Below are 53,621 nucleotides of genomic sequence, written 5' to 3' on the forward strand. Positions count from 1 at the left end.
CCGGTTGCGCCGACCATGATCACCAGGCCGCGCTTGGCCATGATCACGTCCTTCAGCACGCTCGGCAGTTCGAGGTCCTCGAACTTCGGGATGGTGGTCGTGATCACGCGCAGCACCATGCCCACGCAGCCCATCTGCATGAAGGCCGAGACGCGGAAGCGTCCCAGGTCGCCGGGGCTGATCGCGAAGTTCGCCTCTTTCGACAGTTCGAAGCCGGCGGCCTGCTTGTCGTTCATGATGGCGCGCGCCAGGTCGGCCGTGTGGTTGCCGTTGAGGGCCTGGTTCGAGACCGGCGTCATCCTGCCGTCGATCTTGATCGCGGGCGGGAAGCCGGCCGTGATGAACAGGTCGGAGCCGCCCTTGCTGACCATCAGGCGCAGCAGGTCGAACATGAATTTGGAGGCCTGGTCGCGTTCCATCTCTTATCCTCAGCCCGGGAAGTTTTCGGGGATCTTCGCGGCCGAGCGGGCAGCTGCGCTGGAGATCACGTTGCGGCGCACCAGGTCGGTCAGGTTCTGGTCCAGGGTCTGCATGCCGACGCTGGAGCCGGTCTGGATCGCCGAGTACATCTGCGCGATCTTGGCTTCGCGGATCAGGTTGCGGATTGCCGGCGTGCCGATCATGATCTCGTGCGCGGCCACGCGGCCGCCGCCGTCCTTGGTCTTCAGCAGGGTCTGCGAGATCACGGCCTGCAGCGATTCCGACAGCATCGCGCGTACCATCTCCTTTTCTTCGGCCGGGAAGACGTCGACGATACGGTCGATGGTCTTGGCCGCCGACGAGGTGTGCAGGGTGCCGAACACCAGGTGGCCGGTCTCGGCCGCCGACAGCGCCAGGCGGATCGTTTCCAGGTCGCGCAGCTCGCCGACCAGGATCGCGTCCGGGTCTTCACGCAGGGCCGAGCGCAGCGCATTGTTGAAGGACAGGGTGTGCGGGCCGACTTCGCGCTGGTTGATCAGGCATTTCTTGGAGTCGTGGACGAACTCGATCGGGTCTTCGATCGTCAGGATGTGCCCGTACTCATTCTCGTTCAGGTGGTTGACCATCGCGGCCAGCGTGGTCGATTTGCCCGAGCCGGTCGGGCCGGTCACCAGCACCAGGCCGCGCGGCCTCAGGGCCAGCTCGCCGAAGATCTTCGGCGCGTTCAGTTCTTCCAGGCTGAGGATCTTGGACGGGATGGTCCGCATCACCGCGGACGCGCCGCGTTCCTGGTTGTAGGCGTTGACGCGGAAACGCGCCAGGCCGGGAATCGCGAACGAGAAGTCGCACTCCAGCATCTCTTCGTACTGCTTGCGCTGGCCGTCGTTCATGATGTCATAGATCATGCCGTGCACGTCCTTGTGCTCCAGCGGCGGCAGGTTGATGCGGCGGACGTCGCCGTGCACGCGGATCATCGGCGGCAGGCCGGCCGAGAGGTGCAGGTCGGAGGCTTTATTCTTGACCGAGAAGGCGAGGAGTTCTGAGATGTCCATTTATAATCCTGTGGTGGGGGCCACGCAAACCTGCTGCGCGTCGGATTTCGCTACGGTTTGCGTGGCCCCGTTATGCCGCGTGCTGCTCGAAAATATTTCCTACAGAAAACCATTATGTCCACAATCGCCGGGAACTTGCAAGCTGTCGAAGCGACAATCCAGGCAGCCTGCGAGGCCGCGTCCAGACCCCGCTCGACGGTCCAGCTGCTGGCCGTATCCAAGACTTTCCCTGCCGAGGCGGTGCTCGAAGCCGCTGCCTGCGGCCAGCGCGCCTTCGGCGAGAACTATCTGCAGGAAGGCGTCGACAAGATCGCCGCTGTCGCAAAAGCGCTACCGGATACGCGGCTGGAATGGCATTTCATCGGCCCGATCCAGTCGAACAAGACGCGTCCGATCGCGGCGAATTTCGACTGGGTGCACACGGTCGAGCGCCTGAAGATCGCCCAGCGCCTGTCCGAGCAGCGCCCGCCCGAGCTGGGGCCGCTGAATATCTGCCTGCAGGTGAACATCAGCGGGGAGGCCAGCAAGAGCGGCATCCCGCCGGCGGAGCTGCCCGCGCTGGCGCTGGCGGTGGCGGCGCTGCCGAACCTGCGCCTGCGCGGCCTGATGGCCATCCCCGAGCCGCAGGAAGACCCGGCGCTGCAGCGCCTGCCCTTCGCGCGCCTGCGCGAACTGGCCCAGGACATCGTCAAGTCCGGCATCCACCTCGACACGCTGTCGATGGGCATGTCCGGCGACATGCGCGCGGCGGTGCTCGAGGGCGCGACGATCGTGCGCGTCGGCAGCGCCATCTTCGGCGCCCGCCACTATGAATAAACCAGGGAACACTATGAAAATCAGCTTCATCGGCGGCGGCAACATGGCCACCGCCCTCATCGCCGGCCTGGCCGGGAAGCTTGTGCAGGCAGCAAGCATCCACGTGGTCGATCCGAATGCGGCGGCGCTCGACAGGCTGCGCGAGCGTTATGGCGTGACGACCGCGCCCGAGATCGGCGCCGCCATCGCCGCCAGCGACGTGATCGTGCTGGCCGTGAAGCCGCAGCAGATGCGCGACGTCGCGCTGCGCCTGCAGTCGCAGCTGGACGCGCGCCCGCTGGTGCTGTCGATCGCCGCCGGCATCCGCGGCAAGGATTTGTCGCGCTGGCTGGGCGGCTACGGCGCCATCGTGCGCACCATGCCGAATACGCCGGCCCTGATCGGCCAGGGCATCACCGGCATGGTGGCGATGGCGGGCGTGAGCGCGGCGCAGAAGGACGCCGCCGACAGCATCCTGCGCGCGGTCGGCAAGACCGTCTGGCTCGATAGCGAAGATGCGATCGATCCGGTGACGGCGGTGTCCGGCAGCGGCCCGGCCTATGTGTTCTTTTTCCTCGAGGCGATGCAGCAGGCGGCGCTCGAGATGGGATTGACGGCGGAGCAGGGCAGGGAGCTGGCGATCGCCACCTTCACCGGCGCGGCCCAGCTGGCGGCGCAATCCACCGAACCGGCCGAGGTGCTGCGCCAGCGCGTGACCTCGAAGGGCGGCACCACGCACGCGGCCATCGTCAGCATGGAAGCGGCGGGCGTGAAGCAGGCCATCGTCGACGCGATGAAGGCGGCGGCGGCGCGCGGGCGCGAGCTGGGCGAGGAGATGGGCCGGGACGGCTGAGCGGCCATCGCACAAGGATCCCTGGCGCCGCTTGAAGCGCCGGCAGGCCAGCCTATACTGGATTCAGGTAGCTCTGGTCAGGAGATCATCATGACGCGCAAATACATCGACTGTCGTGAGGTTCCAAGCGAAATGAATTGCAGCATCACGATCGCGGCCGACAGGGAAGATGAACTCATCGAAGCCGCGATCCAGCATGCGGTGGCCGTGCACAAGCATGCCGATACGCCCGAGCTGCGCAAGCAGATCAGGCAGGCCATGCACGAAGGCAGGCCGCCCGAATAGCCGTCCTAGCGCCGCAACTGCGCCAGCATCGCCAGCCCGCTCTGCGCCATGCGCCAGGCCGACATGCCTGAGGCGGCGACGGCCAGCAGGCGCTTGCGCCGCATCAGCGCCAGGCCCAGCGTGGCGCCGAGCGCGCCCAGCACCAGCTTCTTGTGGCCGACCACATAGCCGGCCAGCGGATGGCCGAGCGCGTTCGAGGGCCGCAGCGACTGCAGCTCGACGGCCAGCCCGGTGCGCTGCTCTGCGCAGCGATCGACGAGTTCCGCGCGGCGCGCGGCCAGCGACAGCTTATTCATCGATGACTCCCGCATTGGCGCCGGCGGCATGGCGCACGTACTCGACATCCTTGCGCAGTTCGGCCAGGGTGGCCGCGAACAGGGGCGCCTGGGCATTCAGCCTGGCGCGTACGCTCGAGACGATGAGCAATGCGCCGATGCCCAGCAGGACCGCCATGCCGGCCACGGCCTGCAGCCGGTAGCTGTCCCAGAACAGCAGGATGACGAACAGCGCGACCAGCACGATGCTGGCTGCCGCCAGGAACACCGCCAGCAGCGACCACGCGAGGTAGCCGAGCAGGCGGCGCGCGTCTTCCTGGAATTCGACGGCGGCCAGTTCCAGCCGGGTGCCGACCATGGTGACCAGAGTCGATGCGATACGGCCCACCGCCGCAAGGATCGCCATCACTGAGTGGCCATTATTTACGGGCGATCAGCATGCCGATCACGACACCGACCGCACCGGCGATGCCGACCGATTTCCACGGATTTTCCTGCACGTATTCGTCGGTCGCCTTGGCGGCAACCTTGGTCTTCTCGACCACGGCTTCTTCCAGGCGGATGATGTCGTCCTTGGCCTTGACGATGGTGCGCTCGAACTTGGCCTTGGCGGCCTTCAGCTCGTCGCCGGTCAGCGAACCGCTGTGGCGCAGCCAGGCTTCGGCGTCCTGGATAACGGTCTTCAGGTCGGACAGCAGCTGGTCGCGGGCGCCGGTCTGGGTCGGGATTTTTTCCATCATGGGTGAACCTCGTCGATGTGAGTGTTGGATAAATTGTGTATTGCGGACAATATTAACCGAATGCATAGTCTAGCGCGACACCTGCGAACAGTGCGGCGCCCAGCCAGTTGTTATGACGGAACGCAGCAAAGCACTGCATGCGGTCGCGTCCACGGATCAGGGTGTAGTGGTAGACCGCCATCCCGGCCGCCACCAGCACGCCGGCCACGAACCACCAGCGCAGCCCCAGCATCCAGCCGCAGACCAGGTCGATGCCCAGCGCCGCCGCGTAGCACAGCATGACGGCGACTACATCGTATCTGCCGAACGTGATCGCCGAGGTGCGGATGCCGATCCTGAGGTCGTCGTCGCGGTCGACCATCGCGTACTCGGTATCGTAGGCCACGGCCCAGAACACGTTCGCCACCAGCAGCCACCAGGCCAGCGCCGGCACCTCGCCCTGCACGGCGGCGAAGGACATCGGGATGCCGAAGCCGAAGGCGATTCCGAGATAGGCCTGGGGAATCGCGAAGAAGCGCTTGAAGTAGGGATAGCTGCCGGCCACGATCACGGCCACCACCGACAGCTGCTTGGTCAGCGCGTTCAGCGGCAGGATCAGCAGGAAGGAGACGATCGCCAGCACCGCCGCGACCATCAGCGCTTCCCAGCCCTTGATGCGGCCGCTGGTCAGCGGGCGGTCGACGGTGCGCTTGACGTGGCGGTCGAAGTCGCGGTCGGCGTAGTCGTTGATCGCGCAGCCGCTCGATCGCATCAGGGCGGTGCCGAGCACGAAGATGAGGACCAGCATCGGATCGGGCCGTCCGCCCGACGCCATCCACAAGGCCCACAAGGTTGGCCACAGCAGCAGCAGGATGCCGATCGGCTTGTCGGCACGGACCAGGCGGAGGTAGAGCGCCAGCTTGTTCATTTCGGGTTTTAAATTGAAAATTTGCAAGATCAAGATTTTAGCCTGTTCATGGCGCACCATCGACTATGCACAAAGTATGACGAACGCGACCGGGCTACGATGCCGGCTTTCGATGATGAAAAAACCATGAGGAGACATGCATGCAGTTCGCAAGTATCGTGGTGGCAGCCGGTATCGGAATCGGCTCCTTTGCGCTGGTCGAAGCCGGCGCCAGGGCGGACCAGGCCGACGGGGACCGCATCCGGAGCGAGTGGACCGAAGCGCAATCGCTGCGCGAGCTCCCGGCCGGGATCCAGGCCCTGCTGGGCGTCGGACTGGGCGAGGAAGGCGGCATCGCCGACCGCGGCGACCGCTTCAATTCCTCCGACGTGAGCGGGAGCGGCCTGCCCCAGCGCCGCTTCGCGCTCGGCGCGGTGAACGGCGACACCGCCGTGGTGGCCGTGGAGCAGGGCGGGCGCGGGTATCACGTGCAGATGGTGGAATTCAGGCAGGTGGGGGCGACCTGGGAGCCGGTCCGCTGCGCGATGGGCGGCGAGCCGCCGCGGCGCAGCACCGAGCTGCTGGAAAGCATCGTGGTGCACCCGGCGGCGGCGCCGGGCGCCTGCCGCCTGCCCGGCTTTCATCCGGACGCCGGACCGGCGACGGCGGCCGCGATGGTGCCCGCGCTTGCGCCCCCGCCCGCGCCCCAGCGTTTCAGGCCGCGGCCTGGAGGGTGACCATCTCCACGCCCGGCAGTCCGCATTCGGCGACGGCATTCACCACGGCGTCGATCGCGGCGCGGCGCGTAAAACTCTTGCGCCAGACGATCACCACGCGGCGCGACGGCGCCGGTTCCTGGAAGGGCACGAAGCTCAGCATGCCGTGCGGGTCCTTCATGTCCGGCACCGAGGCGCGCGGCAGCACGGTCAGGCCGATGCCGCTGGCGACCATGTGGCGGATCGTCTCCAGCGAGGAGCCCTCGAAGGTGCGCTGCATGCCGTTGCCGGCGCTCGGCGAGGACGAGAAGCGCGCCATCTCCGGGCACACTTCCAGCACCTGGTCGCGGAAGCAGTGGCCGGCGCCCAGCAGCAGCATGGTCTCGCTCTTGAGGTCTTCGGCGGAGATCTCCTTGCGCGTGGCCCAGGGGTGCGTCTTCGGCATCGCAACCACGAAGGGCTCGTCGTACAGCGGTTGTACTGCCATGCCGTGTTCCGGCAGCGGCAGGGCCATGATGGCGGCGTCCAGCTCGCCCTGGCGCAGCAGGTCGAGCAGCTTGACCGTGAAATTCTCCTGCAGCACCAGCGGCATCTGCGGCACGTACTCGATCAGGTTCTTGACCAGCGGCGGCAGCAGGTAGGGGCCGATGGTGTAGATCACGCCCAGGCGCAACGGGCCCGCCAGAGGGTCCTTGTTCTGCTTGGCCAGTTCCTTGATCGCGGCGGTCTGTTCCAGCACGCGTTCGGCCTGGGCCACGATCTGCGCGCCCAGCGGCGTCACCGAGACTTCCGAGCCGCCGCGTTCGAACAGCGTGACGCCCAGCTCATCCTCGAGCTTCTTGATGGCGACAGACAAGGTCGGCTGTGCAACGAAGCAAGCCTCGGCGGCGTGGCCGAAATGCCTGGCGCGCGCGACGGCAACGATGTATTTGAGTTCGGTCAGGGTCATGGGCTTCAGGATTACAACGGTTGCCGCTTGTTGAGTAGGTGAACACTATTTTAGCTTTAAAGCTGTCGATATAATGGCCCGTCCCGGGTAATGTTGCCCGTTGTTAATAAAAGGCCATCATGTCCTCCACCTTCGGCCCGGCGGAAGCCCAGGCTTACATGCACAAGCTGCTGACCGTCATGCAGCACCAGGGCGGTTCGGATCTCTTCATTTCCGCAGACTTTCCGCCCAGCATGAAGCACCAGGGCGCGATGAAGCCGCTCAGCAACCAGCGCCTGACGGGAGACGTGACGCGCGCCCTGGCCCTGTCGCTGATGAACGACCGCCAGCGCGCCGAGTTCGAGGCCGAGATGGAGTGCAATTTCGCGATCTCGCTGCCGAACGTCTGCCGCTTCCGCGTCAACGTCTTCGTACAGCAGCAGAGCGTCGGCATGGTGGTGCGTACGATCGCCTCCGAGATCCCGAGCTTCGAAAAGCTCGACCTGCCCGAGGTGCTGAAGGAAGTCGTGATGACCAAGCGCGGCCTGGTGCTGGTCGTCGGCGGCACCGGCTCCGGCAAGTCGACCACGCTGGCGGCCATGATCGACTACCGCAACAGCAACTCGGCCGGTCACATCATCACGGTCGAGGACCCGGTCGAATACGTCCACAAGAACAAGAACTGCCTGGTCACGCACCGCGAAGTCGGGGTCGATACCCACTCCTGGCACAACGCCCTGAAAAATACTTTGCGCCAGGCGCCGGACGTGATCCTGATCGGCGAGATCCGCGACACCGAGACGATGGAGCACGCGATCGCCTTCGCCGAGACCGGCCACCTGTGCCTCGGCACGCTGCACGCGAACAACGCCAACCAGACCATGGACCGGATCATCAACTTCTTCCCGGAAGAGCGCAGGCCGCAGCTGCTGATGGACCTGTCCGCGAATCTGCGCGCCATCGTCTCGCAGCGCCTGATCCGCACCGAAGACGGCAAGGGCCGCAAGGCCGCGATCGAGATCCTGCTGAACACGCCGACCATCAGCGAGATGATCCTGAAGGGGAACTTCCACGGCATCAAGGAGATCATGCACAAGTCGCGCGAACTGGGCATGTGCACCTTCGACCAGGCGCTGTACGAGCTCTACAACGCCGGCTACATCGGCTACGACGAAGCGATCCGCAACGCCGACTCGGCCAACGGCCTGCGCCTGCAGATCAAGCTGTCCGGCGAACGCCGCGGACCGGGCGCCGAGGGCGGTGGCTCTAAGGCCGAGCTGTCGATGATGCTGGACGAGGAAGCGGAAGAGGGCGGGCCCGGCGCAGGTTAGAATCGACATCTTTAGCACGTCGTCCCCGCGCAGGCGGGGATCCAAGTTCCCATGCCCACCTTCGAATCCAAACTCACCACCCGCAGCGAGCTGAAACAACGCGTCGCCCAGCTTCCCAAACCCGTCGTCCTCACCAACGGCGTCTTCGACATCCTGCACCGCGGCCACGTCACCTACCTGGCCCAGGCGCGCGAACTGGGCGCTTCGCTGGTGGTCGCCGTCAACACCGACGCCTCCGTGAAGCGCCTCGGCAAGGGCGACGACCGCCCCCTCAACACGATGGACGACCGCATGGCCGTGCTGGCCGCGCTGGAGTCGGTCAGCCTGGTGGTCGAATTCGACGAGGACACCGCGCTGGAGGTGGTGCAGGAAGCCCGCCCCGACATCTACGCCAAGGGCGGCGACTACGTCATGACCGAGATCCCGGAGGGGAAGGAAGTCATCGCCCAAGGCGGCAAGGCGGTCGCGATCGACTTCGCGCACGACCGCTCGACCACCAGGCTGGTCGCCAGGATCCGCCAGTTCGGCGGCTGAGCCTCAGCCACCGGCAGCCTTCGCCACCGGTTCCGCGCCGAGTGCCTTCAGGCGTTCGATCGAGTGGCCGATCGCCGGATCGAGCGACAGCGCGCGGCGATACGCGTCGATCGCCAGCTGGCGCTCGCCCACCGCTTCGTAGGCTTCCGCCAGGCTGTCGGCGATGCCGCCCCATTCCGGCTCGAGGCTGGCGCCGAGGCGGAAGATGGGCACCGATTCCTTCGCGCGGCCGCTGCGCAGCAGCTCGTAGCCGTACAGGTTGCACCAGACGGGCTCGACGCTGAACTCCGGACTGGCGGCATGCATCCTGTCGTAGACTTCCTGGGCATGCTCGTAGCCGCCCGTCTGCAGGGCGCGCACGAAGGCTTCCAGCGTCGGCGGGGTGCCGGCGCCCTTGCGGCGCTCCACCGACAGCATGTGGGCCGGCGCCTTGTTGGCCGCGGGCTTGTTGTCCAGGAAGGCCATCGCCTTCGCATCGTTCTTCAGGTAGGCGTCGAGGAAGCGCTCCACGTAGCGCGCGGTCCAGCTGTAGGCCATCGCCACTTCGTCGCGCGAGTATTCGCCGAAGTGTCCGTCGTTCGCATAGTGGTGGGTGGCCGCGGCGAAGTCCGCGTGCGTCATCGGGCGCATGGTCACGACGGTCATGTCCGCATATGTCATCTGGTTCAGCATGCTGAAGTCGAGCTTCTTCTTGTTCTTCGCGAGAGACTCCAGGGACTCGCGCTCGCGGCCGACGAACAGCATCGGCACCGCCAGCCGCGCCGGGGTCGCGTACTTGGCGGCGTCCTTGCCGCCATCGACGTACTGCGGCCAGTAGCGCACCGAACCGTCCAGGCTCACCAGCGCGCGGATGCGGTCGTCCCGCGCCGCCGCCAGCACGTTCGCCAGTCCGCCCCAGCTGAAGCCGGCCACCGCGATGCGCGACATGTCGGCCTGCGGCATCGCGTGGGCCTGGCCGATCAGGAAGGCGATGTCGCCGGCCTGCGCTTCCAGGCCTTCGAGGTCGGTCGTCATGGCCTTGGTGCGCGGTCCGAGCGAGCGGCTGGCGATCACGATATAGCCGTGGCTGGCCAGGTATTCGCACAAATCGACGTTTTCGGCGGCATTCGCGCTATGGCTGGGCGCATAGATCACGACCGGGAACTTGCCGCTGGCGGCGGGCGCATCGCGGCTGCCCCACATCGGCTGGGCCAGCACCTTGTCTGCGATCGCCGGCGTCAGGCTGGCGCTGATGTCGGCGAAGTCCACGTCGATGGAGCGCCGCACCTCCGCAGGCGACAGCCAGAACGCATCCTCGGTCGGCCGGGTCGCCATGTAGTCGCGCCAGGTGAGCGGCTTGCCCCTGGCTTTGGCCGGATACCAGACGATCGCCTGGATCGGCCGCGCCCGCTCATGGGCCTCGGGCTGGCCAGTCACCATGTTGACGGCAGGAAGGTAGACGCGGGTGCTGTCGTACAGCTGCTTCACCTGCACGCCGACCGGATAGGGGCCCGGTTCGTTGGAGAAGACAAAGGGGCCAGGGCCGCCGGACGCGGCGCCGGCCGTTGCGGAAGCGGCCAGCAGCATCAGGGCAAGAAGTTTTTGCATTGTGATCAGTAGATGGATGGAAACATTCCGATCCTACCAATCGACCCGCGGAGGGTATAGCTGGCAAATCTGACAGTCCGCCGGCCGCGTGCCTACGCGCCGCCCGCGTACCCATTCTGGCGCCAGGCCTCGTACACCACCACCGCCACCGTGTTCGACAGGTTCAGGCTGCGGTTCCCCGGCATCATCGGCAGGCGGATGCGCTGGGCCGGCGGGAAGGATTCACGCAGGGCCGGATCGAGGCCGCGCGACTCGGCGCCGAACACGAACACGTCGCCGGGCCGGAACGCCGCGTCGGCGAAGGGCGAGGAGCCGTGCGTCGTCATCGCGAACATGCGGCTGGTGTCCGGTTGCGCGTCCGCCAGGAAGGCCTCCCAGTTCTTGTGCACCTTCATGCTCGCGTAGTCGTGGTAGTCGAGGCCGGCGCGGCGCATCTTGGCGTCGTCCAGCGGAAAGCCGAGCGGCTCGATCAGGTGCAGCTGCGCCCCCGTGTTGGCGCACAGGCGGATGACGTTGCCGGTGTTCGGCGGAATTTCGGGCTCAACCAGTACTACGTGAAACAAATTCTTCTCCTCGACAGTGGACCACGGCGGCTGCCTGCCGCCCGAAGCGGGAGCATAGCGCAGATCGTCAGCGCCGTTGCAATGTCGCCCTATCAGGATCGAGGGGTGCAGCCGGGCTGGTGTATTTACGATCCCTGCCTATACTGATCTGGGTCGATCACAAGGGAGGGATTATGAACAGATTCGGTATTACCCGCCGTCATCTCTGGATGGCGATCGTCCTGGCCGCGGCCAGCGTCCCGCCGATGCTCGCCAGCGCCGGCTCCGGCAACGGCAACGGCAATGGCAACGGTAACGGCAACGCTGCCAGCGACTCGCTGAACGACAACGACGGCCGCATCGAGCGCGGCCGCGAGATCGTCCCACCCGGCGTCGTGCTGAACCTGAAGGGCAAGTCGCGCGGCATGGTCTGGCTGGGCAGCTACATCGTCAACACGAGCGCCTGCATCGATTGCCACACGCACCCGAGCTATTCGCCCGGCGGCGACCCGTTCCAGGGACAGCCCGAGCGCGTCAATGCCGAGCAGTACATGGCGGGCGGACGCATGTTCGGGCCGACCATTACCGCGCCCAACCTCACGCCCGATAACGCCGGCCGTCCGGCGGGGCTGACGCGCGAGGAGTTCGTGCAGACCCTGCGCACCGGCCACAACCCGCACGATCCAGCCGGCCAGATCCTGCAGGTCATGCCATGGCCGGCGTACGGCAAGATGACCAACCGCGACCTGCACGCCGTCTACGAATACCTGCGCGCGCTTCCCTCGCTGCCCGACAATCCGAAGCCGGGGCCCTGAACGCGCAATGCGTCAGGCGTGCGGCGGCGTGCGCGCGAACACCAGGTTGGTCACGCGCGCGGCGCCGAAGCGCTTGAAGGTGGCCGCCAGCTCTTCCAGCGTGCTGCCGCTGGTCATGACGTCGTCGACGATGCCGACGTGGCGGCCTTCCACCAGGTCGGGATCGCTGACGCCGAAGGCGCCGCGGATGTTCTCCGCGCGCTCGTGCGGCGAGACGCCCGACTGGGCGCGGGTGTCCGTCTGGCGCTGCGCCAGCGCCGGGTGCAGGGTGACGCCCAGCGCGGCGGCCAGCGGCCGGGCGATTTCCAGGGCCTGGTTGAAGCCGCGTTCCACCAGGCGGGCCGGACCCAGCGGTACCGGGCAGATCAGTTCGGGCAGGGGCAGGCCGCTCCTGGCGAGGATGGCGTCGCGCAGCATCTCGGCGAACCACGGCGCCAGCGGCAGGCGGGCGCTGAATTTCAGCTGCAGGACCAGGTGGTCGAGGGGTGGGGCGTAGTCGACGGCGAAGATGGTGGCGTCGTAGGCGGGAGGATAGGACAGGCAGCGGCCGCAGGTTCCGGCCTCCGGTAGCGGGTTGGCGCAGCGCGCGCAGCGATTTGTGACTGGCAGGCAAAAATGATCCCGGCAGGGCGCACAGACCACGCCCGCGCAAGCGCCGCCGCAGAGGGCGCAGCTGGAGGGCAGCAGCAGTTGGAGGAGGGCGCGCGGCCAGCGGCGGGTCCAGGGAGGGTGGGGTTCCGGCATGGCTTCCGATCGGTTCGGGTTTCATCATGTACACTCCCGCCATTGTCCTCATTTGACCGCAGTTGACCATGGCTTCGCCCCAATCCCCCTCCAAAATGAGTGCGCCGATCGACCCGGCGCGCGTCCGCCAGCTGTTCGCCGACCCGGCGCGGGTGGCGGCATCAAGCTTCCTGCGCCGTGAAATCGCCGGCCGCATGTTCGAGCGCCTGGCGCTGGTGAAGAATTCCCCGCAGCAGGTGCTGGACGCCGGCTGCGGCGCCGGCGCCGACCTGTCCCAGTTGCAGAAGGCCTATCCGGCCGCCCAGGTGATCGGCATGGACGCGGTGCCGGCCATGCTGGGCGCCGCCGGCGAGGCCACCCAGGTCCCGCGCTCTTTCCTCAGCCGTTTGCTGCCGGCCAAGAGTGGCATCGATCTCGTTTGCGCCGACTTCGGGCAACTTCCCCTTGGCCCGAACTCGATCGACCTCGTATGGTCGAACCTGGCATTGCACTGGCATCCGCAGCCGGACCGCGTGTTCGCGGAATGGCGGCGCGTGCTGCGCGTGGAGGGCCTGCTGATGTTCTCGAACTTCGGTCCGGACACCTTCCGCGAGCTGCGCAACGCCTTTGCGGCGATGGATGAAACCCCGCACAGCCTGCCCTTCGTCGACATGCACGACTTCGGCGACCAGTTGGTGGAGGCAGGTTTCACGACGCCGGTAATGGACATGGAACAGATCACGGTCACCTACGACAGCGCGCAGGCGCTGCTGCTCGACGTGCGCGCCTTCGGCGGCAATCCGCTGGCCACGCGCCGCCGCGGCCTGGTCGGGCGCGCGGCCTGGCAGCGCATGCTGGACGCCCTGGAAAGCCAGCGCCGTCCGGACGGCAAGCTCGGCCTGACCTTCGAGGTCATCTATGGCCATGCATTCCGGCCGGCGCCCAAAGTGACGGCGGCCGGCGAGGCGATCGTGCGTTTCCAGCCCAAGCCGCCGCCCCGCCCGCAATGAGCGTCGCATTCTTGCCGCAGTGCATCATGCAACATCCATGCCGTTGAGGTAATTTTCCTTGAATAAAAATTAGCGATTTCAGTATAATCAATGACACTTTTTTCGACTGAAGCAGTCATCACGCTAAAAACTTAAGCAGAAACAGCGTGAAGTCGAACTGGTTGCAGCAACACCAAAGGCTTCGGAAACCGTGTTTCGCGGTCCGGGGCCCGAGCAACAGGCGTTCATCTTGGTCTCGTAGTCCCTGATGGTCGATGTTTGCAGGAAGGATTTCGGAGCGGCGGCAGTTCGTTCATGGAGTGCCGGCCTCTTTAAGAAAATTCATTTTTTTTGGGTGGTTGGGGACAACATGACTTATGCAAAGCGATTAAAAGCGGCGATGTCCGGCCTCGCAATGGCCGGCATTCCGGCCCTGGCGTGGGCCGAGCCCGAGGTGATCGGGCGGCCAGTGGCGCACCAGCTCAACATGCAGCCCGCCGTAACAGGCATCGGCGACTATATCTACAGCCTGCACAACTGGATGATGATCGTTTGCCTGATCATCTTCCTGGCCGTGTTCGGCGTCATGTTCTATTCGGTGTTCAAGCACCGCAAATCGCTCGGCCACAAAGCGGCCACCTTCCACGAATCCACCGCCGTCGAGATCGCATGGACGGTGGTCCCGTTCCTGATCGTGATCGGCATGGCGCTGCCCGCCACCCACGCGGTCGTGGCCATGAAGGACACCTCGAACCCGGACCTGACCATCAAGGTCACCGGCATGCAGTGGAAGTGGGGTTACGACTACCTGAAGGGCGAGGGCGAGGGTATCGGCTTCCTGTCGAACCTGTCCACCCCGCGCAGCGCCGTCGGCGAGCCGGGCATTGCGCCGACCACCGCGCGCACCGACACCTACCTGCTCGAAGTCGACAACGAGCTGGTCGTGCCGGTCCACAAGAAGGTCCGCCTGGTGCTGACCGCCAACGACGTCATCCACTCCTGGACCATCCCGGCCTTCGCCGTCAAGCAGGACGCCATTCCCGGCTTCGTGCGCGACACCTGGTTCAAGGCCGAGAAAGTCGGTACCTACCGCGGCAACTGCGTCGAGCTGTGCGGCAAGGAACACGCCTTCATGCCGATCGTCGTGAAGGTCGTCTCGGCCGAGGACTACACCGCCTGGGTCAACACCAAGAAGAAGGAAATGGCGGCCCTGGCCGACGATCCGAACAAGGTCTGGACCATCGACGAACTGAAGACCAAGGGCGAGAAGATCTACGGCGCCAACTGCGTGGCCTGCCACCAGGCCAGCGGCCAGGGCGTGCCGAACGCCTTCGCCTCGCTGGTCGGCTCGCCGGTCGTGCTGGGTCCGAAGGCCGAGCAGATCCACGTGCTGCTGAACGGCAAGCACAGCGGCAAGTACCCGAGCGCGATGCCGGCATGGAAGCAGCTGTCGGACACCGACATCGCGTCCGTGATCACCTATACCCGTAATAATTGGACCAACAAGGCCGACGAGAACATCGTCCAGCCGTCGGAAGTCCTGGCCGCCCGCGGCAAATAAGCGTTTGGATTCGGAGACACTGCCATGAGTTCCAGCATCGATCACGTACACCACGACCACGCGCACGATCACGCGCACGATCACGCCCACGACCACCCGGCCGGCCTGCGCCGCTGGCTGTTCGCCACCAACCACAAGGACATCGGCACCCTGTACCTGTGGTTCTCGTTCACCATGCTGCTCTCGGGCGGCGTGCTGGCGCTGATGATCCGCACCGAGCTGTTCCAGCCCGGCCTGCAGTTCTTCCGTCCCGAGTTCTTCAACCAGCTGACCACCATGCACGGCATCGTGATGGTGTTCGGCGCGATCATGCCGGCCTTCGTCGGCTTCGCCAACTGGATGATCCCGCTGCAGGTGGGCGCCTCCGACATGGCCTTCGCGCGCATGAACAACTTCTCGTTCTGGCTGCTGCCGCCGGCCGCGATCCTGCTGGCCAGTTCCTTCTTCGTGCCGGGCGGCGCGACGGCCGCCGGCTGGACCCTGTACGCACCGCTGTCGACCCAGATGGGCCCGGGCATGGACATGGCGATCTTCGCCCTGCACATCATGGGCGCGTCGTCGATCATGGGCTCGATTAACATCATCGTCACCATCCTGAACATGCGCGCGCCCGGCATGACCCTGATGAAGATGCCGATGTTCTGCTGGACCTGGCTGATCACCGCCTACCTGCTGATTGCCGTGATGCCGGTGCTGGCGGGCGCCATCACCATGACCCTGACCGACCGTCACTTCGGCACCTCCTTCTTCAACGCGGCAGGCGGCGGCGACCCGGTCATGTACCAGCACATCTTCTGGTTCTTCGGCCACCCCGAGGTCTACATCATGATCCTGCCGGCCTTCGGCATCGTCTCGCAGATCATCCCGGCCTTCGCCCGCAAGCCGCTGTTCGGCTACGCCTCGATGGTGTATGCGACCGCGTCGATCGCGATCCTGTCCTTCATCGTCTGGGCCCACCACATGTTCACCACCGGCATGCCGGTGACCAGCCAGCTGTTCTTCATGTACGCCACCATGCTGATCGCGGTGCCGACCGGCGTGAAGGTGTTCAACTGGGTCGCCACCATGTGGAAGGGCTCGATGACTTTCGAGACCCCGATGCTGTTCGCGGTCGGCTTCATCTTCGTGTTCACGATGGGCGGCTTCACCGGCCTGATCCTGGCCGTGACCCCGATCGACATCCAGGTGCAGGACACCTATTACGTGGTGGCCCACTTCCACTACGTGCTGGTGGCCGGCTCGCTGTTCGCCCTGTTCGCCGGCTTCTACTACTGGGCCCCGAAATGGACCGGCCACATGTATCCGGAAGGCCGCGGCAAGTTCCATTTCTGGAACTCGCTGATCTGGTTCAACGTGACTTTCTTCCCGATGCACTTCCTGGGCCTGGCCGGCATGCCGCGCCGCTATGCCGACTATGCCGTGCAGTTCACCGACTTCAACATGATCGTGTCGATCGGCGCCTTCCTGTTCGGCATCACCCAGGTCTACTTCCTGCTGTTCGTCGTGATTCCGACCATCCGCGGCGGCCAGAAAGCCGAAGCCAAGCCCTGGGAAGGCGCGGAAGGCCTGGAGTGGACCGTGCCGAGCCCGGCGCCTTTCCACACCTTCGAAACCCCGCCGCTGGTGAAGTGAGATGATCATGGCCGAGCAAGCCGATGAAGGCGCAAGTCGCGCCCGGGACATGCGCAGGAAGAACCGGCGTACCGGCCTGATGGTGGGCGGGCTGGCGCTGTTCTTCTTCGTACTGCTGTTCGTCAAACGGCTGTGGCTGGGCTGACATGGCCGGGAAAAGCGGGCGCCTGGCGCTGAACCGCACCACCTTCGCCAAGCTGGTGGTGGTGGCCTGCGTGATGTTCGGCTTCGGCTATGCGCTGGTGCCGATCTATCGCCAGGTGTGCGAAGTCCTGGGCATCAACGTGCTGACGCAGAAGGACGGCACGGTGGCGCGTCCCGCCAACACCCAGGTCGACCTGACGCGCACCATCACCGTCGAGCTGGACGGCAATTCGCAGGGGCCGTGGCGCTTCCGTCCGACCCAGCGCAGCATCGAGGTGCATCCCGGCGAGATGGCGACCGTGGTCTACGAGGTGGTCAACACCCAGGGGCGTACCGTGAAGGCCCAGGCCATCCCGAGCTATGCGCCGCAGTCGGCCACGCCGCACTTCAAGAAGGTCGAGTGCTTCTGCTTCAGGGAGCAGGTGCTGGGCCCGCACGAGGCGCGCCAGATGCCGGTGGTGTTCTTCATCGATCCGGCCCTGCCGCGCGAGGTGAAGAACATCACGCTGTCGTACACCTTCTTCGAGATCGGCGGAGCGGTGGCAAAAAATGAATGAACCGCGCAAGGCAAGTTTCGGCGCGACCATGAAGGCCGTCTTCTGGTCCTTCTTCGGGGTGCGCAAGCGCAAGGATTACGAGCACGACGCCGCCAACCTGAACCCGATCCACGTGATCATCGGGGCGCTGATCGGGGTGGCGATCTTCATCGGCATCCTGCTGCTGGTGGTGCGGATCGCGGTAGCGAAATAAAGAGCAGAGCAAGAATTCGACAAATCAAAAGTTCGTTTGAGGAGATGAGAATGAGTTCGCCACAAAATGCGCCGTACTATTTCGTCCCCGGCCCCTCGCGGTGGCCGATGGCTGGGGGCATATCGATGCTCGTCACGATGGTCGGCGCAGCCGGCTGGGTAAACGGCGCGTCCTTCGGGCCGGGCGTGTGCATCGCCGGCATCCTGGCCATGCTCGTGGTCCTGTACTTCTGGTTCGGCGACGCCATCGGCGAGTCGGAGTCGGGCCAGTACAGCGCCCGCATCGACAGCTCCTACCGCTGGTCGATGAGCTGGTTCATCTTCTCGGAAGTGATGTTCTTCGGCGCCTTCTTCGGTGCGCTGTTCTATGCGCGCTCGATCTCGATGCCGTGGCTGTCGGACCTCGACCACAAGGTCATCTGGCCCGACTTCGCCGGCCACTGGGGCAACACCGGCCCGGCCGGCACCGTCGAGTCCTTCAACACGATGGGCCCGTTCCCGATTCCGACCATCAACACCGCGCTGCTGCTGACCTCGGGCGTGACGCTGACCATCGCCCACCACGCCCTGCGCCTGGGACACCGCAGCAAGACCGCCTTCTGGCTGTTCTGCACCATCCTGCTGGGCGCGGTCTTCATGGGCTTCCAGGCCTACGAATACCACCACGCCTACAGCGAGCTGAACCTGAAGCTGAGCTCGGGCATCTACGGTTCGACCTTCTTCATGCTGACCGGCTTCCACGGCTTCCACGTGACGATGGGCGCGATCATGCTGTCGGTGGTGCTGTACCGCGTGCTGAAGGGCCACTTTACGCCGGAACACCACTTCGCCTTCGAAGGCGCGGCCTGGTACTGGCACTTCGTGGACGTGGTGTGGCTGGGGCTGTACGTGGTTGTGTACTGGCTGTAAGCCGCTGTCGACAGGCATCGAAAACGGGGACGGCCCGCCGGTGTGGGCCTGTCCCCGATTTTTTAGCGCAAGCCGGTCGGCTGGATCCACCCCATCTTGTACGAAAACAGCACCAGCAGGAACAGCGTGATCGACAGCCCGACCCGCATCGCCAGCGCCTGCACGGTGCGGTTGCTGCGGCCTTTGTCGCGCATCAGGAAGAAGAGGGCGGAGGCGAGGCTGCCAAGGATGAGCACGAAAGCAACGGCGACGACGATCTTCATGGCTGGCCCCGATATGGAATAAGGCTATTGTATGCGACTTCGCTTCCGTTTCAGGACAGTCCCTTTTCTTGCCACACTCATCCTGGTCCTGCTCGGGATCGCGCTCGGCAACTGGCAGACCCGGCGCGCGGCCGAAAAGACGGTGCTGCAGGCCAGGCTGGCGCAGGGCATGGCGGCGGCGCCGCTGGCGCTCGACGGCAGCCCCGTCGATCCCGCCACGCTAGAGTTCCATCGTGTCATTGTGACGGGCGAATTCGTCCCCAACTGGCCCGTGTTCCTCGACAACCGCCCGCAGCAGGGCCGCACCGGATTCATTCTGCTGATGCCGTTTAAAATAGCGGGTTCGGACAAGCTGGTGCTGGTGGCGCGCGGCTGGCTGCCGCGCAATGCGGCCGAGCACGACCGGCTGCCGCCGTTCAGCACACCCGCCGGCCGCATCACGCTCGAGGGCAGGGCGCTGCGCCAGATGCCGCGCGTGATGCAGCTGGGGACGCCCGCGCCGCTCAAGCCGAACGCGATCGTGCAGAACACCGATCCAGGCGAACTGGCCCGCGCCAGCGGCCTGGATCTGCTGCCCTTCGTGGTCGAGCAGACCGGTCCCGCCGCGCCGGCGGAGGGCCTGCTGCGCGACTGGCCGATGCCCGGCGTGGACATCGACCGCCACAAGGGTTATGCCCTGCAGTGGTATGCGCTGGCCTTGATGGCCTTTCTATTTTTTGTGATAACAGGATTTCGAAGTGGACGACGTTAAACTGAGCAAGCCGGCCGATTCCCAACAACGCAAACGCGGCCGCTGGATGCTCTGGGTGGTGCTGCTGGTCTGCGCCTCGCCGATCATCGCGTCGTATTTCACCTTCTATGTGCTGAAGCCGGAAAAGCGCAACAACTACGGCACCCTGATCGACCAGCGCGCCCACCCGGTCCCGGCGCTGGCGACCGCCACCCTGGACGGCAAGCCGGCGGCACTCCAGCAGTTCAAGGGCAAGTGGGTGATGCTGATGGCGGCGCCCGGCGCCTGCGGCGAGGCCTGCCAGAAGCAGCTGTTCACGATGCGCCAGCTGCGCCTCATGCAGGGCAAGGAGATGGAGCGCATCGAGCGGGTCTGGCTGATCACCGACAGCGAACCGCTCGACACCATCGTGATCCGCGAATTCGACGGCACCCACATGCTGCGCGCCGATGCCCGGGCCGTGGCGAACTGGCTGCCGGCGGAGCCGGGGACCAGCGTGACCGACCATATCTACATGATCGACCCGCTGGGCCATTTGATGATGCGCTTCCCGAAGGATCCGGAACCGCGCAAAGTGTACAAGGACATCTACAAGCTGCTGAAGGCCTCTTCGGTCGGCTGAGTAACAAGAAATGCAAGCTTCGAATCTCATCCTGCTGGCCCTGACCGGCATCCTGGCCGCTTCCGTGCCGCTGTCCATGGTCTGGATGGCGACCGGCGCCCACCGCTACCGCAAGCTGGCCTGGGTGATCGCGTTCTTCACTTTCGACCTGATCGTGTTCGGCGGCTTCACCCGCCTGACCGATTCCGGCCTCGGCTGTCCCGACTGGCCGGGCTGCTACGGCGAGGCCAATCCCTTCCTGGCGCACGCGCACATCGCCGCCGCCGAAGCCCTGATGCCCACCGGCCCGGTGACGAAAATGAAAGCCTGGATCGAAATGATCCACCGCTTCCTGGCGATGGGCATCGGTTTCCTGATCATCGGCCTGATGATGGCGTCCTGGGTGACATGGCGGCGCACAAAGGGGCGCGCAGCTTCGCCATGGCTGCCGACGGTCCTGTTCATCTGGGTCTGCGTGCAGGGCGCGTTCGGCGCCTGGACCGTGACCCTGAAGCTGCAGCCGGTGATCGTCACCCTGCACCTGCTGTTCGGCATGACCCTGCTGGCGATGGCCGCCTGGCTTGGCGGGCGCGAGGATAATCTGCTGAATCCGGCGCCGGCCTTGGCCCCCGCGGACGCCCAGAAAATGGACAATGCGTTGCGCCGCCTGCGTCCGCTGGCCTGGCTGGCCGGCGCCGTGTTGCTGGTCCAGCTGGCCCTCGGCGGGTGGGTCAGTACCAATTATGCGACGCTTGCCTGCACCGACTTTCCACTCTGCCAAGGACAAATTGTCCCAGAGATGGACTTCCAACATGGCTTCACTTTGTGGCGCGAACTCGGCAAGACGGCGGCCGGCCATTACCTGCCGTTTTCGGCCTTGACCGCGATCCATTGGGTGCACCGTAACTTCGCCCTTGTCGTAGTGCTGGTGCTGGGCCTGACGGCCTGGCGCGCATGGCGCCTGCCGGGTCTGCACGGCACCGCCCGCAACATGGCTTTAGTATTATTTGTGCAAGCCCTGACGGGTATCGCCACCGTCTTCCTGAACTTCCCGCTCGCCATCGCCGTCCTGCATAACGCCGGGGCGGCCCTCCTTGTACTGCTGGTGACCATGCTAAACTACAAGGTACAGTATCAACTCGGATCGAAGCCGCAAGCCCGCCCTCATCCGGCAGCGGCTCCTGCGGGCCATTCATGATTACCCAAACCGCTACCCATAAACCGCCCAGCCGCGTCTCGCAGTACTGGGCGCTGACCAAGCCGCGCGTCACCCAGCTGGCCGTCTTCTGCGCCGTGATCGGCATGTTCCTGGCCACCGACGGCTTCCCAGGCTGGCACGTGCTGATCTGGGCCACGCTCGGCATCTGGCTGCTGGCCGGCGCCGCTTTCGCCGTCAACTGCCTGATCGAGGCCGAAGTCGACGCCCGCATGGCCCGCACCGCGCGCCGCGCCACCGCCATGGGCGAACTCTCGACCACGCAGACCCTGTTCTTCTCCGCCATCCTCGGCGGGGCCGGCATGGGCATTCTGTACACGATGGTCAATCCGCTGACCATGTGGCTGACCTTCGTCACCTTCGTCGGCTATGCGCTGATCTACACCGTCCTGCTGAAGCCGAACACGCCGCAGAACATCGTGATCGGCGGCCTGTCCGGCGCGATGCCGCCGGCGCTGGGCTGGGCGGCCGTCGCCAACACCGTGCCGATGGAAGCCTGGCTGCTGGTGCTGATCATCTTCGTCTGGACCCCGCCGCACTTCTGGGCGCTGGCGATGTACCGCCGCGACGACTACGTGCGTTCCGGCCTGCCGATGCTGCCGGTCACCCACGGCATGCAGTACACCGGCCTGCAGGTCTGGCTGTACTCGGTCGCGCTGGCGGCATGCACCTTGCTGCCGTTCGCGGTCGGCATGAGCGGCTGGCTCTATCTGCTGGCCGCGATCGGCCTGAACGCCGTGTTCCTGCGTTACGGCTGGCTGGTCCACAAGCACTACAGCGACCAGATCGCGCGCAAGGCGTTCGCCTGGTCCATCGTCTACCTGTCGCTGCTGTTCGCGGCGCTGCTGGTGGACCACTACGTGAAGCAATACCTGACTTTCTGACATGAAAAAACTGCTGCCCGTCCTCGTCGCCGCTGCATTGGCCCTGTCCCTGTCGGCATGCGACAAGCTCCCGGGCAAGCAGGCCGCCAGCTTCCAGAACACCGACGTCACCGGCCTCGATTACGCCAAGGGCTTCAGCCTGCTGGATCACACCGGCAAGCCGCGCACCCTGGCCGACTACAAGGGCAAGGTCGTGATCGTCTTCTTCGGCTACACCCAGTGCCCGGACGTGTGCCCGACCACGATGGCGGAGATGGCCAGCGTGATGCAAAAGCTCGGCCCGCAGGCCGACCAGGTGCAGGTGCTGTTCATCACCCTCGACCCCGAGCGCGACACCCCGCAACTGCTGGCCAGCTATGTGCCGGCCTTCGACAAGCGCTTCGTCGGCTTGTACGGCACGCCGGAGCAGACCGCGAAGACCGCCAAGGACTTCAAGGTGTTCTACTCGAAGGTGCCGGGATCGGCGCCGGGCAGCTACACCATCGACCACATGGCCGGCAGCTTCGTGTTCGACAAGGAGGGCAGGGTCCGCCTGTTCATCCGCCACGGCGTCGGCGCCGATTCGATCGTCCACGACGTCCGCCAGCTGCTGAGCTAAGGCGCCAGACCATGGACCGGCGGCCAGGCAGGAACACCACCCGCGCCGCCGCCGTCATCCTCCTCACGCTCGGCTGCCTCTACGTCCTGCTGCCCTTCCTGGCCGCGATCCTGTTCGCGGCCGCCGTCGTCATCTCGTCCTGGCCCCTGTACCTGCGGCTGCGCCAGCGCATGCGCGGACGGCGCACGCTGGCGGCGCTGACCATGACGCTCACGCTGACCCTGCTGATCGTGATCCCGCTGGCGCTGGTCGCCTGGAACCTGGCCGACAACGCCGCCGCCGCCCTCGAGGCGCTGCGCAGGCTCAGCGCCGGCGACCTGGAGACGCCGCCCTGGGTGCGCTCGATCCCGCTGCTCGGCGAGCAGATCGACCTCTACCTGCGTGAAATACTGGGCAGCCGCGACCGCATGATGGAAGTCGCGCGCCGCATGGCCGAGCCGGCCCGGCACTACCTGGTGGCCGGCGGCCTCGTGCTCGGCACCGGCGTCGTGCAGATGGCGCTGGCGGCCTTCGTCAGCTTCTTCTTCTATCGCGACGGCGAAACCCTGCATGCCGTGATCGCGGCCGCCGTGAAACGGGTCATGAGCGAGCAGGCCGAGCCGATCACCGACACCGTCGTCCAGACCGTGCGCGGCGTCATGTACGGCCTGCTGGGCACGGCGCTGGCCCAGTCCCTGGTGGCGGCGATCGGCTTTGCCATCGCGGGGATGCCGGCGGTGCTGCTGCTGTCGGCCCTGGTCTTCGTCTCCTCGCTGGTCCTGGTGGGGCCGCCCCTGATCTGGGGCGGCGCGGCGCTCTGGCTGTTCGCCCAGGGCAGCACCGGCTGGGGCATCTTCATGCTGGTGTGGGGATTTTTTGCGATCAGCGGCGTCGACAACGTGGTGCGGCCGATGCTGATCAGCCGCGGCTCCAGCCTGCCGTTCCTGCTGACCTTACTCGGCGTGCTGGGCGGCGTGATCGCCTTCGGCTTCGTCGGCCTGTTCATTGGACCGACCCTGCTGGCGGTGGGCTACTCGCTGATGAGCGGGTGGACGCAGACGAAGAATCCGATCGTGGAGCGGGAGGAGTAGCCGACATCCTTGCCGCTACCGGCTTCCCTCCCGGATCGCGGCGCCGGCTGGCAGAGGCGAGGCGGGCATCCTCTGCTCGTCCGCCGGGAAGCAGCGCGCCCGCAGGCGCATGAACGGCGTCTCCACCAGCCGGTGCAGCAGCCAGCCGCCCAGGATGCCGGCCGCCATCACCGCCACGATGGTCAGCGGCGCGGACGGATCGATGCTCCTCTTTTCCAGCTCGGGCCGCAGCGCCATGAACACCGGCTTGTGCACCAGGTAGACCGCATAGGACCACAGCGCCAGGCTGGGGGCGCCGGGAAGGCGCAGGCGGTTGAGCAGCGAACGCGGGCTGAGCGCCGCGCAGGTGAGCAGGGCGAAGCTGATGGCGGTCAGCGAGAAGCCGAAGCTGGAGCTCATGAACGGGGTCGGCAGGTCGTAACGCACGCCGTACAGCACCGCCGCCGCCATGCCGATGCCGGCCGCCAGCAGGGCATTCCCGTGTTTCAAGATGCGGTCGAACAGGGCAGGATGGAAATTCTTGACCAGGGCGATGGCGACGCCCGGCAGCAGCTCGTCGAAACGGGCCCAGGTCGCGTAGTACACCGGCGCCGCGAAGGCTTCCTGGCCATGCATGAAGGCCAGGCCGCGTGCAGTCATGCCGGCCGCGATGCCCGCGCCGATCGCGCACCACAGCAGGCGCGATGAACGCCGCCTGCCCGCCAGCGCCAGCACCGCCAGCGGCAGCACCAGGTAGAACTGCTCTTCGATGCACAGCGACCACGAATGCGTGAAGGTTTCGCCGTAGCGTAGCCCGACGTTCTGGGTGAACGTGAGATAACGCCAGGCCGGCGCCATGGTCTTGCCCCAGATCGCGCTGTGCGGCAGCAGCAGGTAGACGGCCAGCACCACGTAGTAGTTCGGCAGGGTGCGCAGCAGCCGGCGCGCAAAGAAGGTCTTCAATGACAGGCGTTCGCCGCGCGCCGCCGGCGCCAGCAACTGGTTGCCGATCAGGTAGCCGCTCAGGACGAAGAACAGGTCGACGCCGGCCCAGCCGACCTCGCCGATGAAGCCGAAGAGGGAGCCCTGGGCGACGAAGCCGTTGTAGTGGGACATCAGGACCAGCGCGATGGCGAGCGCGCGCAGGGTGTCCAGCCCGGCAAGGCGGGCGGTGGTGACAGTAGGGTTCATGCGGCCTTGAGCGAGCGACGATCCGTCGATTTCAGTCCAGTTCGTCCTCGTCGGCGCCCCGTTCCAGGCGCGGAATGACCTTCACCAGCAGGATGCGCGGGCCGTTGGTCTTCTTGACCACCACGTCGAAGCGCGGGAATTCGATGCGCTGGCCCTGCTTGGGAATATCGCCCAGCTTGGCCATCAGCAGGCCGCCCACCGATTCCACCTCGTCCAGGCCCATGGCTTCGTTGTCGATGTCGATGCCGAGCACGCGCTCGAGCGAGACGATCGGCAGGCTGGCCTTGCCGATGAAGGTGCCGTCGGCCTGGCGGATCCAGTCGTTCTCGTTGAGGCGGAACTCGTCGCGGATCTCGCCGACGATGGCGCCGAGCAGGTTGTCGAGGGTGATGAAGCCGACCGGGCGCTTGCCCTTTTCGCCGATCAGGGCGAAGTGCGGGGCGCCGGTGCGGAAGCGGCGGAACAGTTCGATCGCCGGGGTGCGCGCCGAGATCGTCTCGACCGGGCGCAGGAATTCGGTCAGGTCGGTCACGTTCTTGCCGGCCTGCTGGGCGAAGAACAGGTCCTTCAGGTGGATCACGCCCAGCACTTCCTCGCCTTCCGCGTCGAAATACGGATAGCGCGAGAAGCGGTTGCGGCGCATCGTGTCGAGGTTCTGCTCGAGCGAGCGGCTGGCGTACAGCGCGCTCACCTCGTTAATCGGGCGCATCAGGTCGGCCACCGAGTGCTCGCCGAATTCCAGCGACTGCGCCAGGATATGGCGTTCGTCGTGGGTGAACCTTTCCTTTTCGCCTTTTTCACCGGTGGTGCTGGTGTTGGTGCGCAGGATCAGCTTCAGTTCTTCGTTCGAGTAATGCGTCTCGTGGCCGCCGGCGCCGGACAGGCCGGCAACGCGCAGCACCAGGTTGGCGCTGGCGTTCAGCAGCCAGATCGCCGGGTACATCGCCCAGTAGAAGCCATACAGCGGCAGCGCGCTCCACAGGCCGACCGCTTCCGGGATACGGATCGCCAGCGACTTCGGCGCCAGTTCGCCAACCACGATGTGCAGGAAGGAGATCACGCCGAAGGCGATCACGAAGGAGACGCCGTGGATCACCTGCGGGCTGGTCACGCCGGCGAAGGCGAAGGCCGGTTCGAGCAGGCGGGCAAAGGCGGGTTCGCCGACCCAGCCCAGGCCCAGCGAGGCCAGGGTGATGCCGAGCTGGCAGGCCGACAGGTAGGCGTCGAGCTGGCTATGGACCTTGTAGAGGATGCGGCCCTGCAGGCCGCCGCTTTTCGCGATCGCGCGCACGCGGGTCTTGCGCAGCGTGACGATGCCGAACTCGGCCGCCACGAAAAAGCCGTTCAGCACCACCAGCAACAGCGCCAGAACGACCAATAGAATGTTTTCCATACAGATGTAAGTTAATCAACAAGCAAGCCGATGCATTGTACAGCCTGCCGCAAGCTCAGGCGGCGGTGGAGATTTCTTTTTGCACAGCCCCAAGGATGGCCTCGACCGCCGGGTGCTTGATCTTGCGTTCGTTCGAGATCACGTAGAACTGCTCGCGCACGCTCGGCACCGCACCGACCTCGAGCGCGCCGAACTGTTCCGCGATCTCGGACGCCAGCGCGGCCGGCGCGAAAAACAGGCCGAGACCGCGCCGTCCGAAGGTGTTGAGCAGGGCGTTGTCTTCGAACTCGCCGACCACGTCGGGCCTGGCGCCGACCTGCACGAACCATTCGTCGATCTTGCCGCGCAGGGCATTATTACGCGTCGGCAGCAGGAAGGGCGCGCCGTTCAGATTCTTCGGGAAATCTTTTCCGTACCTGTCCACCAGGTTCGGCGCGCCCACCACCAGCATCTCGCTTTCGAATAACTGGTGACTGAATACCTTCAGCGCGCTGCCCGGCTGCACTTCGCGGTCGGTCAGCACCACATCCAGCTTGTGCAGGGCGAGGTCGGCCAGCAGGGCCTCGAAATTGTCTTCGTAACAGACCAGGCGCACCTGCTTGTCGATCCCCATCGCCGCTTCCAGCATGCGGTAGGCGGACAGCTTCGGCAGCGAGTCGGAGATGCCGACCGACAGCCGGATCCGTCCACTGTCGGCCTCGCTCACCGCTTCCTGCATCTGCAGGCCCAGCAGGAAGATCTGGTCCGCATAGTTCATCGCGACCCGCCCGGCCTCGGTCAGCACCAGGCGCCGGCCCTGCTGCGAGAACAGGGTCTTGCCGAGCGACTGCTCGAGCTGGGTCAGCTGCGAACTGACGGTCTGTACCGCCAGGCTCAGGCGCTCGGCAGCGCGCGTGATGCCGCCTTCCTTGGCGACCACCCAGAAGTAGTAGAGGTGGCGGAAATTCAGGTCGTTTTTCATCGTCGGGACCGTTAACTCAAGTTTTTTCGAAGTAATTCTCTCATTATCTTCGCTTTTTCCTTTCCCGTCACCCCTCTACACTGCGTGCTGTCATCAACGAAACAAGAACAAAGAGGAATCCAAGATGAAGCATTTCAGGGTGTCATTTCTTGTCACCGCACTTTGCCTGGCGGCGTCGGGCTGGTGGGGCTATACGCACGGCGGGCCTGCCGGCGCGCTGACCGCAATCGGCGTCGCCGCGATCCTGGCCGTGATGGAAGTCTCGCTGTCCTTCGATAACGCGGTGGTCAACGCCTCGGTCCTGAAGACCTGGGACGCGTTCTGGAAAAAGCTGTTCCTGGGCGTCGGCATCATCGTCGCCGTGTTCGGCATGCGCTTGCTGTTCCCGCTGGTAATCGTCGCGGTGGCGGCCGACCTCGGCATGGGCGACGTCTGGAAGATGGCGCTGGAGAACCCGAAAGAGTACTCGATGCACCTGACCAACCACCACGCCGAGGTGGCGGCCTTCGGCGGCATGTTCCTGCTGCTGGTGTTCCTGAACTTCCTGTTCGACGACGAGAAGGAACACCACTGGCTGGGCCACTTCGAAGAGAAGCTGGGTTCGCTGGGCAAGGTGTCCTCGATCTCGGTGATGATCGCGATCGGCGCCCTGATGGCCAGCCTGTCGCTGGTGGCGGAAGGCCAGAAGATGGTGGTGCTGATGTCCGGCCTGTGGGGCATCCTGATTTACGTCGGCGTCGACGTGCTGTCGAACATGCTCGAGAAGTCGGAAGAGGGCGGCGGCGAGGTCGGCGACATGGTCAAGCGCGGCGGTATCGGCGGCTTCCTGTACCTGGAAGTGCTGGATGCGTCGTTCAGCTTCGACGGCGTGATCGGCGCCTTCGCGATCACCAACGACGTCGTGATCATCATGCTGGGCCTGGCGATCGGCGCAATGTTCGTGCGTTCGCTGACGGTCTACCTGGTGGACAAGGGCACGCTCGACGAGTTCGTCTACCTGGAGCACGGCGCTCACTACGCGATCGGCATCCTGGCGCTGATCATGCTGGCAAGCATGAAGTTCCATGTGCCCGAACTGGTGACCGGCCTGGCTGGCGTGGCCTTCATCGGCGCCTCGCTGTGGTCCTCGCTCCGCTACCGCAAGCGTATGGAAGCGATGGGGCTGGACAAGAAAGAACTGGCGCACGTCGAATAAACGGGATGGTGGGCACGGGGTGCCCACCGCAAGGAACCTGCTGCGAACGGCAGAACACCAGTTCGCGGCATGTAGCAAGAAGGTGTTCAACCAAAACAAAGGAGAGTCAACATGGCAATCAGTCTGCAAAAAGGCGGCAACGTCAACCTGTCGAAAGAAGCCCCGGGCCTGGTCAACATGAAGGTCGGCCTGGGCTGGGACGTACGCGCCACCGATGGCGCCGCGTTCGACCTGGACGGCGTCGTGTTCCTGCTGAACCAGTCGGGCAAGGTGCGCTCGGATGCCGACTTCATCTTCTACAACAACCTGAAATCGGCTGATGGCTCGATCGTCCACTCGGGCGACAACCGCACCGGCGAAGGCGAAGGCGACGACGAATCCGTCTCGATCGACCTGTCGAAGGTGCCGGCCGACGTCGACCGCGTGGTGCTCGCCGTGACCATCCACGACGGCGAAGCGCGCCGCCAGAACTTCGGCATGGTCGGCAAGGCCTTCATCCGCTGCGTGAACGCCGCCAACAACAGCGAAATCGCCCGCTACGACCTGTCCGAAGACGGTTCGACCGAATCGGCCATGGTCTTCGGCGAGGTGTATCGTAACGGCACGGACTGGAAGTTCCGCGCGGTGGGCCAGGGCTTCAACGGCGGTCTCGGCCCCCTCGCCAAGAACTACGGCGTGGCCGTCTAAGCACGCAGCATCGCCGCCCCTCCCGAGTCCGCGGGCGGGGCGGTCACCACCCCTGACAAGAGGAAGCCAAGCAAATGCCAAAATTTACCGTGACTGGTGACGTCGATCCTTTCCTGCACGTGGCCATGCGCCAGGGCGAAACCATCTACTGCGAGTCCGACGCGATGGTGATGATGGAATCGACGCTCGACCTGAAGGGCAAGATGAAAGGTGGCCTGGGGGCGGCGCTGATGCGCACCTTCGCCAACGGCGAGTCCTTCTTCCAGCAGCACATCGAGGCCAGCCGCGGCGACGGCGACTGCCTGCTGTCGCCGACCCTGCCGGGCGCGATGCAGGTGATCGACTGCGGCCCGGGCAGCCACTACATCATCAGCGACGGCGCTTTCGTCGCGGCCAGTTCCGGCGTCGACCTGAAGGTGCGCACCCAGAGCCTGGGCAACGCCCTGTTCGCGCAGAGCGGCGGCTTTTTCGTCACGGAAACGACGGGCAGCGGCCAGGTGGTGGTGTCGGGCTTCGGCTCGATGAGCATGCTGGACGTCGAACCGGGCAAGGACGCGATCATCGACAACTCGCACGTCGTGGCCTGGGATTCGACCCTGCGCTACGAAGTCTCGGTCACGACCGGCACCAGCAGCGGCTTCCTGGGCAACCTGATCAACAGCCAGACCAGCGGCGAGGGCATCGTCCTGCGCTTCTCCGGTCGCGGCAAGATTTACGTCTGTTCGCGCAACCGCGCCGCCTTCAAGGCCTGGATGCAGACGCCGGCGCGCTGAGCGAACCAACTTAACAACAAGGAGTTTTCATCATGGCAGTCAACCTGCAAAAAGGTCAGAAGATCTCGCTCGAGAAGGAAGCCGGCGGCGCGCTGTCGCGCGTCACGATGGGCCTGGGCTGGGACGTCGCCAAATCCAAGGGCTTCTTCGGCTTCGGCGGCGGCAAGAGCGAGAGCATCGACCTCGACGCCTCGGTCGTGATGTTCGACGAATCCAACCACCCGGTCGATGTGGTCTGGTTCCGCCAGCTCAAGAGCCGCGACGGCAGCATCGTGCACACCGGCGACAACCGCACCGGCGCCGGCGACGGCGACGATGAGCAGATCGTCGTCGACCTGCGCACCGTGCCGCCCCAGGTAAGGTCGCTGGTGTTCACCGTGAACAGTTTCACCGGCCAGAACTTCTCGACCGTGCAGAACGCCTTCTGCCGCATCTTCGACACCAACAACGGCAAGGAGATCGCGCGCTACGACCTGTCGGTGCAGGGCTCGCACACGGCCCAGATCATGGCCAAGCTGTACCGTCATAACGGCGAATGGAAGATGCACGCGATCGGCGAGAACGGCACCGGCCGCACCTTCGACGACCTGATGCCCCTGATTACGCCTCACCTGTAATCGCACACCGTCTTTAGCAGTTCCCGCGCGGACACCGTCTCCGTCCACGCGTTCCCGGCCCGGGCGGCTTGGCGTCCGGGCTCTTTTGCGGCTCCTTCGGGAGCCGCTTTTTTTCGACCTCACCCTGTCAGAAATAAAAGTTCGCGGAAATCCCCACGTGGCTGCCGTCGATCTCCCTGCCGCGCGCCTTGAAGCTTTCGTGCACGTAGCGCAGCTTGATGCCGGTGTTCGGATCCGCGAAGTATTCCGCTTCCACCACGGCGCTCGTGGTGTTGGCGAAGCTGGCGTTCGCCTCGGGGGCCTTGCCGTTGCTGCTCAGCTTCGGGCTGACCGTGTAGCGTGCGCCGCCGCCCACGCGGAAGACCGGGTTCGGCTGGTAATAAGCGATCAGCTCGATCGGAAAGCGCTCGAAGCGCAGGTCGCCGTTCCAGGCGCTGGCGTCGTCGACGTGGTAGTTGATCGTGCCTTGCAGCGAGAACTCGGGGATGATGTGGTAGTCCATGCCGGCGGTGAGGTAGACGAAGCCGCCGGCATGGATGTCCACCGCGCGGCCGTCTTCATATTGGCCGCTGGCCAGCCTGTCGCCGCCGCCGCTCAGGCCTATCCCGAACAGCAGGCGCACCGGCTGCGGGGCCGGTTCGACGCCCTGGGCCCGGGCGCCCTGCAGCGTGAACTGGGCCAGCAGCGGCGCCATGAGGGCAAGTATGCGCTTGTTCATGCGACCCCCTCGGGTGTCATGGAGATTGCACGAGTATGAAGACGCCATCCTTGGCGCCCAGCGCCGCGATCAAAGTGGCGACGGCCGTGTTGTGTCATCCTTACAGCTTCACTTCATCGGCGCCAGCTTTCCGTCGACCCGGCGCAGCAGCCCCAGCGGATTGTCGCTCTGCAGCGCCGGCGGCAGCAGTTCGTCCGGCATGTCCTGGTAGCAGACCGGCCGCAGGAAACGGAAGATGGCGAGGCAAGAATTATTTATAGCCGATGGTTATCGGTATTCCGGGCCGGTTATCTCAGCCGTGGCGTGGAAGGGGCAGGGGCGAAGGGCGTAGGGCGCCCTGAAAGCTGTTCGGAGGGTGTTTAGCGATAACGATGTGTTATCGGGGCGGGCTCGGGATCGCGATCAGCCCGATGTGCTTTCGAGGCCGATGCTCGATCGGCATGCAGTTTGCCTGGCGGTTTGCGCGCTCCGCCGGCCGGACGAGAACAAAGCGCTGCCCGCGGATCGAGGCGCCGGCGTGGATCAGGACGGAGCGGACAGCTTCAGGCGCACGTCAAACGTGCTGCCCAGGCCGGCGCCGGCGCTGCGGCCTTCCACGCTGCCGCCATGCGCCTCGACGAGGCTTTTGACGAGCGCGAGCCCGAGGCCCAGGCCGCTATTGCGCGCATCCGACGAACGCTCCGCCTGGGTGTACAGGTCGAACAGGTGTGCCATCGCACCGGGCGCGATGCCGATGCCGTTGTCGGCCACCCGCACCAGCAGCCAGTCCGCGTCCGTGCGCACGGTGAGGTCGATGCGGCCGCCGTCCGGCGTGTAGCGGATCGCATTGCCCAGCAGGTTCGCGACGATCTGGATGAGCCGGGTACGGTCGCCATCGACGGTGCATGGTGTGCACGGCACATGCTGCGCAACGGCGTGGCCCTTCGCGCTTGCCGCCGGCGCGTGCTGCTCGACAGCCGCGCCGACAACGTCCCGCATGTCGATCGCGGTGCGGGTGAGCGACACCAGGCCGCGGCTGACGCGCGAGACGTCGAGCAAGTCCTCGACCAGTCGGCTCATGTGCCCGCTCTGGCGCGTGATCAGCTGGCCCAGCTTGACGCCCTGGCTGCCCTGGGCGCCGCCGTAATCGTTGCCCTTTTCCAGCAGCTGGGCCGCCATCGCCACCGCCGACAGGGGCCCGCGCAGTTCGTGGCTGAGGATGGACAGGAATTCGTCCTTGCGCCGGTCGGCCGAGACCAGCGCGCTGGCCTTTTCGTTCAGGCGCACGTTCAGCGCCTTGACTTCCTCGTTGGTGTATTCCAGGCGGGCCGTCACCGCCAGCAATTCATCCTGTTTCGCCTGCAGCGCCGCCAGCGCATCGCTCAGTTCTTTGTTGTGGTGGTGGGCATCGGACAGCGCAACCGCGTTCGGCAGCCCGGCAAGTTGGGCCATGGCCATGTCGATCGCGCCGAGATCGAGTTCCATCCCCTGGGCTGGAAAAGCCTGGGCCACGACGATCTGCGTACCCGCTGCCCCGATCCCGATCTCGCAACTGTCCATCAAGCGGTGCACGGCCAGGATACGCTCGTCGCCGCGCCGGTGCCCGTCGTCTTTCGGGCTGCCCCGGCCCTGGTCGTCGACCGCCACCACCAAGGCCTGACGCCCGTCGAGCTCGCCGATGAAGAAGCGCACGCTGCCGCGGGATGTGTGGATGCAGGCGTTGCGGGCCAGTTCCGAGACGGCCGTCGCGATGCGGGTCTGCTCGTGGTTGCCGAAGCCGCACAAGGCGGTAATCTGGCGCGCACGCAGGCGCGACGCGATGACGTCGATCTCGCTGCGGATGGCCACCGTCAACAAGAGGTGCAGTGGGGCATGGTTCTCCAGCATGGCTTCGGATGGCGTGTGTCGCATCCCGGCATTATCCGCCAGGAAAGCTCGCCAGTGTTGGAATCGTTTTGCACACTAGTGGGTATGCACGGGTAAAGGTGTTATAGTCGATCGGTTATACCCACGAGACCCGATGCCCGCTCGGTCGGTTGATGAAGTACGCCGCTGGACCTCCACGGAGCAACGATGACCGCCGCCACGCCCCCTACCACGACCTCCTGCCTTCCCAATGTCGCCAGCTTCCTCGAGGCGCAGCGCGATGCCATCCAGGCCCAATGGGAAGCACATCTCGACATCCACACGCTGGCCAACCGCAAGGTCAAGAAGGAGACGCAACGCAGCCAGTGCGCGGATTTCATGACGGCCTTCGTGAAAGCGATGCGCGACGATCCCACTGCGAACATCGAAAGCCGCGCCTGGAACGACATGCGCAAGGTGCTGGAAGAGATCTCGTCCACGCGCGCCAAGGCGGGCTCGACGGCCAGCGACACGGCGACCTTCATCTTTTCGATCAAGCAGCCGATCTTCGCCCTGCTGCGCGACAGCCTGGCCGGGCAGCCGACCGTCCTGGCCAGCGCCGTATGGACGCTCGGTACGGTGCTGGATGCCCTAGGCTTGTACACAGTCGAGCTGTTCCAGCGCGGCCGTGACCAGATCGTCGCGCGCCAGCAGCTTGAATTGCTGGAGCTGTCGACCCCGGTCATCAGCCTGTGGAAAGGCGTGCTGGCCTTGCCGCTGATCGGCACGCTCGACAGCATGCGCGCCCAGGTCGTCATGGAAAGCATCCTGGAAAAAATCGTGTCGACCGGCGCGACGATCGCCATCATCGACATCACGGGCGTACCGACCGTCGACACGCTCGTCGCCCAGCATTTGATGAAGACGATCGCGGCCGCGCGCCTGATGGGCGCGGATTGCATCATCAGCGGCATCCGTCCGCAGATCGCCCAGACCATCGTCCACCTCGGCGTCGACCTGCAGAACGTGACGACCAAGGCGACGTTGGCCGATGCCTTCGTGGTGGCGCTCGAGCGCACCGGCGCGCACGCGCGCTTCTGAACCACCCCTGAACCGCCGGGGGGCGCCGGACAGGCGGTGCAAAGACGCGGCCTTCATGGGGACGCCGTTCATGCAGGCTTGCGCAACGCACCAGACACAGTGCGTCGGTTCATTTTTGACGCACATCGGACTAATGAGGGGAAGCGGAAACAGTCGGCGTCGCGTGCAACCATGCCAAGCAAGCTTTGTGAAACGCTCTCGGCTATTTGTTTTTTGTCCCCAGCGCCGCTCAAGCCAGCTGCATCGAGCGCACGCAATCCCGTCCGCCCCGTTTTGCCTCGTACATGAGCTTGTCCGCCGCCGAGATCAGCTCGTCCAGCGTGTGGCTGCTGCCGTCGCCCAGCTCGGCGGAGGCGACGCCGAAGCTGGCCGTCGTGCAGACCGTGTTGCTGCCGTCGGCGGACCGGCTGGCGGTCGCGGCGAAGCGGGTGCGCAGCCGTTCGGCAAAATGGATGCCGCCTTCGAGGCCGGTATCGGGCAGGATCGCCAGGAACTCCTCGCCGCCATAGCGGACCACGCTGTCGGTGCCCTTGCGCGTCATGCTGTCGAGCAGCCTGGCAAAGCTGCGGATCACTTCGTCGCCGTCGGCATGGCCGTAGGTATCGTTGATGCGCTTGAAGTTGTCGATGTCGCACAGCACGACCGTCAGGCTGCGGCCGTGGCGCGGCGCCGGCCCCGCCTGCGGCTGCATCAGCTGGTCGACCAGGTAGCGCCGGTTGTAGCAGCCGGTCAGGTGGTCGCGCTCCGCCGCATACTGGAGCTGCGCCTGCGCCCGGTATTCCTCGCGCGAGGCGCGGTTGAAGCGCCGCGCCGCCAGCGCGCCGAAGGCGTTCGCCAGCGTCAGCAGCATGCTCATCGTCACGATGTCGGCGGGCGTCATGCGGGTCAGGAACAGGGCGAGCGCCAGCAGTCCCACGGTCGAGGCGAAGGCCAGCAGCAGCGCGTTGCGGAAGCTGTTCGGGATGTAGAGATAGACGACGATCAGCATGATCGCCAGCGACATCGCATGCCAGTGGAATTCCGCCGGGCGCAGCGTGGCGATGAACATGAAGCAGCCGAGCGCCACGGCTTCCGACACCGACGCCGCGATCCGCATCGCGCGCACGCTCAGGCTGCTGCGGTAGGCCAGCCAGGCACAGGCGCCGGCGGTGGCGGCCACCGCCATGCGCGCGCCGAGCAGGGACAGGAAGGCTTGCCCATATCCGAGCGCGGCGAGGTCGGTGACCGAAAAGGCCACGTAGAACACCGTGCAAAAGACCAGCGTAAAGCCGAGCAGGCGCTGGGTTTGTGCCTGCCGGTCCCGGAGGAACGCGGTTTCATCCGCGCGAAGGGCAAACTCTCCGGTCAGCGCGTCGAATCGACTACTTGGGAAAGACATGGGAATGCTTGAGCATGCTGAATGTTCAGCATTGTCCCACGTTAATCCAAGGAAATATGCACACATTCCCACCCATGCGGCATCAATGCCCGCGCTTTTGCACCAGCGCCGTGCCGATGCCGTGGCGGTGGCCTTCGCTCACCGCGGTCACGGTGCCGTCCGGATTGAACACCAGCGCATTCGCGGCCCCGATCTCTTCCGGCGGCGGGCTGGTTTCCCACTTGTGGCCGAAGTTCTCCAGCCCGCGCGCCTGCTGGGTGCCGATGAAGCCCGGCTCCACCGAGGTCTCCTTGGCATTGCGCTGCGACAGGCGCGGCGCGTCGATCGCCTTGTCCATCGGCATGCCGAGGTCGAGGTAATTGACGATGGTCTGCAGCACGGTGGTGATGATGGTTGCGCCGCCCGGGCTGCCGATGGTGAAGGCCGGCTTGCCGTCCTTCAGCACGATGGTCGGCGCCATGCTGCTGCGCGGGCGCTTGCCGGCTTCCGGGATGTTCGGCGCCGGGCCGGTGAAGTCGAAGTCGGTCATCTCGTTGTTCAGCAGGAAGCCGTAGCCCGGCACCACGATGCCGCTGCCGCCCCAGGATTCGATGGTGAAGGTATAGGAGACGACGTTGCCTTCCTTGTCCGAGACGGTCAGGTGGGTGGTGTGCGTGCCTTCCTGGATCAGTTTCTGTTGCGGACGCAGCGGGAAGCTCTGGTCGTTCTCGTACAGGAAGGCGTCGCCGGCCGGCACCACGGCGGCGGCCTTGTCGGGACGGATCAGCGAGCGGCGCTGGGCCGCGAACTGCTTCGACAGGATGCCGTCGATCGGGGCGTCGACGTATTCCGGATCGGCCAGGTAGGCGTTGCGGTCGGCGAAGGCCAGGCGGCTGGCTTCCAGGTACAGGTGCTCGACGTTCGGGCGCGGCATCGCTTTCAGGTCGTAGCCTTCGAGGATGTTGAGGGCTTCGGCCACCGTGACGCCGCCGCTGCTGGGCAGGGACATGCCGTAGACGTCGTAGCCGCGGTAGGTCGAGCGCACCGGCTGGCGGATGCGGGCTTCGTAGTTGGCCAGGTCGGCCATCGACATCGCGCCCGGCCGTATCGGGGCGCCCGCAGTGCTCCTGGCCGCCAGCGGCGGACGGTTCACCGCGCCGACGATCGCCTGCGCCATCGGTCCCTCGTAGAAGGCTTTGTAGCCGCGCGCGGCGATCTCGCGGTAGGCCTTGGCCATGTCCGGGTTCTTCAGGATCGTGCCGGTCGGGACGGCCTTGCCATTCTTCAGGTAGAGCTGGCTGGTGCTCGCGAACAGCTGAAATTTACCTTCATTTTCGGCGGTTAAGTTATGAAATGTTTCACTGACCGGGAAGCCCTTCGTCGCCACCTCGATCGCCGGCGCCAGCACCTGCTTGAAGGACATGGTGCCGTAGCGCTGCAGGGCTTCATGCCAGCCGCGCACCGTGCCCGGCACGCCGACCGAGGCGCCGCTGGCGACCGCCGTGTCGAAGTCGATCGGCTTGCCGTTTTCCTGGAACACGGACGGGCTGAACGAGGCGGGTGCGGTCTCGCGGTGGTCGATCGTGATCACGCGCTTGTCCTTGGCCAGGTAGATGACCATGAAGCCGCCGCCGCCGATGCCGCAGCTGAACGGGTCGGTCACGCCCAGCGTTGCGGCGGCGGCGACGGCGGCGTCGATCGCATTGCCGCCCTTGTTGAGGATGGCGATGGCCGAGGCGGACGCCTTTTCGCTGATGGTGGCGACGGCGCCCCCGGTGCCGGTGGCGACCGGTGTCTTGGCCAGCGCCAGCGGCGGCGCGAGGACGATGGACAGGATCAGGGCGCCGGCAAGTGCTTTGGTAGAGATGGTCATGGGCTGGAGATGTTGAGCGTGACAGGGATGACGTAACCCGGGCGCGTGCTGACGCCGCTGCGCACGGGCGGAATGCTGGCCGGGTCGAGCGCCACGCGCGCGCCGTGCAGCGCCTTGGGCGTGGCGGCCAACTGGTCCGGGCCGAGCGAGAACTCTTCGGCGCCTTCCGGGCCGTTCAGCACGAACTGGAAGCTCAGCCGTCCGGCCCAGACGCAGCGTGCGTTGGCCGGGCAGCGGCTGTCGCTGAAGCTGTCATAGGTAAGGGTGGTGGTGCCGGACAGGGAAACGCGCTGGCCCGGCTGCAGCGGATAGGTCCCGCCCTTGATCGGCGCACTGGCGCAGGCGGTCAATCCGGTCAGGGCAAGCAGGGCGATCCACTTCATTGCATGTTTCCGATTATTTGCGGAAAGCCAATCATAGCAAAGTTGCCAGCCAGAGCAGGGTGCGGTCGTGTCGCGGAATTGTCTCGGCCAGCTGCGCACGGTTGGACACAATTGACTATTTTTTAATACGCTTCCGGTATCATCGAGCTCAATTTCATCAATTCTGGCAGAGCGCGCATGACGACACAGACAGAGCGGTTCGACGGACTCGGATTCGAGCTGCTGCGCCGGCAGCTGGAAGAACGCATCGGCCACTTCCTGGCGGAGAGCCCGGACCAGGCCGACCTCCTGACGCGGGCCATGCGCGCGGGTGCGCTCAGCGCCGGCAAGCGCATGCGGCCGCTGCTGCTGATGCTGGTGGCGCGCGACCTCGGCTGCGACTCGCCGGCCCTGGTCGACGTCGCCTGCGCGGTCGAGATGGTGCATGCAGCCTCGCTGATCCTCGACGACATGCCGTGCATGGACAACGCCATGCTTCGCCGCGGCAAGCCCACGATCCACGTGCAGTTCGGCGAGGACGTCGCGATCCTGGCCGCGATCGGCCTGCTCAGCCGCGCCTTCGGCATCCTGGCCTCGTCGCGCGAGATTCCGGCCGCGATCCGCGCCCGCCTGGTGGCCAGGCTGTCCGAGACGATCGGCGACCAGGGCTTGGTCAAGGGCCAGTTCCTCGACCTGCGCGGCGGCCAGCGCAGCGCGGAAGACATCGCCGTCACCAACGAACTGAAGACCGGCGTGCTGCTGGGCGTGGCGGTCGACATGGCCGCCATCATCGCCGAGACCGACGACTGCGTGGCGGCGTCGCTGCGCGCCTTTGCGCTGGCGGCCGGGCACGCCTTCCAGCTCCGCGACGACTTCCAGGACGGTCCCGGCAACGACAGCGCGGTCACCGGCAAGGACACCGGCAAGGACCTCGGCAAGGCCACCCTGATCAACACCGTCGGCCATGACGAGGCGCGGCGCCGGCTCGCCGCCCACCTCGAGGATGCCGAACGCCACCTGAGCGCGGCCCTGGGCGCAAGGGGGCATACGCGGCGCTTCGTGGCCGGCCTGTTCGCCAGGACCCATCCGGGCGTCCAGTTCGGGCCGGGGTGCGGCGCGCACCGCCAGGCCGCCGGCGCCAGGGTGGGCCTGGCGCGCCACTGACGAGGGACGGCGCATGGCCCACTTCGGCGTGGTCGCACCGGCCTTCTACAGCCACTTCAGCGCGATGGCGGCGCTCGGCCAGGAACTGGTGGCGCGCGGCCACCGCGTGAGCTTCCTGCAGCGTGCCGACGCCGCCGCCTACCTCAAGGATGCGCGGCTCGGCTTTCACGCGCTCGGCGCCGCCACGCATCCGCCCGGCTCGCTGGCGGCGGCGCTGCGGCGCGCCGCCAATCCCGGCGGGCCGCTCGGCCTGCGCCGGGTGATCCACGACATGGCGCGCGGTACCGAGATGCTGTGCCGCGAGCTGCCGGCAGCGCTCGAGACGCTGGGCATCGACGCCATCATCGCCGACCAGATGGAAGGGGCCGGCGGCCTGGTCGCCGAAGCGCTCGGCCTGCCTTTCGTCTCGGTGGCCTGTGCGATGCCGGTGAATCGCGAACCCGGCATTCCCCTGGCCGTGATGCCCTTCGCGTATGAAGACAGCGAACGGGCGCGCCAGGTGGTGGAGGGCAGCACCCGCGTGTACGACTGGATGATGGGCCCGCACCGCAAGGCGATCGAAGCGCAGGCGCGCAGGCTGGGCCTGTCCAGCCGCAGCGGCCTGCACGAATGCCTGTCGCCGCTGGCCCAGATCAGCCAGACCACCGAGGCCTTCGATTTCCCGCGCCGCGCGCTGCCGCCGCATTTCCATCACGTGGGGCCGCTGCGCGCACCTGGCGACGCCGGCGCGGCGACGCCGACGCCGCTGCCGGCGCTGGACCCCGGCCGGCGCTTCGTGTTTGCCTCGCTCGGCACCCTGCAGGGCCACCGCTTCGGCATCTTCAAGCGCGTCGCGAGGGCCTGCCGCTCGATCGACGCCCAATTGCTGGTCGCCCATTGCGGCGGCCTCGACGCGCAGCAGGAAGCGGCGTTGAAGCGCGCCGGCGCCAGCTGGGTCTGCGCGTTTGCGCCGCAACGCGAAGCGCTGGCGCGCGCCGACGCGGTGGTGTCGCATGCCGGCATCAACACCGTGATGGACGCCGTCGAAGCGCGCACGCCGATCCTGGCGATGCCGGTCACCTTCGACCAGCCGGGCACCGCCACGCGCATCGTGCACGCCGGGATCGGCCTGCAGGCCTCGACCCGGCTGGCCGGCGCCGCCACCATCGCGCGCCTGCTGCAGCGCCTGTTCGACGAAGCGCAGTTCGGCGCGCGGCTCGACGCCCAGGCTGCCGGCCTGGCCCGCGCCGGCGGCACGCCGCGCGCGGCCGACATCGTCGAGGCGGCCCTGTGCCTGCGCCGCGGCGACGGCCGCCGGCTGCGCGAGGACAGCCCGGCATGAGCGCCTGGGACCTGATCCTGGCCGGCGGCGGCCTGGCGAACGGCCTGATCGCCTGGCGCCTGCGGACGCAGCATCCCGGCCTGCGCATCCTGCTGCTCGAGCAGGGCGAACGCCTGGGCGGCAACCACACCTGGTCCTTCCACGACGCCGACCTCGACGCCGCGCAGCGGGCCTGGATCGCGCCGCTGGTGTCGCGACGCTGGCCGCGCTACGAGGTCGCGTTCCCGGACTACGTGCGCAGCCTGGAGGGCGGCTACGCCAGCATCGCCTCGAGCGATTTTGCGCGCGTCATCGAAGCGGCGCTGGGACCGGCGCTGCGGCTGGGGGCGCGCATCGCCGCGGTCGGCCCGAGCCGGGTCGAACTGGCGGACGGCGAGGTGCTGGAGGCGCGCGCCGTGATCGACGGCCGCGGCATGCGCGCCAGTCCGCGCCTGGCGCTGGGCTGGCAGACCTTCCTCGGCCAGGAGGTGCTGCTGGCGGCGCCGCATGGACTGCAGCATCCCGTCATCATGGACGCCAGCGTGGAACAGCAGGGCGGCTACCGCTTCGTCTACGTGCTGCCCTTCGATACGCGGCGCCTGCTGATCGAGGATACCCACTATGTCGACAGCGATGCCTGGGAGCCCGGGCGCCTGCGCGCCAACATCGCCGAGTATGCGCGCGCGCGCGGCTGGCGCATCGCCGAGGTCTTGCGCGAGGAGGAGGGCAGGCTGCCGATCGTGCTGGCCGGCGACTTCGACGCCTACTGGGACGACCTGGCCGGCCAGCCCAGCGTGGGCCTGCGCGCCGGGCTGTTCCACTCGACCACCGGCTACTCGCTGCCGCATGCGGTGCGGCTCGCCGAGCGCATCGCCGCCATGCGCGAGCTCGACGCCGCCACGCTGTTCGCCGCGATCCGCGACGAGGCGGCGCAGGAATGGCGGCGCCAGCGCTTCTTCCGGCTGCTGAACCGCATGCTGTTCCTGGCCGGCAGTCCGGACCGCCGCTGGCGCGTGATGCAGCGTTTCTACCGCCTGCCGGCGTCCCTGGTTGCGCATTTCTACGCGGGCCGCCTGAGTTGGCGGGACAAGGCGCGTCTCCTGTCCGGCAAGCCGCCGGTGCCCGTGGGCCAGGCCTTTGCCGCCGCCTGCAAGATCCACCCTCACCAGATCGGGAAAGCAGAATGAACGCAAGGAACATCGAACCGCGCCGCGCGGTGGTCATCGGCGCCGGCTTCGGCGGGCTGGCGCTGGCCATCCGCCTGCAGGCCGGCGGCATCCAGACCACGCTGCTGGAAGGACGCGACAAGCCGGGCGGCCGCGCCTACGTCTACGAGGACCAGGGCTTCGTGTTCGACGCCGGACCCACCGTCATCACCGATCCCTCCTGCATCGAAGAGCTGTTCGCCCTGGCCGGCAAGCGCATCGCGGACTACGTCGAGATGCTGCCGGTGGCGCCTTTCTACCGCCTGTGCTGGGAAGACGGCAGCCACTTCGACTACGCCAACGACCAGGAGGCGCTGGACCGCCAGATCCACGCGCGCAACCCGGCCGACGTCGCGGGCTACCGGCGCTTCCTGGCGTATTCGAAGGCGGTGTTCGCGGAGGGCTACCTGAAGCTGGGTGCGGTGCCGTTCCTCTCGTTCCGCGACATGATCGCCGCCGGCCCGCAGCTGGCGCGCCTGCAGGCCTGGCGCAGCGTGTACGGCATCGTCGCGCGCTTCATCCAGGACGAGCAGCTGCGCCAGGCCTTCTCGTTCCACTCCCTGCTGGTGGGCGGCAATCCGTTCGCCACGTCTTCGATCTACACCCTGATCCACGCGCTGGAACGCGAGTGGGGCGTGTGGTTCCCGCGCGGCGGCACCGGCGCGCTGGTGCGCGCGCTGGTGCGCCTGTTCGAGGACATCGGCGGGCGCATCGAACTGAATGCGCCGGCGGCCCGCATCGAGGCCGGCGATGCCCGCGTGACGGGCGTGCGGCTCGAGGATGGGCGCCTGTTCGAGGCCGACGCCGTGGCCTCGAACGCCGACGTGGTCCACACCTACGCCAAGCTGCTGGGCCGGCATCCGCGCGGCGCGGCGCAGGGCGAAGCGCTGGCGAAGAAGCGTTTCAGCAATTCGCTGTTCGTGCTCTACTTCGGCCTCGACCATCATCACAGCCAGCTGCGGCACCACACGGTCTGCTTCGGGCCGCGCTACCGCGAACTGATCCGGGACATCTTCAGGGGCGAGACCCTGGCCGAGGACTTCTCGCTCTACCTGCATGCGCCCTGCGTGACCGACCCGTCGCTGGCGCCGCCCGGCTGCGGCAGCCACTACGTGCTGGCGCCGGTGCCGCACCTGGGCAATGCCCCGATCGACTGGGAGGCCGAAGGGCCGAAGTACCGCGAGCGCATCTTCGATTACCTGGAGCAGCGCTACATGCCGGGCCTGCGCAGCCAGCTCGTCACCAGCCGCATCTTCACGCCGCTGGACTTCCGCGACCAGCTCAATGCCCACCACGGCTCGGCCTTCTCGCTCGAACCGCTGCTGACCCAGAGCGCCTGGTTCCGCCCGCACAACCGCGACGCCGACCTCGCCAACCTCTACCTGGTCGGCGCCGGCACCCATCCCGGCGCCGGCGTGCCGGGCGTGATCGGCTCGGCCAAGGCCACGGCCGGATTGATGCTGCAGGCGATGTGGGAAGGAGTGCGCGCATGAGCGCGAATGCAGGTTCGACCCTGCTCGATCACGCCACCCACACCATCGAAGTCGGCTCGAAGAGCTTCGCCGCCGCCGCAAAACTGTTCGACCCGGCCACCCGGCGCAGCGTGCTGATGCTGTACGCCTGGTGCCGGCACTGCGACGACGTGGTCGACGGCCAGGAACTCGGCTTCAACGCCGCGCCGCGCGAACCGGCCGACGCCGCGGCCAAGCTGGCGCTGCTGCGCGAGCAGACCCGCCGCGCCTATGCCGGCGAACGGATGGGCGACCCCGCCTTTGCGGCCTTCCAGGAAGTCGCATTGCGCCATGCGATCCCGCAGCGCTTCGCCTTCGACCACCTGGCCGGCTTCGCGATGGACGTCGAGGGCGCGCGCTACGAAACCATCGACGACACCCTGCGCTACTGCTACCACGTGGCCGGCGTGGTCGGCCTGATGATGGCCTCGATCATGGGTGTGAACGCGCCGGGCATCCTCGACCGCGCCTGCGACCTCGGCCTGGCCTTCCAGCTCACCAACATCGCGCGCGACATCGTCGAGGATGCGCACGCAGGGCGCTGCTACCTCCCGGCGCAGTGGCTGCGCGAGGCCGGCATTCCGCCCGACGAAGTCGCGCTGCCGCAGCACCGGGCCGCGCTGGCGCAGGTGGCGGCGCGCCTGGTCGATCACGCCGAGCCCTATTACGCGTCGGCGCTCGGCGGCATCGCCGGGCTGCCATTGCGCTCGGCTTGGGCGATCGCGACCGCGCGCAAGGTCTACCGGCAGATCGGGATCGTGGTGAAGCGGCGCGGCGCGCGCGCCTGGGATGAGCGGGCGGGGACCTCGAAGGCGACCAAGCTGCGCCTGCTGGGGGAGGGCGGGGTGCAGGCGCTCAGTTCGCGTCTGGCGAGGATGCAGCCGCGTCCTGCCGGCCTGTGGCAGCGTCCGGGCGGCGCCGGCGAAGCGGTCCCTGGTGCAGCGCATGCAACTGCTGCTTGAGGAGCTCGACCGGCGGCGCGTACAGGAAGCCGAAGGATACCGCGCCCTCCTTGCCGGACACCGCGTGGTGCATGCGGTGGGCCTGGTAGAGGCGCTTCAGATAGCCGCGCCGCGGCACGTAGCTGAACGGCCAGCGGCGGTGCACCAGGCCGTCGTGGGCCACGAAATACAGGAAACCGTAGGCCGTCATGCCGGCGCCGATCCATTCCAGCGGATGGCGGCCGCGCGTGGCGCCCGCGTAGATGAGGGCGATCGCCACGCCCGCGAACACGACCGCGTACAGGTCGTTTTTCTCGAACCATCCGGTGCGCGGCTCATGGTGCGAGCGGTGCCATCCCCAGCCGAAGCCGTGCATCACGTACTTGTGCGCGACGATGGAAAAGACTTCCATCAGGACCACGGTGACGATGAGGATGAGGGCGTTGAGCAGCATGTGAAGCAGCCTACCATAACCGATCGAAAGGACACGCATGACCCGTTTCAGCCCGCTTTTGCCGGCCCTGTTGCCCGCTCTCCTGCTGCTGTCGGCCGCCGCCTCGGCAGCCACCGTCGAAGTCCACGTCTCCAACGTGGCCGCCGGCAAGGGCAAGCTCAACGTCGCCGTCTGCGACCGGGAACACTTCCTGAAGCAGTGCGCCTACACCGCGTCGATGCCGGCCCGCGACGGCGAGAACGTGATCACGGTGCCCGGCGTACCGAAAGGGACCTGGGCCGTGCTGGTCTACCAGGACGAGAACGAGAACAACGAACTGGATCGCAACCTGATCGGCATCCCGAAGGAGAACTACGGTTTCAGCCGGAACGCCCCCAGCCGCTTCGGCCCGCCGTCGTTCGAGGATACCGCGATCCAGGTCGGCGACGGGCCGACGGTGGAGGCGAAGATCAGGCTGCACTGAAGCCGTCGGTTCAGATCCCCAGCAGGCGGATCAGAAGGTAGCCGAGGGTGGCCAGCGCCGCCAGCGACAGGACCACCACGCCGGCGACCCGCGCGCCCGCCTGCAGCACCGAGCGCGCATCCACGCCCAGCCCCAGCGCGGCCATCGACATCACGGTCAGGACCCCGGCCGCCTCGTGCAGGGGCGCCAGCAGCGCGCGCGGCAGCAGCCCGGCGGAGCGCAGGGCCAGCATCAGCAGGAAGCCGGCAATGAACCAGGGCAGCAGTTGCGACAGCACGAGCCTGCGTGCGCCGGGACCGCGCACCTGGCCGGCCACCGACAGCGCCACCACGACCGGCCCGAGCATCAGCACGCGCAGCAGCTTGACCAGGGTGCCGACCTGCAGGCTGAGCGCCGACACCGACGCGGTCGCGGCCAGCACCTGGGGCACCGCATACACGGTCAGGCCGGCGAAGACGCCGTACTCGGTGGACGTGAATCCCAGCAGCGTGGCGCTCAGGGGCAGCAGCAGGACCACCGCCACGCCCAGCACCGCCGTGAACGCGATCGCGGCGGCGACCTCTTCGCCGTCGGCCTCGATCACCGGCGCCACCGCGGCGATCGCCGAATTGCCGCAGATCGCGTTGCCGCAGGCGATCAGGACCGCCATCTTCCTGGGCAGGCCGGCCAGGCGGCCGATGGCGTAGCCGAGGCCGATCGCCAGCACCACCGCCAGCGCGATGCCGGCGAGCAGCGGAACGCCCTGTTCCAGCAGCGCGCCGGCGCTGACGGAAGCGCCGAGCAGCACCACCGCCGCTTCCAGCAGGAACTTCGCGCTGAACTGGATGCCGGGCTGGCAGCGCGGATCGATCCCGCGCCAGGTGCGGATGGCGACGCCGAGCAGGATCGCCAGCACCAGGCTTTCCAGCCATGCGTGGCCCCACAGCAGGACCTCCGCGTGCTCGAGCGCGGCGGCGCCGGCCGTGACCAGGGCGCACAGGGCCAGGCCGGGGAGCAGGGAGCGGAGGGAGGCGGTGGACGAAAGCATGTCGGTGTGATGTATGTTTTTCTTGAGGTAATTGTCGACGCATGCAATCATTCGGTCCATCGAATAATTTTTGACAATTCATTCAATTTATCTGAACGATGATGACGCTCGATCAATTGCGCATCTTTGTCGAGGTCGCCGAGCGGCAGCACCTGACCCAGGCGGCGGCCGCGCTGGCGCTGACCCCGTCGGCGGTCAGCTCATCGATCAAGGCGCTCGAAGAACGCTACGGCACCACGCTGTTCGACCGTGTCGGCCGCCGCATCGAAACCAACGAAGCCGGGCGCATCTTCCTGGCCGAGGCGCGCCGCACGCTGGCCAGCGCACGCGCCGCCGAACTGACGCTGGCGGAGCTGGGCAGCCTGCAGCGCGGTTCGCTGGCCATCCACGCCAGCCAGACCATCGCCAGCTACTGGCTGCCGCCGCTGCTGGTGCGGTTCCGCCAGACCTATCCCGCCATCGCGCTCGCGCTGGTGGTGGCGAATACCGAAAACGTGGCGGCGGCCGTGGTGCAGGGCGAGGCCGACCTCGGCTTCGTCGAGGGCGAGCTGGAAGAGGGCGGCCTGGAGGCGGTGCCGGTCGGCGAAGACCGCATGGTGGTCGTGGTCGGGACCGGGCATCCATGGGCCGACGGCCGGCCGCTGGACCGCGAACAGCTGCTGGGCGCGCGCTGGATCATGCGCGAGGCGGGGTCGGGGACGCGCTCGGCCTTCGAGTCGGCGCTCGCCGCGCTGGGCGTGCCGGCGCAGGCGCTCGCGGTCGCGCTCGCGCTGCCCTCGAACGAAGCGGTGCGCAGCGCCGTGATGGCGGGCGCCTATGCCGGCGCGCTGTCGGAGCTGGTGGTGGCATCGGACCTGCACGCGGGTGTGCTGGCGCAGGCCAACCTGGCGCTGCCGGCGCGCCGCTTCTCGATGCTGCGGCACCCGGAGCGCCACCGGAGCCGCGCCGCTGCCGCTTTCGCGGACCTGGTGCGCGGGCCGGCCGCCTGAGTGCCGCGGTGCGCCGCCGCACCGGCCGAGCTGGCATCATGTGCATTCGACGGGAGGACGCCACGTGTGGGAGCGGATCTGGAGCGCGGTACTGCAGGAATTCTCGGACATCGGCGACGCCGGCGACGTCACCCGCGTGGTGCTGCGCCTGAGCGTCGCCGTGCTGCTCGGCGGCCTGCTCGGCTATGAACGCGAATCGGTCGGGGCGGCGGCCGGCCTGCGCACGCACATGCTGGTATCGCTCGGCTCCGCGCTGTTCATGCTGATCCCGGTGCAGGCCGGCATGAAGATCGACGACCTGTCGCGCGTGCTGCAGGGCGTGACGGCGGGGATCGGCTTCCTCGGCGCCGGCGCCATCCTCAAGCTGCGCGAGCGGAACGCCATCCAGGGCCTGACCACGGCCGCCAGCGTGTGGCTGACCGCCGCCATCGGCGTGGCGGCCGGGATGGGCAGGGAGGCGACGGCGGTGGTCAGCGCCGTGTTCGCGTTTGTCATCCTCGCCCTGTTGCGGCGCAAGGACAAGGGGTAAGGCCGGACACCTCGGCGGCAGGGGCCGAAAATCCTCGCTTTCCCATCCCTTTGCGCAGTATGCTTGCGAAAAACACAAGGAGATTTCCCCATGAAGCGCTTGACCGCAGCAGATTTCGATCCGGATGTCCTGAAACTCTTCGACGGCTACGTGCACGGGCGCCTGTCGCGCCGCGATTTCCTGATGCGGGCGGGGCGCTACGCGGCGGGCGGCGTGACGGCGGCCACCTTGCTGGCGCAGCTGTCGCCCTCGTTCGCGGCGCCGCTGGTGGCGGCGGCCGATGCGCGGCTGAAGACCAGTTACCGGGAGTTCCCGTCGCCGCAGGGCTACGGGACGGTGCGCGGCTACCTGGCGATGCCGGCCGATGCCAAGGGCAAGTTGCCGGTGATCCTGGTGGTGCACGAGAACCGCGGTCTGAACCCGCATATCGAAGACATCGCGCGCCGCCTGGCGCTGGACGGTTTCATCGCCTATGCGCCGGACGCGCTGTTTCCGCTGGGCGGCTATCCGGGCGACGAGGACAAGGCGCGCGCCCTGTTTCCGAAGCTGGACCAGGCCAAGACCCGCGCCGATTTCGCCGCCGCGGCCCATGCGCTCGTTGCGCTGCCCCAGTCGAGCGGCAAGCTCGGCGTGGTCGGCTTCTGCTGGGGCGGCGGCATCGCGAACTACCTGGCCACGCAGCTGCCGGACCTGGCGGCGGCCGTGCCCTTCTACGGCTCCCAGCCAGCCCCGGCCGACGTTGCGCACATCCGCGCGCCGCTGCTGATCCACGACGCCGGCAAGGACGAGCGCATCCTGGCCGGCTGGCCGGCCTACGAGGCCGCGCTGAAGGCGAACAAGGTGGATTACCAGCACTTCGTCTACGCCGGCGCGGAGCACGGCTTCAACAACGACACCACGCCGCGCTATGACGAGGCGGCGGCCAAGCTGGCGTGGAGCCGGACGGTCGCCTTCTTCAAGGAAAAACTAGCCTAACCCTGACTTTGCTTAAACCGGGGTCAGACTCCAAAATTTGGCAATAGATGCAGGGATATTTCCAAAATTCGGAGTCTGACCCCGGTTTGAGGCAAAACAAAAAGGCACCCGAAGGTGCCTTTTTTATTGCCGCGGTGGCGATTACACGTAAGCCGCCAGCGCCGTTTTCATCTTCTTCAGCGCAGCCGTCTCGATCTGGCGGATGCGCTCGGCCGACACGCCGAATTCCTCGGCCAGGGTATGCAGGGTCGCACCCGAGCCGTCGTCGTTGGCCAGCCAGCGTGCTTCCACGATGCGGCGCGAACGCGGGTCGAGTTTGCCGAGGGCCGTTTCCAGGCCTTCCGACTGCAGGCGCACCACGTCGTTCGCTTCCAGCACCTTGGTCGGCTCCTGCTGATCCGACGACAGGTAGGCGATCGGCGAGAACTTGTCGTCTTCGTCGTCGGTCGGCGCTTCCAGGGCGATGTCGCGGCCCGACAGGCGGGTTTCCATCTCGATCACTTCTTCGCGCTTCACGTCGAGCAGCTTGGCCAGGTCGTCGACTTGTTGCGGCGACATGGCGTCCAGGCCGGTCTTGTTGCTGCGCAGGTTGAAGAACAGCTTGCGCTGGGCCTTGGTCGTCGCGACTTTCACCAGGCGCCAGTTCTTCAGGATGTATTCATGCATCTCGGCCTTGATCCAGTGCATGGCGTACGACACCAGGCGCACGCCCTGGTTCGGGTCGAAACGCTTGACTGCCTTCATCAGGCCGATATTGCCTTCCTGGATCAGGTCGGCGTGCGGCAGGCCGTAGCCCAGATAGCCGCGCGCGATCGACACGACCAGGCGCAGGTGGGACATGACCAGCTTCTGCGCCGCGTCCAGGTCGTTCTTTTCCTGCAGGCTCTTTGCCAGCGAGACCTCTTCCTCGTGGGACAGCATCGGCAGACGATTGACGGCCGAGATATAGGCGTCAATATTGCCGAGATTGCCAGTGAAGCCCAGTCCCAGAGCACGGCTGCCAACAGGAACCAATGCGGATTGTGCGGACATAGTCATTTTCCCTCGTAGAGTAATCTGTGCTGCATCGTCAATGTGCCCGAAAAAACGCCCCGAAGGCGCGGTTTTTACGGCTTGTTACGGGATGCGGAACAGTGTGCCCAAAGGCCACTTTCATCATGGTCAGGCGTAATATTAGCACTCTCTTGAGGTGAGTGCTAGCCGCCACCATATCCCCGACGACGTCCTTAAGTCTTGCCAAAGTATTGCTCTAAGGAATCGAATTTCCGGCTTGATTCAACTGTAGAGCAGGTAGGAGCGGTACAGTTGATTGATGTCAAACGTGACGCTGCTACTGATTGAATTCGGTAGAAGACAGATTATGCCCCGCGTGCTGCGGGGTCTGTGAAGTGGCGCACCTACCCTTGTAGGCGTAAACCTCGCCACCATCTACGATTTTTCTGGCGAGCCGTAGAAGAGTTAACGAAATCGTAATGACCGTCTCGATTAACTCAGGCGCGCCAGGTGCCGCTGCACCGACAGCATCGCCCCCATCAGTCCGAGCCCGGCGCTGATGGCCAGCAGGCCGGCCAGACCCAGCGGCGGCAGCGCCGCGAGCTGGAATTCGGAGGCGTACAGGCGGGCGAATTCGGCGATGGCCGCGTTCAGCGGGCGCAGCGCCAGGCTCACCGCGCCCAGCGCCACCGCGCCGGCGCACAGGCCGAGCAGGGCGCCCGTGTAGTAGAACGGGCGGTGGATGAAGTTGTCGGTGGCGCCCAGCATCTTGGTGACGGCGATCTCGTCGCGCTGGGTCAGCACCTGCAGGCGGATGGTATTGAACACCACCGCGATCACCACCACGCCCAGCGTGATCGCCAGCAGCAGCAGCGCCAGGCGCAGCACGCCCAGCAGGGCCGCCAGGCGCTTCACCCAGGCCGAGTCGACCTGGACCGAATCGACGCCCGGCAGGGCGCGCATCCGTTCGGCGATGCCGTCCACGCGCGCCGCATAGGCGCTGCTGGTGAAACCTTCCAGTTTCATGACGTAGCTGTCGGGCAGGGGATTGTCGCCCAGGGTCTCGATGACGTCGCTCAGGCCGCTCTTGGCTTTCAAGTCGTCGAGCGCCTGCTCGCGCGGAATGAAGCTGATCTTCGCGTGGCTGGCGGCCAGGATCTGGCGCAGCTGCGGCGCCAGCGACTGCGACTGCTCGCGCGGCGTGTCAGGCTTCATGAACAGGCTGATCTCGGGATCGACCGAGAGCTGTTCCGACATCGGACGCACGTTGTCGAGCAGGGTCACGCCGGCGAAGGGCAGGGCCAGCGCCACTGCCACGACCAGCACGTTGAACAGGAAGCTGCCCGGCGCCTTGCGCACGTGCAACAGTGCGGCGCCGAGGGCGAAGCGGTGCTGGCGGAACCAGATATTCATGCTGCGTCTCCCACCAGCTGGCCATGTTCGAGGCGGATCACGCGCGCGGCCGCGTCCAGGATCTGTTCGTCATGGCTCGAAATCAGGACGGTCACGCCGGCCGAGTGGAAAGCGTGCAGGGCGTCGATCACGCGGTCGGCCGCGGCGCGGTCGAGGTTCGCGGTGGGTTCGTCGGCCAGGATGATCTGCGGCCGGTTGACGATGGCGCGCGCGATCGCCACGCGCTGCTGCTCGCCGCCGGACAGGGCCAGCGGCAGGGCGTTGGCGCGCTCCAGCAGCCCGACCTTGTCGAGTGCGGCGCGGGCGCGCTGCTCGGCCTGGCCCCTGGCGGCGCCGGTGACGATCAGCGGCAGCATCACATTGGCCAGGATGCTGCGGTCGTTCAGCAGGCGCTGCTGCTGGAAGATCAGACCCAGGTTACGCCGCAGGAACGGCACGCCGGGCTTCTTCAGCTTGCCGATGTCGTGGCCGTTGACCACCACGCGGCCGCTGGTCGGGCGCTCGACGGCGGCGATCATCTTCAGCAGGGTCGACTTGCCGGCGCCGGACGGTCCGGCCAGGTAGACCAGCTCGCCCTTGGCGATACTGAACGAGACCTCGCTGAGGGCGATGGCGTCGGCGGCATATTTTTTCGAAACAGACTGGAATTCGATCATCGAGCCTTACCCCAGCAGCGCCTCGGCGAATTCGTCGGCGCTGAAGGGTTGCAGATCCTCCAGCTTTTCGCCCACGCCGATGAAGTACACCGGCACCGGGCGGGTGCGTGCGATGGCGGCCAGGATGCCGCCCTTGGCCGTGCCGTCCAGCTTGGTGATCACCAGGCCGGTCAGCTGCAGGGCGTCGTCGAAGGCCTTGACCTGCGCCAGTGCGTTCTGGCCGGTATTGCCGTCGATGACCAGCAGCACTTCGTGCGGGGCGTCTTCCATGCCCTTGCCGATCACGCGCTTGATCTTCTTCAGCTCTTCCATCAGGTGCAGCTGGGTCGGCAGGCGGCCGGCGGTATCGACCATGACCACGTCGACGCCGCGTGCGCGGCCCGACTGCACCGCGTCGAAGGCGACCGCGGCCGGATCGCCCGAGGCTTGCGAGATCACGGTGACGTTATTGCGCTGGCCCCAGACCATCAGCTGCTCGCGCGCGGCGGCGCGGAAGGTGTCGCCGGCAGCCAGCAGCACCGACTGTTCATAGCGCTGCATGTGCTTGGCCAGCTTGCCGATCGTGGTGGTCTTGCCGGCGCCGTTGACGCCCGCAATCATCATCACCAGCGGCTCGTGGCGGCCCAGTTCCAGCGGCTTCTCGAGCGGACGCAGCAGGTCGACCATCAGCTCCTTCAGCGCAGCCTTGACGGCGGCGGCGTCGAGCAGCTTCTCTTCCTTGACCTTGCGGCGCAGGCTGTCCAGCAGATACTGGGTGGCGTCCATGCCGGCGTCCGACATCAGCAGGGCCGATTCCAGTTCCTCGTACAGGTCTTCGTCGATGCGCGCGCCGACGAACAGCAGCGACAGGTTGCTCGAGGTCTTGGACAGGCCGGCCTTCAGGCGCGTCATCCAGGATTTCTTCTTTTCAAGCTCGCTGCCCGGACGTTCGGCGGTCTCGGGGAAGAGCTGGCCTTCGTAGGCGTTCGACAGGACGGCGGCCTGTTCGGCAATCCGGGTCGCGACCGGATCCGGCACATCGGCTTCGCGCGCGGCCGGCTCTTCCGGCTCGGTTGCTGCCTCATGCGCCGGCGCGGCCGTTTCCGGCTCGGGTACGAAGGTGTCGTCACTGGCGCCGAACAGGCGGCGCAGGAAGCCCGGCTGGGCAGGCGCTTCCACAGGCGCTTCGGGCGCGGCGGCAGCAGCGGACTCGGCCTGGACAGGCGTCTCGGCTTCAGGTTTTTTCTTTTTGAAGAAACTAAACATGGATGTAGTCGGGGAGGGGAACTGCATGCATATGCCCGATTTTTCCGGGCATGTCAACGATCGCAGTATTCTACCAGAGCGTCGCGGCAAAGCCCCGTCCTGGTCTGGCTGTCAGGCAATCTGAATAAGCGGAAAAGCGGATGCGTGATGTGCGACAGCTCATCCATATTGTCGCTAGAATGCCGCTCATCCGCCTATACATCAATACGCTTACTGGAAAATCGGCGTCGACTGGTATAGATTGTGAACGTCTACAAAAAGAATGCTTCCTACAAGGGATCATCGTGAAGATTCTGTCCAGATACCTCAAGCGGCTTATTTCCGGAGACGATGTCATGGGTGGCAACCCGGCGTCGTTGCGCAATATTATTGTCTGGGCATTCATCGCCCTGGTGGCTGCCTTCCTGACCCATCCCTCGGGTTCGCCGCACAGCATGTTCGATGCGCCGGTGCCGTGGCCGGCGGAGCTGGGGCTGGATAATCCTGGCATCTGACTTGCGCCATTCGATCGGCGCGCGACGCAAGAAGGCGAGCACATGCTGACACCCGGGCCCGATGCGATCACCGCGCTCGTCGAACACTACCTTCCCGCCCCGCCAGGCGTGCCGACGATCAGGCCGAGCACGGTAAGCTTGGTGACCATCGCGTTCGAACTCGCCAACGACCTGCCGGCTGCGGTCCGGAGATGGGAGCAGTTGGGTTTCGTGCGCGTGGGCGCCAGCGCTGACTCGCCAGCCGACCAGGCCGATCGCAGCAAGTTTCCTTTCGAAGCGGCGGCCATCGGCGCTTCGCTCGTCGTGTCGGCGGCTGCGCCGGCGCCGGCGCAAGCCGTCTACCTGGCGCCCGGCTCGCCGCAGGCAAAGGAGGCGGGCCGCGCCGTGCGTGTCGGTGGAAGCA

General features: G+C 66.4%; 61 protein-coding genes (2 of these 61 only partly in view). 36 read left to right on the plus strand and 25 right to left on the minus strand.

The features are described 5' to 3' along the window. Both AM586_RS19555 and AM586_RS19560 read right to left on the minus strand, forming a co-directional pair. Window positions 1-419 carry the 5' portion of a PilT/PilU family type 4a pilus ATPase gene (locus AM586_RS19555; RefSeq protein ID WP_052233544.1) on the minus strand. It extends 718 nt beyond the left edge of the window, so 419 of the gene's 1,137 nt are visible here — the first part of the coding sequence; its start codon is at window positions 417-419; its stop codon lies off the left edge, out of view. Between the two features lie 9 nt (window positions 420-428). Then, window positions 429-1,472, minus strand: a complete 1,044-nt coding sequence (locus tag AM586_RS19560; RefSeq protein ID WP_052233543.1) for a type IV pilus twitching motility protein PilT — start codon at window positions 1,470-1,472, stop codon at window positions 429-431. Between the two features lie 114 nt (window positions 1,473-1,586). Between AM586_RS19560 and AM586_RS19565 the strand changes: the two genes are divergently transcribed. From AM586_RS19565 to AM586_RS19575, 3 genes are all read left to right on the plus strand, one after another. Beyond that, window positions 1,587-2,288 carry a YggS family pyridoxal phosphate-dependent enzyme gene (locus AM586_RS19565; protein WP_052233542.1) on the plus strand — a complete coding sequence of 234 codons (702 nt, stop codon included), beginning with the start codon at window positions 1,587-1,589 and terminating at the stop codon, window positions 2,286-2,288. Window positions 2,289-2,301: 13 nt separating this feature from the next. Then, the gene (gene proC, locus AM586_RS19570) at window positions 2,302-3,120 is read left to right on the plus strand and encodes a pyrroline-5-carboxylate reductase (protein ID WP_052233541.1); all 819 of its coding nucleotides are present in this window, start codon (window positions 2,302-2,304) and stop codon (window positions 3,118-3,120) included. Window positions 3,121-3,210: 90 nt separating this feature from the next. Further along, window positions 3,211-3,405: a DUF1059 domain-containing protein gene (locus AM586_RS19575; protein WP_052233540.1), complete on the plus strand. Its 195-nt coding sequence runs from the start codon at window positions 3,211-3,213 to the stop codon at window positions 3,403-3,405. 5 nt (window positions 3,406-3,410) lie between these two features. On the opposite strand, the gene AM586_RS19580 is transcribed toward AM586_RS19575, so the two are convergent. The 4 genes from AM586_RS19580 to ubiA are packed head-to-tail and all read right to left on the minus strand — an operon-like array spanning window position 3,411 to window position 5,327. Continuing rightward, window positions 3,411-3,701 (minus strand): hypothetical protein, encoded by a 291-nt coding sequence (locus AM586_RS19580; RefSeq protein ID WP_052233539.1) that lies wholly within the window; start codon window positions 3,699-3,701, stop codon window positions 3,411-3,413. Next, window positions 3,694-4,086 carry a phage holin family protein gene (locus AM586_RS19585; RefSeq protein WP_052233538.1) on the minus strand — a complete coding sequence of 131 codons (393 nt, stop codon included), beginning with the start codon at window positions 4,084-4,086 and terminating at the stop codon, window positions 3,694-3,696. The genes AM586_RS19580 and AM586_RS19585 overlap by 8 nt, the downstream gene beginning before the upstream one ends. Before the next feature lie 13 nt (window positions 4,087-4,099). Further along, window positions 4,100-4,420, minus strand: coding sequence for a YqjD family protein (locus tag AM586_RS19590; RefSeq protein WP_052233537.1), 321 nt, complete (start codon window positions 4,418-4,420; stop codon window positions 4,100-4,102). 52 nt (window positions 4,421-4,472) lie between these two features. Then, window positions 4,473-5,327, minus strand: a complete 855-nt coding sequence (ubiA, locus tag AM586_RS19595; RefSeq protein WP_052233536.1) for a 4-hydroxybenzoate octaprenyltransferase — start codon at window positions 5,325-5,327, stop codon at window positions 4,473-4,475. 140 nt (window positions 5,328-5,467) lie between these two features. Between ubiA and AM586_RS19600 the strand changes: the two genes are divergently transcribed. Continuing rightward, window positions 5,468-6,043, plus strand: coding sequence for a hypothetical protein (locus AM586_RS19600; RefSeq protein WP_052233535.1), 576 nt, complete (start codon window positions 5,468-5,470; stop codon window positions 6,041-6,043). Here AM586_RS19600 and AM586_RS19605 read toward each other — a convergent pair. Further along, entirely contained in the window at window positions 6,021-6,971 is a 951-nt protein-coding gene (locus AM586_RS19605; RefSeq protein ID WP_052233534.1) for a hydrogen peroxide-inducible genes activator, read from the minus strand. The genes AM586_RS19600 and AM586_RS19605 overlap by 23 nt on opposite strands. Window positions 6,972-7,090: 119 nt before the next feature. On the opposite strand from AM586_RS19605, the gene AM586_RS19610 reads away from it, so the two are divergent. After that, a complete protein-coding gene (locus tag AM586_RS19610; protein WP_052233533.1) occupies window positions 7,091-8,281 on the plus strand; it encodes a PilT/PilU family type 4a pilus ATPase in 1,191 nt (396 codons plus the stop codon). 51 nt (window positions 8,282-8,332) lie between these two features. After that, entirely contained in the window at window positions 8,333-8,815 is a 483-nt protein-coding gene (rfaE2, locus tag AM586_RS19615) for a D-glycero-beta-D-manno-heptose 1-phosphate adenylyltransferase (RefSeq protein WP_052233532.1), read from the plus strand. A 3-nt stretch (window positions 8,816-8,818) separates the two neighbouring features. On the opposite strand, the gene AM586_RS19620 is transcribed toward rfaE2, so the two are convergent. Both AM586_RS19620 and trmL read right to left on the minus strand, forming a co-directional pair. Next, complete coding sequence (locus AM586_RS19620; RefSeq protein WP_109370491.1) at window positions 8,819-10,402, minus strand: dienelactone hydrolase family protein; 1,584 nt, start codon at window positions 10,400-10,402, stop codon at window positions 8,819-8,821. A gap of 92 nt (window positions 10,403-10,494) precedes the next feature. Next, entirely contained in the window at window positions 10,495-10,965 is a 471-nt protein-coding gene (gene trmL / locus AM586_RS19625; protein WP_052233530.1) for a tRNA (uridine(34)/cytosine(34)/5-carboxymethylaminomethyluridine(34)-2'-O)-methyltransferase TrmL, read from the minus strand. Between the two features lie 173 nt (window positions 10,966-11,138). On the opposite strand from trmL, the gene AM586_RS19630 reads away from it, so the two are divergent. Then, window positions 11,139-11,759, plus strand: coding sequence for a cytochrome C (locus AM586_RS19630; protein ID WP_156328153.1), 621 nt, complete (start codon window positions 11,139-11,141; stop codon window positions 11,757-11,759). A 12-nt stretch (window positions 11,760-11,771) separates the two neighbouring features. On the opposite strand, the gene AM586_RS19635 is transcribed toward AM586_RS19630, so the two are convergent. Then, on the minus strand, window positions 11,772-12,503 hold the full coding sequence (locus AM586_RS19635; protein ID WP_052233528.1) for a ComF family protein: 732 nt from the start codon (window positions 12,501-12,503) through the stop codon (window positions 11,772-11,774). Window positions 12,504-12,571: 68 nt separating this feature from the next. On the opposite strand from AM586_RS19635, the gene AM586_RS19640 reads away from it, so the two are divergent. The 7 genes from AM586_RS19640 to AM586_RS19665 all read left to right on the plus strand — a co-directional run bounded on the left by AM586_RS19640 (window position 12,572) and on the right by AM586_RS19665 (window position 18,466). Further along, the gene (locus AM586_RS19640) at window positions 12,572-13,492 is read left to right on the plus strand and encodes a methyltransferase domain-containing protein (protein ID WP_229411120.1); all 921 of its coding nucleotides are present in this window, start codon (window positions 12,572-12,574) and stop codon (window positions 13,490-13,492) included. Window positions 13,493-13,841: 349 nt separating this feature from the next. Beyond that, window positions 13,842-15,032, plus strand: a complete 1,191-nt coding sequence (gene coxB, locus AM586_RS19645; RefSeq protein WP_052233526.1) for a cytochrome c oxidase subunit II — start codon at window positions 13,842-13,844, stop codon at window positions 15,030-15,032. Window positions 15,033-15,056: 24 nt separating this feature from the next. Beyond that, window positions 15,057-16,664: a cytochrome c oxidase subunit I gene (gene ctaD / locus AM586_RS19650; RefSeq protein WP_052233525.1), complete on the plus strand. Its 1,608-nt coding sequence runs from the start codon at window positions 15,057-15,059 to the stop codon at window positions 16,662-16,664. 7 nt (window positions 16,665-16,671) lie between these two features. Then, window positions 16,672-16,809 (plus strand): hypothetical protein, encoded by a 138-nt coding sequence (locus AM586_RS28280; protein ID WP_156328152.1) that lies wholly within the window; start codon window positions 16,672-16,674, stop codon window positions 16,807-16,809. A 1-nt stretch (window position 16,810) separates the two neighbouring features. After that, a complete protein-coding gene (locus AM586_RS19655; RefSeq protein WP_052233524.1) occupies window positions 16,811-17,365 on the plus strand; it encodes a cytochrome c oxidase assembly protein in 555 nt (184 codons plus the stop codon). Continuing rightward, window positions 17,358-17,558: a DUF2970 domain-containing protein gene (locus tag AM586_RS19660; RefSeq protein WP_052233523.1), complete on the plus strand. Its 201-nt coding sequence runs from the start codon at window positions 17,358-17,360 to the stop codon at window positions 17,556-17,558. Before AM586_RS19655 ends, AM586_RS19660 begins: the two co-directional genes overlap by 8 nt. 50 nt (window positions 17,559-17,608) lie before the next feature. After that, window positions 17,609-18,466: a cytochrome c oxidase subunit 3 gene (locus AM586_RS19665; protein WP_052233522.1), complete on the plus strand. Its 858-nt coding sequence runs from the start codon at window positions 17,609-17,611 to the stop codon at window positions 18,464-18,466. A 62-nt stretch (window positions 18,467-18,528) separates the two neighbouring features. Here the strand turns inward: AM586_RS19665 and AM586_RS19670 are convergent, their stop codons facing one another. Continuing rightward, on the minus strand, window positions 18,529-18,729 hold the full coding sequence (locus AM586_RS19670; protein WP_052233521.1) for a twin transmembrane helix small protein: 201 nt from the start codon (window positions 18,727-18,729) through the stop codon (window positions 18,529-18,531). Between the two features lie 31 nt (window positions 18,730-18,760). Here AM586_RS19670 and AM586_RS19675 point away from each other — a divergent pair, with 31 nt between their 5' ends. Genes AM586_RS19675 through AM586_RS19700 form a run of 6 tightly spaced genes read left to right on the plus strand, consistent with a single transcriptional unit; the run spans window position 18,761 to window position 23,828 of the window. Then, a complete protein-coding gene (locus AM586_RS19675) occupies window positions 18,761-19,480 on the plus strand; it encodes an SURF1 family protein (protein WP_052233520.1) in 720 nt (239 codons plus the stop codon). A gap of 46 nt (window positions 19,481-19,526) precedes the next feature. After that, a complete protein-coding gene (locus AM586_RS19680; RefSeq protein WP_109370588.1) occupies window positions 19,527-20,081 on the plus strand; it encodes a redoxin domain-containing protein in 555 nt (184 codons plus the stop codon). A 10-nt stretch (window positions 20,082-20,091) separates the two neighbouring features. Then, window positions 20,092-21,258 carry a heme A synthase gene (locus tag AM586_RS19685; RefSeq protein ID WP_052233519.1) on the plus strand — a complete coding sequence of 389 codons (1,167 nt, stop codon included), beginning with the start codon at window positions 20,092-20,094 and terminating at the stop codon, window positions 21,256-21,258. Beyond that, window positions 21,255-22,160 (plus strand): heme o synthase, encoded by a 906-nt coding sequence (gene cyoE, locus AM586_RS19690; protein WP_052233518.1) that lies wholly within the window; start codon window positions 21,255-21,257, stop codon window positions 22,158-22,160. The genes AM586_RS19685 and cyoE overlap by 4 nt, the downstream gene beginning before the upstream one ends. 1 nt (window position 22,161) lies before the next feature. Then, on the plus strand, window positions 22,162-22,758 hold the full coding sequence (locus tag AM586_RS19695) for an SCO family protein (protein ID WP_052233517.1): 597 nt from the start codon (window positions 22,162-22,164) through the stop codon (window positions 22,756-22,758). Window positions 22,759-22,769: 11 nt separating this feature from the next. Beyond that, window positions 22,770-23,828, plus strand: coding sequence for an AI-2E family transporter (locus tag AM586_RS19700; RefSeq protein ID WP_052233516.1), 1,059 nt, complete (start codon window positions 22,770-22,772; stop codon window positions 23,826-23,828). Between the two features lie 15 nt (window positions 23,829-23,843). Here AM586_RS19700 and AM586_RS19705 read toward each other — a convergent pair whose 3' ends face one another. From AM586_RS19705 to nhaR, 3 genes are read right to left on the minus strand one after another with little or no spacing between them, the layout of a single operon-like run. Beyond that, a complete protein-coding gene (locus AM586_RS19705; protein WP_082439410.1) occupies window positions 23,844-24,998 on the minus strand; it encodes an acyltransferase in 1,155 nt (384 codons plus the stop codon). A 31-nt stretch (window positions 24,999-25,029) separates the two neighbouring features. Further along, entirely contained in the window at window positions 25,030-26,391 is a 1,362-nt protein-coding gene (locus tag AM586_RS19710; RefSeq protein ID WP_052233515.1) for a hemolysin family protein, read from the minus strand. A gap of 55 nt (window positions 26,392-26,446) precedes the next feature. After that, window positions 26,447-27,352, minus strand: coding sequence for a transcriptional activator NhaR (gene nhaR / locus AM586_RS19715; RefSeq protein WP_052233514.1), 906 nt, complete (start codon window positions 27,350-27,352; stop codon window positions 26,447-26,449). A 124-nt stretch (window positions 27,353-27,476) separates the two neighbouring features. Here nhaR and AM586_RS19720 point away from each other — a divergent pair, with 124 nt between their 5' ends. From AM586_RS19720 to AM586_RS19735, 4 genes are all read left to right on the plus strand, one after another. Beyond that, window positions 27,477-28,547, plus strand: coding sequence for a DUF475 domain-containing protein (locus tag AM586_RS19720; protein WP_052233513.1), 1,071 nt, complete (start codon window positions 27,477-27,479; stop codon window positions 28,545-28,547). Between the two features lie 111 nt (window positions 28,548-28,658). Further along, window positions 28,659-29,234 (plus strand): TerD family protein, encoded by a 576-nt coding sequence (locus tag AM586_RS19725; protein ID WP_052233512.1) that lies wholly within the window; start codon window positions 28,659-28,661, stop codon window positions 29,232-29,234. A 74-nt stretch (window positions 29,235-29,308) separates the two neighbouring features. Continuing rightward, the gene (locus AM586_RS19730; RefSeq protein WP_052233511.1) at window positions 29,309-30,007 is read left to right on the plus strand and encodes a TIGR00266 family protein; all 699 of its coding nucleotides are present in this window, start codon (window positions 29,309-29,311) and stop codon (window positions 30,005-30,007) included. A gap of 32 nt (window positions 30,008-30,039) precedes the next feature. Next, entirely contained in the window at window positions 30,040-30,624 is a 585-nt protein-coding gene (locus AM586_RS19735) for a TerD family protein (protein ID WP_052233510.1), read from the plus strand. A gap of 127 nt (window positions 30,625-30,751) precedes the next feature. Here AM586_RS19735 and AM586_RS19740 read toward each other — a convergent pair whose 3' ends face one another. Continuing rightward, window positions 30,752-31,342: an outer membrane beta-barrel protein gene (locus tag AM586_RS19740; protein ID WP_162600566.1), complete on the minus strand. Its 591-nt coding sequence runs from the start codon at window positions 31,340-31,342 to the stop codon at window positions 30,752-30,754. Window positions 31,343-31,864: 522 nt separating this feature from the next. Next, window positions 31,865-33,232, minus strand: coding sequence for a sensor histidine kinase (locus tag AM586_RS19745; protein WP_109370493.1), 1,368 nt, complete (start codon window positions 33,230-33,232; stop codon window positions 31,865-31,867). Between the two features lie 162 nt (window positions 33,233-33,394). Between AM586_RS19745 and AM586_RS19750 the strand changes: the two genes are divergently transcribed. Further along, window positions 33,395-34,267, plus strand: a complete 873-nt coding sequence (locus tag AM586_RS19750) for an STAS domain-containing protein (RefSeq protein WP_052233507.1) — start codon at window positions 33,395-33,397, stop codon at window positions 34,265-34,267. Between the two features lie 229 nt (window positions 34,268-34,496). On the opposite strand, the gene AM586_RS19755 is transcribed toward AM586_RS19750, so the two are convergent. The 3 genes from AM586_RS19755 to AM586_RS19765 all read right to left on the minus strand — a co-directional run bounded on the left by AM586_RS19755 (window position 34,497) and on the right by AM586_RS19765 (window position 37,880). Then, window positions 34,497-35,645: a GGDEF domain-containing protein gene (locus AM586_RS19755; protein ID WP_052233506.1), complete on the minus strand. Its 1,149-nt coding sequence runs from the start codon at window positions 35,643-35,645 to the stop codon at window positions 34,497-34,499. An 82-nt stretch (window positions 35,646-35,727) separates the two neighbouring features. Beyond that, the gene (ggt, locus tag AM586_RS19760; protein ID WP_052233505.1) at window positions 35,728-37,497 is read right to left on the minus strand and encodes a gamma-glutamyltransferase; all 1,770 of its coding nucleotides are present in this window, start codon (window positions 37,495-37,497) and stop codon (window positions 35,728-35,730) included. Beyond that, a complete protein-coding gene (locus AM586_RS19765) occupies window positions 37,494-37,880 on the minus strand; it encodes a hypothetical protein (RefSeq protein WP_052233504.1) in 387 nt (128 codons plus the stop codon). The genes ggt and AM586_RS19765 overlap by 4 nt, the downstream gene beginning before the upstream one ends. Before the next feature lie 177 nt (window positions 37,881-38,057). Between AM586_RS19765 and AM586_RS19770 the strand changes: the two genes are divergently transcribed. From AM586_RS19770 to crtB, 5 genes are read left to right on the plus strand one after another with little or no spacing between them, the layout of a single operon-like run. After that, complete coding sequence (locus AM586_RS19770; protein ID WP_052233503.1) at window positions 38,058-39,023, plus strand: polyprenyl synthetase family protein; 966 nt, start codon at window positions 38,058-38,060, stop codon at window positions 39,021-39,023. Between the two features lie 13 nt (window positions 39,024-39,036). Next, window positions 39,037-40,344: a glycosyltransferase gene (locus tag AM586_RS19775; RefSeq protein WP_052233502.1), complete on the plus strand. Its 1,308-nt coding sequence runs from the start codon at window positions 39,037-39,039 to the stop codon at window positions 40,342-40,344. Then, window positions 40,341-41,510: a lycopene beta-cyclase CrtY gene (gene crtY / locus AM586_RS19780; protein ID WP_052233501.1), complete on the plus strand. Its 1,170-nt coding sequence runs from the start codon at window positions 40,341-40,343 to the stop codon at window positions 41,508-41,510. Before AM586_RS19775 ends, crtY begins: the two co-directional genes overlap by 4 nt. Further along, window positions 41,507-43,021: a phytoene desaturase gene (locus AM586_RS19785; protein ID WP_052233500.1), complete on the plus strand. Its 1,515-nt coding sequence runs from the start codon at window positions 41,507-41,509 to the stop codon at window positions 43,019-43,021. The genes crtY and AM586_RS19785 overlap by 4 nt, the downstream gene beginning before the upstream one ends. Next, entirely contained in the window at window positions 43,018-44,001 is a 984-nt protein-coding gene (crtB, locus tag AM586_RS19790; protein ID WP_052233499.1) for a 15-cis-phytoene synthase CrtB, read from the plus strand. Before AM586_RS19785 ends, crtB begins: the two co-directional genes overlap by 4 nt. Here the strand turns inward: crtB and AM586_RS19795 are convergent. Continuing rightward, complete coding sequence (locus AM586_RS19795) at window positions 43,895-44,434, minus strand: sterol desaturase family protein (protein ID WP_052233498.1); 540 nt, start codon at window positions 44,432-44,434, stop codon at window positions 43,895-43,897. The two genes, crtB and AM586_RS19795, sit on opposite strands and share 107 nt — an antisense overlap. A gap of 37 nt (window positions 44,435-44,471) precedes the next feature. Here AM586_RS19795 and AM586_RS19800 point away from each other — a divergent pair, with 37 nt between their 5' ends. After that, window positions 44,472-44,897, plus strand: coding sequence for a DUF2141 domain-containing protein (locus AM586_RS19800; protein ID WP_052233497.1), 426 nt, complete (start codon window positions 44,472-44,474; stop codon window positions 44,895-44,897). 10 nt (window positions 44,898-44,907) lie between these two features. Here AM586_RS19800 and AM586_RS19805 read toward each other — a convergent pair whose 3' ends face one another. Then, window positions 44,908-45,924: a YeiH family protein gene (locus AM586_RS19805; protein ID WP_052233654.1), complete on the minus strand. Its 1,017-nt coding sequence runs from the start codon at window positions 45,922-45,924 to the stop codon at window positions 44,908-44,910. Window positions 45,925-46,025: 101 nt separating this feature from the next. Here AM586_RS19805 and AM586_RS19810 point away from each other — a divergent pair, with 101 nt between their 5' ends. The 3 genes from AM586_RS19810 (at window position 46,026) to AM586_RS19820 (ending at window position 48,417) form a co-directional block, all read left to right on the plus strand. Continuing rightward, window positions 46,026-46,913: a LysR substrate-binding domain-containing protein gene (locus tag AM586_RS19810; RefSeq protein ID WP_052233653.1), complete on the plus strand. Its 888-nt coding sequence runs from the start codon at window positions 46,026-46,028 to the stop codon at window positions 46,911-46,913. A gap of 64 nt (window positions 46,914-46,977) precedes the next feature. Then, the gene (locus AM586_RS19815) at window positions 46,978-47,442 is read left to right on the plus strand and encodes an MgtC/SapB family protein (RefSeq protein WP_052233496.1); all 465 of its coding nucleotides are present in this window, start codon (window positions 46,978-46,980) and stop codon (window positions 47,440-47,442) included. A gap of 90 nt (window positions 47,443-47,532) precedes the next feature. Continuing rightward, window positions 47,533-48,417: a dienelactone hydrolase family protein gene (locus AM586_RS19820; RefSeq protein ID WP_052233495.1), complete on the plus strand. Its 885-nt coding sequence runs from the start codon at window positions 47,533-47,535 to the stop codon at window positions 48,415-48,417. 141 nt (window positions 48,418-48,558) lie between these two features. On the opposite strand, the gene rpoH is transcribed toward AM586_RS19820, so the two are convergent. From rpoH to ftsY, 4 genes are all read right to left on the minus strand, one after another. Beyond that, entirely contained in the window at window positions 48,559-49,449 is an 891-nt protein-coding gene (gene rpoH, locus AM586_RS19825; protein WP_197416407.1) for an RNA polymerase sigma factor RpoH, read from the minus strand. 453 nt (window positions 49,450-49,902) lie between these two features. Beyond that, complete coding sequence (ftsX, locus tag AM586_RS19830) at window positions 49,903-50,823, minus strand: permease-like cell division protein FtsX (protein ID WP_052233493.1); 921 nt, start codon at window positions 50,821-50,823, stop codon at window positions 49,903-49,905. Then, window positions 50,820-51,479, minus strand: a complete 660-nt coding sequence (locus AM586_RS19835; protein ID WP_052233492.1) for a cell division ATP-binding protein FtsE — start codon at window positions 51,477-51,479, stop codon at window positions 50,820-50,822. The genes ftsX and AM586_RS19835 overlap by 4 nt, the downstream gene beginning before the upstream one ends. A 6-nt stretch (window positions 51,480-51,485) precedes the next feature. Continuing rightward, window positions 51,486-52,724 (minus strand): signal recognition particle-docking protein FtsY, encoded by a 1,239-nt coding sequence (ftsY, locus tag AM586_RS19840; protein WP_082439412.1) that lies wholly within the window; start codon window positions 52,722-52,724, stop codon window positions 51,486-51,488. A gap of 140 nt (window positions 52,725-52,864) precedes the next feature. Here ftsY and AM586_RS28285 point away from each other — a divergent pair, with 140 nt between their 5' ends. Together AM586_RS28285 and AM586_RS19845 are read left to right on the plus strand one after the other, a co-directional pair. Beyond that, window positions 52,865-53,218, plus strand: coding sequence for a hypothetical protein (locus AM586_RS28285; RefSeq protein ID WP_156328151.1), 354 nt, complete (start codon window positions 52,865-52,867; stop codon window positions 53,216-53,218). Between the two features lie 42 nt (window positions 53,219-53,260). Beyond that, window positions 53,261-53,621: the 5' end (the start) of a hypothetical protein gene (locus AM586_RS19845; protein ID WP_052233491.1), read on the plus strand. 461 nt of this gene lie beyond the right edge of the window; 361 of the gene's 822 nt are visible here — the first part of the coding sequence; its start codon is at window positions 53,261-53,263; its stop codon lies beyond the right edge, outside the window.

The organism is Massilia sp. WG5, from assembly GCF_001412595.2.
Taxonomy (GTDB): domain Bacteria; phylum Pseudomonadota; class Gammaproteobacteria; order Burkholderiales; family Burkholderiaceae_D; genus Telluria.

Excerpts from the sequence above, each read along its gene's own strand:
- AM586_RS19560 (WP_052233543.1), bottom strand. The coding sequence starts at position 1,472 with ATGGACATCTCAGAACTCCTCGCCTTCTCGGTCAAGAATAAAGCCTCC.
- AM586_RS19565 (WP_052233542.1), top strand. The coding sequence starts at position 1,587 with ATGTCCACAATCGCCGGGAACTTGCAAGCTGTCGAAGCGACAATCCAG.
- proC (WP_052233541.1), top strand. The coding sequence starts at position 2,302 with ATGAAAATCAGCTTCATCGGCGGCGGCAACATGGCCACCGCCCTCATC.
- AM586_RS19575 (WP_052233540.1), top strand. The coding sequence starts at position 3,211 with ATGACGCGCAAATACATCGACTGTCGTGAGGTTCCAAGCGAAATGAAT.
- AM586_RS19580 (WP_052233539.1), bottom strand. The coding sequence starts at position 3,701 with ATGAATAAGCTGTCGCTGGCCGCGCGCCGCGCGGAACTCGTCGATCGC.
- AM586_RS19585 (WP_052233538.1), bottom strand. The coding sequence starts at position 4,086 with ATGGCGATCCTTGCGGCGGTGGGCCGTATCGCATCGACTCTGGTCACC.
- AM586_RS19590 (WP_052233537.1), bottom strand. The coding sequence starts at position 4,420 with ATGATGGAAAAAATCCCGACCCAGACCGGCGCCCGCGACCAGCTGCTG.
- ubiA (WP_052233536.1), bottom strand. The coding sequence starts at position 5,327 with ATGAACAAGCTGGCGCTCTACCTCCGCCTGGTCCGTGCCGACAAGCCG.
- AM586_RS19600 (WP_052233535.1), top strand. The coding sequence starts at position 5,468 with ATGCAGTTCGCAAGTATCGTGGTGGCAGCCGGTATCGGAATCGGCTCC.
- AM586_RS19605 (WP_052233534.1), bottom strand. The coding sequence starts at position 6,971 with ATGACCCTGACCGAACTCAAATACATCGTTGCCGTCGCGCGCGCCAGG.
- AM586_RS19610 (WP_052233533.1), top strand. The coding sequence starts at position 7,091 with ATGTCCTCCACCTTCGGCCCGGCGGAAGCCCAGGCTTACATGCACAAG.
- rfaE2 (WP_052233532.1), top strand. The coding sequence starts at position 8,333 with ATGCCCACCTTCGAATCCAAACTCACCACCCGCAGCGAGCTGAAACAA.
- AM586_RS19620 (WP_109370491.1), bottom strand. The coding sequence starts at position 10,402 with ATGCAAAAACTTCTTGCCCTGATGCTGCTGGCCGCTTCCGCAACGGCC.
- AM586_RS19630 (WP_156328153.1), top strand. The coding sequence starts at position 11,139 with ATGAACAGATTCGGTATTACCCGCCGTCATCTCTGGATGGCGATCGTC.
- AM586_RS19635 (WP_052233528.1), bottom strand. The coding sequence starts at position 12,503 with ATGCCGGAACCCCACCCTCCCTGGACCCGCCGCTGGCCGCGCGCCCTC.
- AM586_RS19640 (WP_229411120.1), top strand. The coding sequence starts at position 12,572 with ATGGCTTCGCCCCAATCCCCCTCCAAAATGAGTGCGCCGATCGACCCG.
- coxB (WP_052233526.1), top strand. The coding sequence starts at position 13,842 with ATGACTTATGCAAAGCGATTAAAAGCGGCGATGTCCGGCCTCGCAATG.
- ctaD (WP_052233525.1), top strand. The coding sequence starts at position 15,057 with ATGAGTTCCAGCATCGATCACGTACACCACGACCACGCGCACGATCAC.
- AM586_RS28280 (WP_156328152.1), top strand. The coding sequence starts at position 16,672 with ATGGCCGAGCAAGCCGATGAAGGCGCAAGTCGCGCCCGGGACATGCGC.
- AM586_RS19655 (WP_052233524.1), top strand. The coding sequence starts at position 16,811 with ATGGCCGGGAAAAGCGGGCGCCTGGCGCTGAACCGCACCACCTTCGCC.
- AM586_RS19660 (WP_052233523.1), top strand. The coding sequence starts at position 17,358 with ATGAATGAACCGCGCAAGGCAAGTTTCGGCGCGACCATGAAGGCCGTC.
- AM586_RS19665 (WP_052233522.1), top strand. The coding sequence starts at position 17,609 with ATGAGTTCGCCACAAAATGCGCCGTACTATTTCGTCCCCGGCCCCTCG.
- AM586_RS19670 (WP_052233521.1), bottom strand. The coding sequence starts at position 18,729 with ATGAAGATCGTCGTCGCCGTTGCTTTCGTGCTCATCCTTGGCAGCCTC.
- AM586_RS19675 (WP_052233520.1), top strand. The coding sequence starts at position 18,761 with ATGCGACTTCGCTTCCGTTTCAGGACAGTCCCTTTTCTTGCCACACTC.
- AM586_RS19680 (WP_109370588.1), top strand. The coding sequence starts at position 19,527 with ATGCTCTGGGTGGTGCTGCTGGTCTGCGCCTCGCCGATCATCGCGTCG.
- AM586_RS19685 (WP_052233519.1), top strand. The coding sequence starts at position 20,092 with ATGCAAGCTTCGAATCTCATCCTGCTGGCCCTGACCGGCATCCTGGCC.
- cyoE (WP_052233518.1), top strand. The coding sequence starts at position 21,255 with ATGATTACCCAAACCGCTACCCATAAACCGCCCAGCCGCGTCTCGCAG.
- AM586_RS19695 (WP_052233517.1), top strand. The coding sequence starts at position 22,162 with ATGAAAAAACTGCTGCCCGTCCTCGTCGCCGCTGCATTGGCCCTGTCC.
- AM586_RS19700 (WP_052233516.1), top strand. The coding sequence starts at position 22,770 with ATGGACCGGCGGCCAGGCAGGAACACCACCCGCGCCGCCGCCGTCATC.
- AM586_RS19705 (WP_082439410.1), bottom strand. The coding sequence starts at position 24,998 with ATGAACCCTACTGTCACCACCGCCCGCCTTGCCGGGCTGGACACCCTG.
- AM586_RS19710 (WP_052233515.1), bottom strand. The coding sequence starts at position 26,391 with ATGGAAAACATTCTATTGGTCGTTCTGGCGCTGTTGCTGGTGGTGCTG.
- nhaR (WP_052233514.1), bottom strand. The coding sequence starts at position 27,352 with ATGAAAAACGACCTGAATTTCCGCCACCTCTACTACTTCTGGGTGGTC.
- AM586_RS19720 (WP_052233513.1), top strand. The coding sequence starts at position 27,477 with ATGAAGCATTTCAGGGTGTCATTTCTTGTCACCGCACTTTGCCTGGCG.
- AM586_RS19725 (WP_052233512.1), top strand. The coding sequence starts at position 28,659 with ATGGCAATCAGTCTGCAAAAAGGCGGCAACGTCAACCTGTCGAAAGAA.
- AM586_RS19730 (WP_052233511.1), top strand. The coding sequence starts at position 29,309 with ATGCCAAAATTTACCGTGACTGGTGACGTCGATCCTTTCCTGCACGTG.
- AM586_RS19735 (WP_052233510.1), top strand. The coding sequence starts at position 30,040 with ATGGCAGTCAACCTGCAAAAAGGTCAGAAGATCTCGCTCGAGAAGGAA.
- AM586_RS19740 (WP_162600566.1), bottom strand. The coding sequence starts at position 31,342 with ATGAACAAGCGCATACTTGCCCTCATGGCGCCGCTGCTGGCCCAGTTC.
- AM586_RS19745 (WP_109370493.1), bottom strand. The coding sequence starts at position 33,232 with ATGCGACACACGCCATCCGAAGCCATGCTGGAGAACCATGCCCCACTG.
- AM586_RS19750 (WP_052233507.1), top strand. The coding sequence starts at position 33,395 with ATGACCGCCGCCACGCCCCCTACCACGACCTCCTGCCTTCCCAATGTC.
- AM586_RS19755 (WP_052233506.1), bottom strand. The coding sequence starts at position 35,645 with ATGTCTTTCCCAAGTAGTCGATTCGACGCGCTGACCGGAGAGTTTGCC.
- ggt (WP_052233505.1), bottom strand. The coding sequence starts at position 37,497 with ATGACCATCTCTACCAAAGCACTTGCCGGCGCCCTGATCCTGTCCATC.
- AM586_RS19765 (WP_052233504.1), bottom strand. The coding sequence starts at position 37,880 with ATGAAGTGGATCGCCCTGCTTGCCCTGACCGGATTGACCGCCTGCGCC.
- AM586_RS19770 (WP_052233503.1), top strand. The coding sequence starts at position 38,058 with ATGACGACACAGACAGAGCGGTTCGACGGACTCGGATTCGAGCTGCTG.
- AM586_RS19775 (WP_052233502.1), top strand. The coding sequence starts at position 39,037 with ATGGCCCACTTCGGCGTGGTCGCACCGGCCTTCTACAGCCACTTCAGC.
- crtY (WP_052233501.1), top strand. The coding sequence starts at position 40,341 with ATGAGCGCCTGGGACCTGATCCTGGCCGGCGGCGGCCTGGCGAACGGC.
- AM586_RS19785 (WP_052233500.1), top strand. The coding sequence starts at position 41,507 with ATGAACGCAAGGAACATCGAACCGCGCCGCGCGGTGGTCATCGGCGCC.
- crtB (WP_052233499.1), top strand. The coding sequence starts at position 43,018 with ATGAGCGCGAATGCAGGTTCGACCCTGCTCGATCACGCCACCCACACC.
- AM586_RS19795 (WP_052233498.1), bottom strand. The coding sequence starts at position 44,434 with ATGCTGCTCAACGCCCTCATCCTCATCGTCACCGTGGTCCTGATGGAA.
- AM586_RS19800 (WP_052233497.1), top strand. The coding sequence starts at position 44,472 with ATGACCCGTTTCAGCCCGCTTTTGCCGGCCCTGTTGCCCGCTCTCCTG.
- AM586_RS19805 (WP_052233654.1), bottom strand. The coding sequence starts at position 45,924 with ATGCTTTCGTCCACCGCCTCCCTCCGCTCCCTGCTCCCCGGCCTGGCC.
- AM586_RS19810 (WP_052233653.1), top strand. The coding sequence starts at position 46,026 with ATGACGCTCGATCAATTGCGCATCTTTGTCGAGGTCGCCGAGCGGCAG.
- AM586_RS19820 (WP_052233495.1), top strand. The coding sequence starts at position 47,533 with ATGAAGCGCTTGACCGCAGCAGATTTCGATCCGGATGTCCTGAAACTC.
- rpoH (WP_197416407.1), bottom strand. The coding sequence starts at position 49,449 with ATGTCCGCACAATCCGCATTGGTTCCTGTTGGCAGCCGTGCTCTGGGA.
- ftsX (WP_052233493.1), bottom strand. The coding sequence starts at position 50,823 with ATGAATATCTGGTTCCGCCAGCACCGCTTCGCCCTCGGCGCCGCACTG.
- AM586_RS19835 (WP_052233492.1), bottom strand. The coding sequence starts at position 51,479 with ATGATCGAATTCCAGTCTGTTTCGAAAAAATATGCCGCCGACGCCATC.
- ftsY (WP_082439412.1), bottom strand. The coding sequence starts at position 52,724 with ATGTTTAGTTTCTTCAAAAAGAAAAAACCTGAAGCCGAGACGCCTGTC.
- AM586_RS28285 (WP_156328151.1), top strand. The coding sequence starts at position 52,865 with ATGCGTGATGTGCGACAGCTCATCCATATTGTCGCTAGAATGCCGCTC.